This window comes from Haloarcula marina (assembly GCF_024218775.1).
In the GTDB taxonomy this organism is placed as follows: Archaea; Halobacteriota; Halobacteria; order Halobacteriales; family Haloarculaceae; genus Haloarcula; species Haloarcula marina.
This window is the reverse complement of sequence record NZ_CP100404.1, coordinates 493,904-548,938: the sequence shown is the minus strand read 5'-3', so window position 1 is coordinate 548,938 and position 55,035 is coordinate 493,904. Positions and strand designations below refer to the sequence as shown.

The following is a 55,035-nucleotide window of genomic DNA, read 5'->3' as shown; positions in this document are numbered from 1 at the left end:
GCGGCGTCGGCGCCACATCGAACGGCAGAGGGCGCTCTCGTCTCACTGACCAGTGCGCCAGCGACACGCGACCGCTTCAGTACAGCTGTCGTTCGCGCTCTTCGCGCTCTTCTTCGTGCTCCTGCTGGGCCTTCTCCGCGCGACGGCCCACCGAGAGCGAGGAGGCGTTCGAGGCGACGACCGGAACCATCGTCGACGTAAAGCAGAGCATCGTCCGCCCCTTCTCCAACGAGTTCCCCACGCAGGAGTCGTTCGTCGTCGAACTCGACGGCGGTCGAAGGAGTTCCTGGAGGACTTCGAGGCGACGCGCGTCACGTTCGAAGGCCTCGTGGACGCGATCTGAGGCGGTCCGCCGACGGCCGACGGCCGACGGCCGACGACAGTCCCGGAGGCGTCTCGGCGGTCGCGAGACGACAGGCGTGACCGCCGTCGGAATCGAATTTCTCGAAAACGCACGGTACACCCCGAGAGCGCTCCCGGCGGCGACGGCTATCGTGTGGGGCGGCAACGTTTCTCAGTATCGGTAGCTCTAAATACTGGTGTGCTATACCATATCATGTATGGCGACCGCACCGAGTGGAGACGACATGTTCGACGAATTCCTCTCCCAACGCGGCCACGAGGTCGAGACGACGGGTTGGGAGGAGAACTATAACAAGAAACAGTGTCCGGACTGCGGCGGCCTTCACGAGACAGCGGCGAGCGAGTGTTCAGTGTGCGGGTGGACACCGGTATAAGCGGCTACCCAGCGCGTAGCGGTTTTTTCGGGTGAAACGGAACGCCGTCCAGCGGCGCGTCGCGTGACCCCACCGACGACTACACCGAATCGAGCGACGCGTAGAGGAACAGTCCCGCGCGGAAGTGGTCGTAGGCGGCCTGTTCGATGCGGTCGGCCGCGGTCGCCGTGTCGTCGACGGCGTACTCTTTGGTCTGGACTAACTCGTGCATCGCGAGCATCCCGTCGGCGTCGAGGTCGTGGAGTCGGGGATACACCGTGCCGGGACTCAGTTGCGCGTCGAACAGCGTCGCGAGGTCGGCCATGAGGCGTGACCCGTGCGTGCCGCCGTTCATCGCGACCAGTGCGAGCAGAATCTCGTCCAAACTCTGGGTCACGAGGCCGTCGTCGACGTCGAGGTCCCCGGCGGCGACGTCCTCGGCGGCCGACGCCAGCAGTGTCTCGGGGACGCCGTGGTCCCCGCTGGCCGTCGAGTCTGGGCCCGCGGCGAGCGGCGTCAGTCGGTCGATGGTGCTGTCGGTCGTCGAGTCGGTCCGTACGCGACGGAGGTTGTTGCCGGACATCATCTCACCCGAAGGGTCGTCACGGCGAGGGGAAGCGCCGTGACCACATATAAACCCGTCAGCGTGTTCTGAGCGTGAAGTCACCCCGGCGCTCGAAAACGCTTATGTGACCTGCCGAGAACGCATTGACAGTGGCAGAGGACAAGAGTATCGAGGAGATTCTCGACACAATCGGGGACCAACACGCGAGACGGGTGTTGGCAGCCATCAGCCGGGACCCGCACTCCGCGAAGGAACTCGCCGAGGAGTGCGACCTCTCGCTGCCGACGGTGTATCGCCGCATCGAGATGCTGGACGAGTACGACCTCGTCACCGACCACACCCTCGTCGCCGAGGACGGGAATCACTACAAGGTGTACGAGTCGAACTTCGAGTCGACGGTCATCTCCTTGGAGGACCAGGAGTACAAGGTCCGCATCTACCGCGAGGAGAATCTCCCGGACCGGTTCGGCCAGTTGTGGGACGAACTGAATCCGGAGTGAACCGATGAGGTGGTGGTGACCGTGGTCGACGTGATTCCGATTGCCCGGGGGGCACTCGTCCTGATGCGGATGGTCGTGTTCGGCCTGACGCTGGGCATCACGCTCATCAGTTTCCAGGCCTACCGGAAGCGCCCCTCAGAGCGCCTGCAGTACGCCTTCGTCGGGTTCGCGTTCATCAGTATGGGCGTCGCCATCACCAGCGTCATCACGCAGTTGAGCGCGGGCGACACCAGTCCGCTCGTCGACGTGTTCTTCCAGATGGCCGAGACGATTCCGTTCATCGTCGGCTTCGCGATGCTGTACGTCTCGCTGTACCGGTGACCGAGGCCCGCCGTGACGGCGCTCCGCGTCGCCGAAACGCTGTCGATGCCCGGAGAGCGAGACCCGGACGGCGTACCATCGCCCGGCCGGGAAATCGACCCACGTCCGGTGATACCGCGCCGCGGTAAGCCGTCGTGACACCCAGTAATTATTTATTACATTATGACAATAGGCGAGAGTGTGCTGTTCGTTCGGCTGGATGACAGCACCGGAGATAGAGGGTATGCCAGAGTGCCAAAACTGTGGGTCCTTCGTAACGAAGGACTACGTCCGCGTGTTCACGCCGTCCGAAACCGACGCCCCCCGGGTCTGTCCCTCCTGCGAGGACATGATTAGAGACGGGGCAGACGTTCGGGCGGCGCGGTCGACGCGGTAGCCGTCGCATCGACAGTCGAGTAACCCCCGGTTTTTCCAAAGCACGTCGTTTATTGGTGCGGGGGCCTACTACATGTGCAATGACTGATTCGACCACCGAGGTTATCCGTCTGTTCGGTGGGCCGGGAAGCGGGAAGACCACGGCACTGCTGGACCGAGTCGAGGGCATCCTCGAAGAGGACGACGTCGACTTCCGGGACGTACTGGTCGTCTCGTACACGCGCGCCGCGGCCGCCGAGATTCGTGACCGCCTCGCCGAACGACTCGACGTGAGCCCGCGGGCGCTCCGCGGAAACGTCTGTACGATGCACGCGAAGGCCTACGAACTGCTGAACCTCTCGCGTGGCGACGTGGTCGGCGAGTCGGACAAAGAGGAGTTCTGCGACCAGTTCGGCCTCGACTACGAGGACGAGTACGAGGGGTCCCGTCGACGGTCGGCCCGGTCGACGACGCTCGGGAACAAGATTATCGCGACGAGTCAGTGGCTCCAGCGGACCCGCCGGGACGTCTCGGACTGGTACGACGTGCCGTTTAAATGGGACGACGAGGAGGTCCGTCTCCCGCCGGAGATAGACGACAACGCCCAGACCGGCAACAAGTACACGCCGACGTGGCCGACCGACGACGACCGCGTGGACGTGCCCAACGCCATCCGTGGCTGGCGGACCTACAAGGGCGACAACGACGTCATCGGCTTCGCCGACATGCTCGAACGCGTCGCCCAGCGCTCCTTGCTCCCGAACGTCGACTACCTCATCATCGACGAGTTCCAGGACATCACGACCCTGCAGTACGACGTGTATCAGGAGTGGAAGCCCCACATGAAGCGGGTCCTCATCGCGGGCGACGACGACCAGGTCGTCTACGCGTGGCAGGGCGCGGACCCAGACCTCCTGCTGGAGGAGGACGTGACCCAGGACGAGATTCTGCCCAACTCCTACCGACTGCCCTCGCGCATCCTCAACGTCGTCAACCGCGAGGTGCGCCACATCGAGAAACGCCAGGAGAAGGACCTGAATCCGCGTAAGGAAGGCGGCCGCGTCGAAGCGGTCCAGAACCCCTCGATGTTCAACCTCGTCCGCAACGTCAAGGGCACCGTCGAGCAGTCCGACGAGACGGTGATGGTGCTGTTCCGGGCGCGCTACCAGATGTTCCAGTTCATCGACGAGTTCATCGGCGACGGCATCCCCTTCTCCTGTCTGACCGACCAGCGGATGTGGACCGACCGCCTGACCCAGTACGTCAACGGCGTGGAGGCCATCGAGAACGACGAATCGCTCTCGCTGCTGGAGGCGCGCCGCCTCGCCGATATGCTCGTCGACTCCGCCTTCGGGACCGGCGAGCGCGACGACTTCTTCGACGCCTTGGAGGACATCGAGGACGACAGCGTGGAGGACGACATCGCCGAAATCGAAATCGAACCCGACGTGGTCACCGACCACGTCCCGTTCGCCCCCGACACTGCGTCGGCCTCGGACATGCTCCGGAAGGTGACCAACTTCCAAGAGCGGACCGTCGACGCTTACTTCAAGGGCGACTACCGCGGGATGGACCCCGACCGCGTCCGCCTCGGGACGATTCACTCCGCGAAGGGGCGCGAGGCCGACCACGTGTTCGTCGCCACCGACCTCACCGAGAAAGTGGTCGAGCAGATGGCCGCCACCGTCGACCAACAGGGCATCGAGGTGCCCGGTGTCGACGAGTTCACCAAACACACGAGTCCGGTCCCGACCCTGACCGACAACGAGCGCCGCGTCTTCTACGTCGGGATGTCCCGTGCCCGCGAGCGCCTCGTCCTCATGGAGAATCTCATCGACGGCGCGCCGACCCTCCCCATCGACGTGTTGCTGGAGAACGAACCGAGCGACCGCTCCATCGACGAACTGCTGGACGAGGCAGGCGACGCCATCGTCGCCGACTGAGACCGACTACTCGTCGACGGTCCCGCCGCCCAAGTAGTACCGCGTCGTATCCAGCGTCGACCGCGCGACCTTCGTAAAGCGGACGACGCGCTCCCCGCCTTCGATGTCGTCTCGCTCGACGACCAGTTCGAGTCCTCGGTCCTCGAAGTACGACAGTAACGCGTCGAGTACCGCCGGGTCCGCCCGGACGGTGTGGGTCTCGCCGACCGGAGCGCCGTCTTCGACGGCCCGAATCGTCTCGACGGCGGGGCGCAAGATTGCCTCGCCGAGTTTCTGTGCGCGTTCGCGCGTCGCTTCGGGCCGTTCGTCGAACTCCACGGCCTGAAACGCCTCGCGCATGACCCGGGTGAACAGGAACGACTGGCCGTAGTCGAACGGGAGCGAGAAGGCGTGCTCGAGGTCGGCGCGGTGGATAGCGCTCGTGGTGTACTTCAGCGCTCGCTCGCCGTCGGCGGACTTCAGCACCACCCCTTCGCGGCCGCGGGCATCGAGGTCGCGGACCGCGACCATGGCCGTCGCGGCCGCCGCCGCGGGCGAGAACGTGCCGTAGTGCCGAACCGCAGCGAAGTCGTAGGCGACGCAGATATCACGGCGGCGCTCGACCGGCATCGGGTCGCCGGTTTCGCGGTGACGGACGTCGAAGACGTAGAAGGCCGCGTTCTCGACCTCCGGGTAGTCGTGGTCGGTGTACGGGTTCTCGGGGCCGACGAGTTCGCCACAGAGCATCCGCTCGGGGAAGTCGTCGAAGAAGTCGGCGGTGTCGACCGCTCGCTCCACGTGGGCGGTCGTGTACGGGCAGACGAACCCGCTCCGCGTGAACGCCATCACGTCGCCGTCGATTCGGGCGACGCGGACGTTGTAGCCGTTGAGTTTCTCCTCGACGGCGACCGGGCCGTCGAACCGCTGATCGACGGCGGGTTCGAGGACGAGGGCGCGCGACATCGACGGGTAGCCGCGAACGACCACGTCGCCGACGATAGCCGTCCCGCGTTCGACGCCGTGGCGAGCGTCGGACAGGTGGCGGTAGCGCCGCCCGCGAAACCACCGCTGGTGGAAGTGTTCCAGCAGGTCCGCGACCGCGGTGTCACCGAGGTCGAAGACGGCAGCCCAGTCGCGAGCCATGCCTCTAATTGTTGCCGTAATGACTAAAACTGTCGGTCGGGATACCGACAGCATACCTTTGTGCACAGGCGGTCTACTCCCGGTATGGCAGACCGTCCGCTCAAGCAACGGTTCGTCCTCGACACATCGCTGTTTCTCACGACGGAGATTCGCGGGTCGGACCAGGACGTGGAGACCGCATGTCGGGACCTCCTGGAACTCATCGCGGCGGCCAAGCAGATACACAACATCTCGTGTTACATGCCGCCGTCGATCAAGTCGGAGTTGACGACGATGCTGGACGACCGCGGGGTCGACGACGACGTACTGACGAAACTCGACACGTGGGTCATCACCAAGTCACCGGCCCACCACGAGGTGATGGTTCCGGCCGACCTCGTCTACAAGTTCATCGACGAGATGTCCGACCGGGTGGACCGCGGCCTGCGCGTCTCCGAGAAGGCCGTGCGAAAGGCCGAGGAGTCCCGCGCGGAGACCGTCGAGGAACACGACCACATGACCGCCGTCGACAAGGTCATCTCGGACCTGCGCGACGAGTACCGCAACACCCTCCGCCGGGGCGTCCTCGACTCGCGGGAGGACTTCGACTTGCTGATGCTCGCGAAGGAACTGGACGCCGGTGTCGTCACGGAGGACCAAGGCATCATCAACTGGGCGGAGGACTTCGGGCTTCGATACTTGAAAGGCCGGAACTTCCCGTCGCTGTTGACCGAGTACCTCGCGGCCGACGACCCCGACCGCTGGCGCTCGGAGCCTTAGTCCTCGTCGGTCGAGTCGTCGGTCTTGACGACCGCGCCGACCGTCTTCTCTGCGACCATCCCGGGGAGGTCCGTCGGCGTGGTGAGGTACTGCTCGACGAGAATCAGCCCCGCGGCGACGCCGAGGTAGACGCCGCCCATCACGAGGTCGCCGCGGACGACGTGCTCGAACCCGAACAGCGCGATGGGGGCCGCGAGGACGAGGACCGCCGCGAGTCCCAGCGTGTCGAGGATGCCCTGTGCCATTGCGCACCGTTCGCCGCTCGGCGACAAAAGCCCCGCGGATACGCCCTCGGGGGTACGTTCTTGTGGCCGCCCGGAGAACCCTCTCTCATGCAGGTCGGTATCGTCTCCGATACGCACGACAACACGGGACTGGTCGCCGAAAGCGTCGAGACGTTCGAGCGCCACGGCGTGGAAACGGTCGTCCACTGCGGGGACTTCGTCGCGCCCTTCTCCGCGTCGCCGTTCGACGGCGACTGGGACTTCTACGCCGTCCGCGGGAACAACGACGGCGAGTGGGCGCTCGAATCGACCGTCGCCGAGTTCGGGACGTATCTCGGGGAGATGGGGGAACTGACCCTCGGTGGCGAGGAGTTCGCGGTGTATCACGGCACCAGCGGCGCTATCGTCGACGCACTGGTCGAGTGCGGGACCTACGACTACGTCTGTCACGGACACACGCATCAGGCCGGGACGGAGGAGTACGAGGGGACGGTGCGAATCAACCCCGGCGGCATCGCCATCCCGCCCGCGCCGGACCCGTTCTCGGTGGCGACGCTGGACACCGACAGCGGCGAGTTACGGTTCCACGAACCGTAGTCAGTCGTCGGCGATGCTGTCGGCCTTCGGAATCTCGCCCTCCTCGTGTTGGACGAGGCCGCGGCCGACGCCGAGGGCGTCGTTGGTCCGTTCGATACTCTGCCGAGCGCTCGCGGTCCGTTCCGAGAGCGCCCGGACGGCGTCGATGTTCTCGGGGACCACGTCGGCCTCCTGGTGGATGGCTTGGAACAGGTAGAGGTCGCGGCCCTCGACAGTGACCGATTCGGCCCAGATGCAGTTCTCCCACACGTCGCCGCGGGGGCGGCCCGCGTCGCGTGTGTACTCTTTGAGTTTACCCGCCCCGTCGATGCCCAGCGTCTCGGGGATGAGGAACAGGCGGGACTCGCGAGACAACAGCGAGCGGACTTCCTCGGCGCTCGGGGCCGACTCCAGCGTGACGTTGACGCTGTGGGTGTGCATCTGCGTCGTCGGCACCTTCATCCCCATCGTGTCGATGTCGAGGTCGGGGAACACCGTCTGCACGTCCGGCCCGTGGTGGGAGGGAATCTCGACGGGGTCCGGTAGGGTGTCGTTGATGGGGCCGCGACTCGTCTGGCCCGGGTCGCCGCCGCGGCGGACGAGCGTCACCCGCGCCTTCTCGATGCCGTAGTTCTCTTCGAGGGGGGCGAAGAGTCGCGAGAGTCCCGTCGTGTTACAGGAGACGACGCGGGCGGTGTCGGCACCGACGGCGGTGTCGTAGTTCGCGCGGGCGACGAAACTCACGTCGGCCACGTCGGGCGATTCGCCGCCCTGGAAGATGGCGGGCGTGTCGTGGTCCGCGTAGAGGGTGGCGTTGGTCGCGCCGACGCCGCCGGGCGTCGTGTCCACGACGACGTCGCTGGCCTCGACGAGGTCGTGTACCGCCCCAGCGGTCGGGAGGTCCGCGTCGTGGAAGGCTTCTCGGCCGTCTTCGCTCGCGGCGTAGAGGTCGTAGCCGCGGTCCCGTGCGATGGTTGCTTCAAAGTTCGGAGAGCGTTTTGAGACGCCAGCGACCGTCATATCAGGCTGGACACGCACCGCGTCAGCGACCCGCTTGCCGATGGTGCCGAAGCCGTTGATGCCCACGTGGAGCATACACGTCCGTTCTCCGGGAGACAGTATATTCCTTACGGAAAATAATTGAAGAAATTAACTCGGATAGTTGTACTCACCGACAATTGATACCACGGCACTCACGGTGAAAAGGTTAGTAGTTTGAGGCAATAGCGAGAGCATGGTCGTCCCGATAATCGTCCGAGAGATCATGCAGGCGCCGGTCGAGATCGTCTCCGTCGACACCCCGTTAGACGAACTCGCGGCGCGGTTTCAGTCGATGGGACACGGCGCGATAGTCGTCTGCCGCGACGAGGACCCGGTCGGTGTCATCACGCGAATGGACGTTATCGGTTCGCTCACGACGGGCGACGCCATCGACGAGATTACCGCCGAGCGCATCATGTCCCACCCAGTCATCACGGTATCCGCGTCCGCGCCGATTCAGATGGGGGCCGAGACACTGTACGACCACGACGTGAATCAGGCGCTCGTGATGGAGGGCGACCGGGTCGTCGGTTTGCTCCGCGCCGACGACCTCGCGCCGTACCTCCCGAGTAGCGCCGTGGCACGGCCCGATGAATCGCTCGTAGCCGAGGAACGCGAGTGGGAGTACGACTACGACGACGAGAGTCCGCCCGGCGTCTCCGTCGGCGACGTGGTCACCTTCAGTAAGTCCATCTCGGAACGCGACCTCGAACTGTTCGCCGAGGTCAGCGGCGACATGAACCGACTCCACCTCGACCAGCGGTTCGCCGAACAGACCCGATTCGGCCGCCGCATCGTCCACGGGGCGCTGGCGTCGAGCGTCATCAGCGCGGCGCTGTCGAAGCTTCCGGGACTCGTCATCTACCTCAGTCAGACGGTGACCTACAGCGCGCCCGTCGAAGTCGGCGAGCGAGTGAGGGCGCGGTGTGAAATCATCGCCAACCTCGGGAACGACCGCTACCGCCTCGAAATCGAGGAGGTCGACGAGACGGACACGACGGTCATCAGCGGCGAGGCGTCCGTCCTCATCGACCCGGCCCCCGAACAGGAGTAGGCCGTTCGTGCGGCCGTCGACCCGGCGTCATCGAAGCCGGTCGTAGAGCCACGCGAACGCGTAGCCGCCGGTGAACCCGTCGACGAACGCCCAGACAGCGCCGACGAGCAATCCGGTCGTCGTTTCGTTGTAGCCGCGGTACACGTCCGCCAACAGTCGCTCCCAGCGCTTCCCCCAGCCGAATCGGGCCGTAATACCGAGGACGACTACCCCGCAGGCCCAGAGGAGACCACACGCCAGTCCGAACGCCCGACTGTCGAGCTGCGTCGAATTAGTCGACATGGCTACATTTCCTCATCGATTCCGCTTAACTACTCGGGAGAGGGAGTCCCCACTCTGCGGTCGCTAACCGTTCGTTCGTCGCCAACAGGACGTGTCGAGTCGGGTGACGACCATCCGATTGTTCGGTTGAGCGGTGTCCGACGGCACGGCTTATGCCTTCGGTGCAGGGCCGAGCGTCAGTGGGCGAGGAGAGACGGCAACACGACACCCCCGAGAAACGCCAGCAACTGGAACAGCGTCCCGACGACGCATCGCCGGTTCAGGCCCGCGTTCGACTCACGTCCGCCCCGTCCCACCAAGAGTTAATCCCGCCGAGGACGACGCGGGTGTATGGACAACTCCTCGCTCCGCGTCCCCGCCGAGACGGCGGTCAAGCAGTGCATGAACCTCCAGCCAGACGAGTCGTGTGCCGTCGTCACCGACGACAAGCGAAAGGCCATCGGGGAGGCGCTGTACCGGGTCGCCGCCGAAATCACCGACGACACGGTCTTTCTCCGGTATCCGCCGGGCGACCAACACGGCGAGGAACCCCCCGCGCCGGTGGCCGGTGCGATGGCCACCGCCGACGTGGTGCTCGCGCCGACGACCAAGAGCCTGAGTCACACCGAGGCCCGCAGCGAGGCCAACGCCGCCGGGGCGCGGGTCGCGACGCTGCCGGGCATCACCGAGGGCGTCTTCCTGATGGGGCTGGACGCCGACTACGAGGCCATCCGACAGCACTGCGAGGACGTCCTCGCACAGGTCGAAGACGCCGCCGAGATTCGCGTCACCTCGCCGCAGGGCACGGACATCACCTTCGGCGTCGGGTCCCGCGAGTGGAACCTCGATACCGGTATCGTCCACGAACCCGGCGAGATGTCGAATCTCCCCGCCGGAGAGGTGTTCCTCGCGCCCGAAACCGCCGACGGCACGTTCGTCGTCGACGGGACGATGCGACCCCACGGGAAACTGGACGGCCGCGAACTCCGCTTCGAAGTCGAGGACGGCTACGTCACCGACATCAGCGACGACGACATCCGCGAGCAAATCGAGACGGCCGCCGAAGAAGTCGGTCGGGACGCCTACAACCTCGCCGAGTTGGGCATCGGCACGAACGTCGCCGTCACCGACCTCGTGGGGTCGGTCCTGCTGGACGAGAAAGCGGGGGGAACCGTCCACATCGCCATCGGCGACGACCACGCCATCGGCGGCGACACCCACGCGCCCATCCACCTCGACGGGATTCTGAGAGAACCGACCGTGTACGCGGACGGCGAGGAAGTGTCGCTTCCCCGTGGTGAGTGAGCGGCCGCCCGCTCACCCGAACGAGACTTCCTACGGTCCGTGAGAGGGCCACGCAAGCCCCAATCCGTGCCGACGACCATTTACGCCCGGCCCGTCAAGCGGGGCGTATGACCGACGCTACACCCGGAGAGCGTATCGCGCTCCCGTGTCCGGCCTGCTCGCCGGACGTCGAAACCGTCCACGAGGTGCTCAAGCCCGGTGGACACGTCACCGTCAGGTGTACCGACTGCGACCACGTCCACAAGGAACAGATTCCCGAGGACACCACCCTCGAACGCGACGTGGTCGTCTCCCAAGACGGCGACTCGTTCAGCGCGAAAGTCGACGTGCCCGAGGAGGAGACGCTCGCCGTCGGCGAGGAGTTCCTGCTGGAGACCGAGGAAGCCATCATGACCGTCCGCATCACGAGTCTGGAGACGGCCGAGGGTCGCGAGGACGAGGCCTCGGCCGAGGCCGTCCAGACCATCTGGAGTCGCGCCGTCGGGAACGTGGCCGTCAACGTCACGATGCACCCGAAGAACGGCCGTCATGACGAGACCGAGAGCTTCAAACTGCAGGTCCCCGGCGACTACGAGTTCGTCGTCGGCGAAACCGACACCTTCGGCGACGAGGAGTTCACCGTCGAGGGCATCCACGTCCGCGACGACGCCCACGGCTACGAGCACGAGAAGATGGACTTCGACGGCGACATGGCCTTCGCGAAGGACATCAACCGCCTGTACGTCCGCGACGAGACGTCGACCGCGTGGTCGGCGTGGTGAGCACCCTCCGGTAGGTCGGTTTTCCGCCCGGCGGCGGGCGCGTCATTCTTATACTTCCGGCGGGAATCTCGGATATGGACCCGGCGGTACTGCGCGGCGATATGGTCGACAGCCTGCAACACGACAGCAAGGGCGTCGTCCAGAGCGAGTGGCTGTCGGCGGCGATGCGGTCGGTCCCGCGCGAGGCGTTCGTCGGCGAACAGGAAGCCTACTCGGACCGACCGTTCGAGCGACTCGGAACCCGCGTCCTCTCGCCGAGTACCGCCGCACGCCTGCTGGAGGCGCTCGACCCGGACCCGGACGACGACGTGCTCGTGGTCGGCGCGGGCGTCGGCTACACCGCCGCCGTCCTCGCCGAACACGTCGGCCCCGAGCGAGTGCAGGCCATCGACATCACCCGCCGCCTCGTCTACGACGCCCGGCAGAACCTCGCGAAGGCGGGGTACGAGGCCGTCCTCGTGGACCGCCGCGACGGCGCGGACGGCCTGCCCGAGTACGCACCGTACGACCGCGTGCTGCTGGAGGCCGCCGCCATCGAACCGCCGCGGGCGCTCGTCTCGCAACTGGCCGACGACGGCCGTCTCGTGATGCCGCTCGGCGGGCGCGAGCAGACGCTCGCGACGGTCACCGCCGACCGCGAGGTCCAGCGTCTCGGGAGCGTCGCCTTCCAGCCGATGCTCGTCGAGGGCGAACAGGCCGACACCGTCGAGCGCAACCGGACCCAGCGCGAGGACCGCGAACACGCCCGCCGACAGGCCCAGTCCCGCACCGGGTGGGAGCAAGACTGGATAGACTGGGACTAAGCGGCCACGACCAGCAAGTCCGTGTTCGACCGCCCGTCCTGATAGCTGCTGCCCGCCGGGGGCTTCACCTCGAAGACGACCGTGCCGTCCTGTTGGTTCGCGCCGAGCGACGGCGACAGCGAGAGGGTGGCGTTCCCCCGCGGTCCCGTCTCGGCCGTCGCCACCTGTGACAGCGTCGCCGTCCCGCTCTTGGCGACGACGGTGGCGTCGGCGACCGGCGCACCCTCCGGGTCGACGACGGTGACGGTCACCTCGCCGTCGCCGGGCGTCGTCACCTCGGGGTGAGGTTCCACGTCGACTTCGGTCACCTGCAACGTCTCGATACCCGAGATGGTGCTCATCATCACGCTCAGACAGGCCACGCCGACCACCAGCGCGATGACCAGTCTGATGGGGAGTCCTTCGATAGCCCGCTCGTCGCTCCACAGTGAGTCGCTCATGGCACGGGGTGGTCCCGGCACCGCACTTGAACCCTCGGCCGACGGTTCAAGTACCAAGGCGAGACCAGCGGCGGTATGGTCGTCATCGGACGCGACGGCGGGCAGGGACCGACGGCGTCGCTCGGCCACTACCGGGCGCGGGACGGGAGTCACGGCGCGCCCGTCGCCGTCGACGCTGACCGCCCGCACGCGGGCCTCGTCGTCGGGAAGCGCGGGTCGGGCAAGACGTACACGCTGGGCGTCCTCCTCGAAGGCGTCGCGAGCGTCGACGGCGTCGCACCCGTGGTCGTCGACCCGATGGGAACCTTCGAGTCGCTCGCGGGGTCCGCAGTCGACGCTTCGGTGGTCACGCCTCGCGTCCGAGCGGACGCACTCGGCCCGCGTCGCTGGTGTTCGCTCCTCGCCCTCTCGCCGGAGAGCGGGACCGGCGCGCTGGTGTGGCAGGCGGCGACGACGAGCGAGACGCTGGCGGCGATGCGAGCCTTCGTCGACGACGCGGACGCCGACCCGGCCGTGCGTCGCGCGGCGCGCAACCACCTGACGCTCGCGGCGTCGTGGGGCGTGTTCGACGCGGCGGGACTGGCTACCGAAACGCTCTGTGGTCCCGACGTGACGGTCCTGAATCTCGCGGGCGTGGACTCCGCGCCCGCAAACGCCGTCCTCGCGGCCGTCGCGGATTCGCTCTACGACGCGCGAATTTCGGGTGGGTCGGGACGGTTGCCGTGGCTGTTCGTCGACGAGGCGCACACGTTCACTCACGGGGTGGCTTCGGCGGCGCTCCGACGGTTGCTGACGAAGGGACGACACCCCGGCGTCAGTTGCTGGCTGGCGACCCAGCGGCCGAGCGCCCTGCCCGCTGTTGCCATCTCGCAGGCGGACCTGCTGCTAGCGCATCGACTGACCAGCGAGGCCGACATCGACGCACTCGCCGACGCTCGGCCGACGTACCTCGACGGGAGCCTCGAAACCCGACTTCCGGCCGCGACGGGGGAGGCGTTGGTCGTCGACGACGCCACGGAGTCGACTCACCACGTGCAGGTCCGCGAGCGACGGACGCCACACGGCGGCGAGAGTCCGCGCGCGTCGGCCGTCGACCGGGCGTGACTCAACGCGCGTGGACCACATCGCAACTGACGAGTACCACCGTCCGAGAGAGGTGCGTGATGACCGAGTCACACGCCCTCTCGCGGGCCGAACCGCTCTTTCTCGTCGCCGTCGGCGGCTTCGCCGGTGCGATTCTCCGGCACTCGGTAGCGGTCGCCTCACCGCCGCTCGCGGCCCTCGACGGGGCCGTCGTCGGGACGCTCCTCGTGAACGTCGCGGGGAGTTTCGCGCTCGGAGTGTTGCTGTACGAGGCCCACCTCGCCGACGTGCTCTCGGCGGAGACGCGACTCGTCCTCGGTACCGGCTTTCTCTCCTCGTTTACCACCTACAGTACGTTCGCCGTCCAGACGAGTTCACTCTCGCCGGCGCTCGCGGTGACGAACGTCGTCGCCAACTACGCGCTCGGTTTCCTCGCCGTCGTCCTCGGCCGCCTCGTCGCGAGGTGGGTGTCGTGAATCCGCTGTTGCTCGTCGGCGTCGGCGGGATGACCGGTGCGCTCGGCCGCCACCTCGTCGGGACGCGACTCGAACGCAACCGGGCGGACACGCTGGCCGTGAACGTGTTGGGGAGCGTGCTGCTGGGTGCGCTCGTGGCCGCGCCGGTCGGCGAATCGGTCGCACTCGCCGTCGGTACCGGATTTTGCGGCGCGTTCACGACGTTCTCGTCGTTCGCCTTCGAGACGGTTCGGTTGGCCGAACTGGGGTATCCGCGGCAGGCCGCGCTGTACGCTGGCGGGACGCTGGCCGTCGCGCTGGTCGGCGTCGCCCTCGGCGGGTTCGTCGGCGCGTCGCTGTGACCGCGGCGACACGCACAGCGCTCAAGACGGCGGGCCGCGTTGAAGCGGTATGGACCCCGCGGAGCTTCGCGCGTCGATTCCCGCGCTGGACCGGTGTACGTACTGCAACACGGGAGCGAGCGGCCCGAGTCCCCGGAACGTCGTCGGCGCGGCGACGGACTTCCTCGAACGCCACGCATTCGAAGCGCCCGCCGGAGCGGGACCGTATCCGGTGGCGTTCGACGCGATGACGGCCGCTCGGGAGGTCACCGCCGGACACCTCGGCACGCGGCCCGAGGACCTCGCATTCGCCCGGAGCACCGCCGACGCCGTCAACCTCGTCGCCAGCGCTATCGACTGGCGGCCGGGTGACGTGGTCGTCCGCACCGACCTCGAACATCCCGCCGGGACGCTCCCCTGGGACCGACTGGCCGATACCCACGACGTCGAGGTTCGGGTGCTGGAAACCGAGCGAGGGCGACTCGACATGGACGACGTGAAAACCGCCGTCGCGGACGCCCGTCTCGTCGTCCTGAGTTCGCTCACGTGGACCCACGGGACTCGGCTCCCCGTCTCGGAAGTCGTGGACATCGCCCACGAGGCGGGCGCACAGGTACTCGTCGACGCCGTCCAGTCGGTCGGCCAACACCCCGTCGACGTGACCGAGTGGGGCGCGGATTTCGTGGCGACAGCGGGCCACAAGTGGCTGTTGGGGATTTGGGGGGCGGGAATGCTGTACGTCGACCCCGACGCGTACGAGCGTCTCCGGCAGACCCGTATCGGCTACCGAAGCGTCGAGGACATGGACGCCGAGGAATACACCTACCACGAGGGGGCGCGGCGGTTCGAAGTCGGGACGACCTCGCCAGCGCCCTACGTCGCCCTCGCAGAAGCCATCGAGACCATCGAGGCCGTCGGCCTCGACACCGTCCAATCTCGGGTGGAACGACTGACCGACCGCCTGAAAGACGGCCTCGGCGACCGATTGATGAGTCCCGCGTCCTACGAGTCGGGGCTGGTGACATTCGGCGTCGACGACCCCGAGGCGACCGTCGAACGCCTCGCCGACCGCGGCATCGTGGTGCGGTCGCTCCCCCACCCCGAAGCGGTTCGAGCGTCGGTACACGTGTTCAACGACGCGGCCGACGTGGACGCGCTACTCGACGGAATCGGCCCGTAGGTTGATTGGGGCGGCGGGTCGAGAGACAGATATGGACGAACGCGCCGTCGTCACCTGCTTCCTCCGGAACGACGGCGAGGTACTGCTCCTGCGCCGGAGCGACGCCGTCGGGTCGTACCCCGGGAAGTGGGGCGGTGTCGCCGGACACGTCGCCGACGACGCGGACACGGACCGGGACCCGGAGACGGCCGCCCGCGCCGAAATCGCGGAGGAGACCGGACTGGCCGACGCGGCGACGCTCGTCGCGGCGGGCGACCCGTTTCCGGTCGACGACGAGGCGCGCGGGACGCGGTGGCTGGTCAATCCCTTCCTGTTCGACTGTGCATCGCGGGCGGTCACGACCAACGAGGAGACGGTCGAAACGGCGTGGGTCCATCCGCCGGAGATACTCCGCCGGGAGACGGTCCCCCGACTGTGGACATCCTACGACCGAGTGCGGCCGCGAGTGGCGACTGTCAGAGACGACCGGACCCACGGGTCGGCGTGGCTCTCGCTGCGGGCGCTGGAGGTGCTGCGCGACGAAGCGGCGCTCGCCGCCGAGGGACGACGGGCCGACGAAGTGGAGCGCGCAGAACGCGAGCGCGACGACTGGGATGGGCTAGCGGCGCTCGCTCGAATCCTCAGGCACGCTCGACCGTCGATGGCCGTCCTCGAAAACCGCGTCAACCGCGTCATGCTGGCCGCGAGCGACGAGCGAACGCCCGACGCCGTCGAGACGACGGCCCGAGACGGTATCGAGCGAGCGATAACGGGCGACCGTGAGGCCGCCCGAGTGGCCGCCGAGACGCTCCCGGCCCGGGTGGCGACGCTCTCGCGGTCCGGCACGGTGGAGACGGCGATTCGGGACGCCGCGCCCGAGGCGGTGTTGGTCGCCGAGTCCCGGCCCGGCGGCGAAGGCGTCGGCGTCGCCGAATCACTGGCCGACGAGACGGCGGTGACGGTGACGACGGACGCCGCCTTCCCCTTCGAACTGGCCGAGTGGGACGCCGACGCCGTCCTCGTGGGGGCCGACCGCATCCTCCCGGACGGACGCGTGGTGAACAAGGTCGGAACCCGCGCGGCGGCCCTCGGCGCGGCGAGCGCGGACGCCGACTGCTTCGTCGTGGCGGCCACCGACAAGGTGGCGACGACGGCCGACTACGACCTCGAACCCCGCGACGCGGCCGAGGTGTACGACGGCGACGCCGACCTCGCGGTGGCGAATCCTACCTTCGACGTGACGCCGCCCGAGGCGGTGACGGCGGTGCTGACCGAACGGGGTCGTCTCGACACCGCCGAAGTCGCCGCCGTCGCCAGCGCCCACCGTGAATGGGCGAAGTGGGACGGTCAGTCGTAGCGCGCGAACGCCCGGACCGGCGCGCCGTCGCCGTCCGCGAGTTTCAGCGGCGCGGCGACCAGTTCGAATCGTTCCGGCACGCTGGCGAGGTTCGCGAGGTTCTCGACGACGAGGCGGTCGTTCCCCAACAGCGCGTGGTGGGCCTGGAACCCCTCGGGTTCGTCACCCGTCGCGTTCTCGGTGGGCGTCGGGTCGACGTTGAGCGCGTCGATAGCCACGTCGTAGCCCTGCCCGACGCAGTGGTCGGCCGCCGCCGGGGTCAGGTACGGATGGTCGAAGTACTCGGGGTCGCCCCAGTGGGCGTCCCATCCGGTCTGCAGGACGACGGCGTCGGCGTCGCTCGTCGGCAGGTCGGCGGGCCGAATCGGGGTTCGCGGGTCACGGCCCCGCAGGTCCACGCGGACGGCGTCCCAGACGAACCGCGAGACGGGCACGTCGTCGATGGGGCGACCCTCGGATTCCGTGTGACTCGGCGCGTCGACGTGCGTGCCGGTGTGACTGCCGCAGTCGACGGCGGTGACGCGGTAGCCGTCGGCGTCGGCGGTGGCGTGGGGCGCGAGCGACACCGGCGGGTCACCGGGGAAGACGGGCATCCCCGAGCGTATCGGGTGCGAGAGGTCTGCGTAGGGCACGGTGGCGATGGACGCCGGAGGACCGTAGTCTTGCCGCGTCAGCGCTCGTCCAAGACGACGGGGACGCCCGCCTCGGCCACGTCGGCGGCGAACGCCCGCGAGTCGGCTTCGAGGTTCGAGAAGGTGTTGTAGTGGACCGGCATCACCAGTCGGGGTTCGATGCGGGCGGCGAGGGCGGCGGCCTCGTGCCGGTCCATCGTCGCCCGCGGGCCGATTGGCGGACACAACAGGGAGGTCTCGAGGGTTCGGTGGCCCGGGAGCACGTCGCTGTCGCCGGGGTAGTACGCCCGCGTGCCGTCGACTTCGACCATGAACCCACAGCCGAATCCCTCGGGGTGATACGGCGTTCCGTCCGGAAGGGTGTGCGGCCCGTCGGGTTCGTTGTAGGCGGGCGAGGACCAGACCGCCACGTCGCCGACGGTCAGGTGGTCTTTCTGTCCGACCTGCCGGACCTCGTAGGGCAGGTCCATGATGGGGTCTAAGTCCCGTTCCACGTCGCGACCGTCGATGCCTTCGTAAGCAATTACCGTCGTGTCTTCGTTGGCGACCCGGTCGATGCCGTCGGGGTCGTAGTGGTGGACGTGGGTCACGCAGACCACGTCGGCGTCTTCGGCGCGGTAGTCAGTCGACGGCGGGTGGCCGATGCCCTCGGTGTGGGGTTCCCATTCACCGGTCAGGACGCCGTAGCGGCCCGGGTCCGTGTAGACGACTGCGTCGTCGCCCGCGATGCGGATGGTGGCGTACCCCAGCCAATCGACGGTCAGTCCCTCGTGGTGAACGGTCATTGGGAGGGCTACGGGGAAGCAGGCAGATAAGTCGGCTGTTTCGGCGGCCCGAGCGGAAGGGTCGCGGCGCGTGGCGGCGAGTCACTCGGCCAGTTGGCTCTCGGGCAGGTCGGCGGCGGGCGCGGTGAGTCCGTCGTCTCGAACCGCGGTCCTGAGCGCCAGTTCGGCGATGTTGCCGCCGTGTTCGGCGGTGCGGCCGACGCTGTCGAGGGCGTGGGTCAGGCGGTACTCGGTTCCGTCCTCGAAGAGGTGGCGGTCAAGCGCCTCGATGTCGGCACGGAGCGAGTCGCGGGTGTGCAGGGCCTCGCGGGCCGTCCCCACGTCGGCGTCGCCGACGACCACCCGGACCGCGTCCTCGACGATGTCGCGAGCGGTGTCGGCGAGCGTCGCTAGCTCCGCGGTGCACTCGTCGTCGAGGGGGGCGTCGATGGCCGCCGCGGTGGTCGCGATGCGCTCGGCGTGGTCGGCGACGCGTTCGAGTTCGCGGGCCGTGACCCAGCAGACGAACAGTTCCGAGCGGGTCAGCCCCAGCGCATCCATCTCGTCCAAGCGGGCGAGGCCGCGCTCGAAGTAGCGGTCCACCATCGCGTACAGGCGGTCGGCTTGGTCGTCCCGGTCGGCGGGGTCGTCCACCGTCGTCGGCCCCGTCAGGGCGGCCGTCGCGTCCCGGTGCATCGAGAGCGCGACGAACTGGAGTTGCCGGACCGACTGGCGGATGGACACCTCGCTGGCGTCCAAGAGCGTCCGCACGTGGATAGTCGTCGGCGTCGTCTCGGTGACGGTGACGCCGGTGAGGTTGCGGGCGACCCGTTCGACGGCGCGGCGCTGGTCGTCGGTGAAGCCATCCGGCGCGTCGAATTCGAGTTCCTCGATGCCCGCGGCGTACGCCGCGCGGAGGGCGCGTTCGAGACACGTCGCGTCGGTGTGTGGGACCTCGACCGAGAGGGCGTCGGTCCCGTCCCGGTCGCGTTCCTGTGCCTGCACGACGAGGAGGCCGTCGATGTGCGTGTGGAGGCTGACGACCGACCCGGTATCGATGTCGGCCGCTTCCGCCCACTGTTTCGGGAGCGAGACGGTGTAGGTGCCGCCACCGACCTGCTGTATCTTGCGTGTTTCCATAGTCAGGGATGTCGTGTCGGTCACGCCCGCGCAGAGGTTGCGCGGGCGGCGATGCGGCGACCTCATCCGAACTTGCCGGTGATGTAGTCCTCGACGCGCTGGCTCTCCGGGTTCTCGAATATCTTGTCCGTGTCGTCGTACTCGACGAGTTCGCCGCCGGTGAGGAAGACGGCCGTCTGGTCGGAGATACGGGCCGCCTGCTGCATGTTGTGGGTGACGATGACGACGGTGTACTCCTTCGAGAGTTCCTCGACGAGGTCCTCTATCTTCGAAGTGGCGATGGGGTCTAACGCCGAGGCCGGTTCGTCCATCAGGATGACTTCCGGGTCGACGGCGAGACAGCGGGCGATACAGAGTCGCTGCTGTTGTCCCCCCGAGAGGCCCAAGGCGTTGTCGTCGAGTCGGTCGCTGACCTCGTCCCAGAGCGCCGCCTGCTTCAGCGAGCGCTCGACGAGGTCGTACTCGGCCTCGGTGTCGTCGCGGCCGAACAGGCGCGCGAGCAGTCCCTTCTCGATGTCCCCGTGCTTGCGCGGGCCGTAGGAGATGTTCTCCCGGATGGACTTGGGGAAGGGGTTCGGGGACTGAAACACCATCCCGATGCGCTTGCGCAGTTCGACGAGGTTGGCGTTGGGGTCGTAGATTTCGGTCCCCTCGAGTTCGACCGACCCGTCGACGCGGGCGGCCTTGATGCGGTCGTTCATGCGGTTGAGACACCGCAGGAACGTCGACTTCCCACACCCCGAGGGACCGATGAGCGCCGTCACGGAGTTCTCGGGGATGTCCATCGAGACGCCCTTCAGCGCGTGGTCGTCGCCGTACCACACGTCCAGGTCCTCGACGGCGAGTTTCGGCGTCCCGTCGAACTCGTAGTCCGTCCACGCCTCGCGGACGCGCTCTTCGCTCTCGCCCGCCGTCGTGACGCCGGCGCCCTCGCTCGACTGCGGTTCCGCCACTGGTTCTGTACCTGTCTCCATCTCGTCGTCGTTGATCGCGTTACTCATAGTTCAGTTTCCTCCGGAAGTACGTCCGCGCAACGATACCCACCGCGTAGAACGTCAGGACGACCATCAGCAGGATGAACGCCGTCGCCCATCCCATCGAGGGCGACCCGCTGACGCCGGCGGCGATGACCGCCCACACCTGCGTCGGCAGGGACGCCGACGCCGACAGCAACGCGTCGTTGGCGACGAACGGCGGCGTCGCCGTGAAGCGGAAGCCGTCGATGACCGACACCGCCTCCGTCGAGTTCAGCGTCGACCCCAACACGAGGATGAGCGGGGCCGTCTCCCCGGCGATGCGGCCGACGCCGAGGATGACGCCGGTGATGACGCCGGGCATCGCCGCCGGGAGGACGACGCTCCGAATCGTCTCCCACTGGGTCACGCCCAGCGCCGCGCTGGCGTCCCGGTACTCGTCGGGGACGGCCTTGATGGCCTCCCGAGAGGTGATGAGCACCAGCGGGAGGAGCATGAACCCGAGGACGAGCATGCCGGCCATGAGCGACTCGTCGCCGCCCAGTCGCGGGACGAGAAACGCCGCGCCGAACAGGCCGAAGACGATGCTCGGGGTGCTCCAGAGCGCGTTGGTCGCGATTTCGACCAGCGCCGTGAAGCGGCCCTGCTCGGCGTACTCCGTGAGGAAGACGGCCGCGCCCACGCCGAGGGGAACCGCGAAGAGCGTCGCGCCGACGACCAGCCACACCGTCCCGACGATGGCTGGCATGATGCCGCCGGGTTCGGCCCCCAGCGGGATGTACGCCTGCATCACCATCGGGAAGGAGAGCGACCCCTCGTTGGCGACGGAGACGCCGAGGACGGTAAAGGAGACCTGCGTCAGCGCGACGTGTAGCCCCACCAGCGCGAGGTAGCCGACCGTGGCGGCCAGCGCGAGCGACAGTTCCTCGCCGAGCAGGCGGCGCTGAATCGTCGCCCTCGTCGACCGTCGCGCGACGGTCAGGAGGACCGCGAGGGCCGCCGACGCGACCGCACCGGCGAGCGCGACGGCCGGGACGAGGTTGACCGGGCCGACGCTGGGAGTCACCGTCGCGGGCGCTTGCAGGAGGAGGGCCGTCGTCAGCAGGACGAGGCCGCCGAAGACACCGACCGGGAACAGTTCCGCGCGGTCCTGTGCGCGGTCGGCGAGCGTGCCGTCGCCGGTGAGAACGCCAGTGAGCGGCGCGACGGCGAGGCCGCCCGCCGCGACGCTCCCGAGGACGACGGCCGCGAGGCCGAGCGTGCCACCGACGGGGAGTCCGAGCGGCGACGGCCCGGTCAGGACGAGCAAGCCAGTGAGCGCCGCCAAACCGGTGACCGCGAGCGGGAGCACCTGTCGCACCCTCGCGACGGACGCGTTCCGACTCCCGACGTTCCGGAGACTGCCGTACGACCGGAAGAAGTAGACGAACAACAACAGCATCGGCGCGGCGAGCAACAGCGACCCGACGCTCGTCTCCGGCGTCACCGCGACGAAGGTGTCGAGCGTCTGGGACTGGCGATTGACAAGAACCGTGTAGGTGAACGGGTATTCGAGTCGGTCGCCGGTGAGGAGGACCGAGAGGAGGACCGCCGCGATTGAGCCGACGGTCGCCAGCGGGAGCAGGCGGAACAACTGCCGCGCGCCGCCGTGCCACTCGTTCGTGCCCGCCGGCGTCCGTGCGGTGTTGACCGCGAGGACGGCCAGCGGCGCGAGGACGACCAGCGCCGACACTGCACCGATAGCGAGGCCGTGGACGGCGTAGCCAGCGCCTTTCAGCGTGACGAACACGACGATAGTCACCATGATGGCGACCATCAGGAGGGCGTTGAGGTTGATGACGAGGAAAGCCCCGTACTCGCGGCCGCGCGCCCCGAATCCGGCGCGGCACTTCGCGGCCGACCACGCAGAGAGAATCGCCCCGAACAGGACGAAGCCCGGGATGACCGCACCGCCGGTGAACCCGCCGGAGAGCTGTTGGGGGTCCCACTGCCAGCCGACGCCGACGACGGCGGTGGCGATGGTGAAACCGAGCGTACCGACGACGAGCGCCGCCGGGAGCGTCGACCCGAGGTCCTCGCGCGGGACGACGGCCAACACCGTCAATGCCGCGCCGGCGGCCAGTGCGACGACCAGCCACAGCAGGGAGTCGAAGCCGACGAGCGACCCGCCGATGGCGGCCCCGATGAAGAGGCCGACGACGCCGAAGACGCCACCGGCGAGGAGGCCCGCGCTCGTGTTCGGTTCGGTGTCGACGACGCCTGTCGCCGAAGCCACCCCGGCGGCCGCGATGCCGAGCGCTTCGACGAGGAGGATGCCGCCGAGCAGCGTCGCCAGCGACACCGGCAGGGCGTAGGCGGCGACGGTCAGCGCGAGCGTTCCGACGACGAGGCCGAGCGCGATGCCACGGACTCGCTGTGCGGATACCGGCGTGACATTCGCCCACGAGGAGAGGCCGACGACGCCGACGCCGCCGACAACGACGGCGAGGATAGTCAGGAAGAACTCGCCGAGGGCCGCGCCGGTGCTGTCGAGCGGCACGAGGTCGACGAGCGTAATCATCCCCAGCGCAAAGCCGACGACGCTGAGGGCGATGGCCCCGTCGAGGCCGCGGTCGTAGACGTTCGATTCGGCACTGACCAGCGCGTCGTCGCGTTCGGTCGCGTAGGCGTCGCTCATCGGTTCCCCCGGAGTTTCGCTTTCATCTGCTGTTCGATGTACTGCGAGACGACGCTCATCCCGGCGACGATGACGAACAGCATCACACCGGCGACGAACAGCACGTCGATGGTGCTCTCGGACGCGCTGCCGTACTGGGTGGCGATGAGGCTCGTCAGCGTCGCGTTCGCGTCGAAGATGTCGTACAGCGGGTCCGCGAACAGCGTGCCCGACGCCATGATGGCGGCGACGGCCATCGTCTCGCCGATGGCCCGCCCCAGTCCGAGGATGACGGCGGCGGAGATGCCCGAGAACGCCGCGGGAATGGAGATGCTCTTCATCGTCTGCCAGCGCGTCGCGCCCATCGCGATAGAGCCGTCGCCCATCGAGTCCGGGACGCTAGAGAGGGCGTCCTCGCCGACGGAGACGACGGTCGGCAGCGCCATGATGCCGACGACCACGCCCGCGATGAGAAAGCTCGCGCCGTCGTCCAGAAACGAGGTCTGGACGAAGCCGTTCAGCACCTGAAAGCCGATGAACCCGTAGACGATGGAGGGGATGCCCGCCAGCACCTCGACGCCGGGTTTGATGAGTTCGCGCATGCCGTCGCTGGCGACTTCGGCGATGAACAACGCGCCGAAGAGGCCGAGCGGTCCGGCGATGGCCCCGGCGATGACGGTGACGACGACCGTCGCCCAAATCATCGGAATCAGCGAGTACGCCCCGCTGAGGGGGTTCCAGTACGTCTCCGCGCTCGGGAGGAGCGCGTCCAACCAGAAGAACCAGATTGGTTCGCCGTTCTGCTCGGGGATGAGAAGCAATCCGAGGCCGTGCTCTACGAAGGCTGGCACCGCGCTCGCGAAGAGGAAGATGGTGATGAACGTGACCGTCAACACCGTCAACACCGTCGCGACGAGCGTCAGCAACCGCGCCATCTCGGCCTGATACGTGACCCAGCCGATAGCGGTCACGAAGGCGAACGCCCCAAGCGTCGGGAGCGCCATCGCCGGTCGAAACAGGAACACGGCGATGGTCGCCACGAGGGTCACCGCCGACGCGCCGACCGCCAGCAGCGACCCCTCCGCGGCGTCGCCCCCGAGTATCGTCTCGCGTGTGTTCGTACGTACGTCGTCTATCATGTCGTTGTCTGAAAAAGTGGACCAATCGTGCTGTCTGCCCTGAGACCGCGACGAGGTGTGCTTAGACCTGGTCGGGGAGCTTCGCCTTCTCTTCTTCCTGCCGCCGCTTGCCGAGCGTGAAGTAGTCGTTCGGCGCGACGAAGAGGTCCTGACCGAAGTCGTGGAGGACCATGTTGATGACCGCGGCTTCCTTCTTCGAGGTGCCCTCCCACGTGTAGCAGTGCAGGTCACGCGAGAGCGGGTAGCTGGTGGAGTCGAGGCCGTTCTCGTCGTCGCCGTAGGCGTAGGTCGTCCCCTCCCATTCGAGCGCGATGGGGGTGACGCCGTCGGTGTCGAGGAACGCCAGCGCGAGGTAGCTGATGGCGTTGTCGGCCTGCGCGATGGCCTGCGCGAGGCGCTGGTTCTGACCGAAGCGGTTGGCGACGGTGGTGTCCTCTTCGGGGTTGCCGAAGACGTTCGAGACGAACGAGGTTCGCGTCCCGGAGCCTTTGACGCGGCCGAGGACCTGAACCTCGCGGTCCGGCAGGCTGCTGTCTATCTCCTGCCAGTTGCTGATGCGGCCCTTGTAGAGGTCCTTCAGCTGCTGGCCGGTGATGCCTTCGAGGCCCGCGTCGGCGATTTCCGAGGAGACGACGATGGGCTGGCCGTCGACGCCGACGACGTGGTCGACGAACTGGTCGTAGGAGTCGCGATCCGGCAGTTCGTCCTCGACGTTCCCCGAGGAGTTCCCGATGTCGTGCTGGCCGTTCATGACCTTCTCGACGCCGGTCCCGGAGTGCGAGAGTCCGACCGTGAACTGGAACGGCGGGCCTTCCTCGCCACCGGCCTCGAAGCCGTACAGACCGGCCCAGTAGTCGGCCAGCGCCTTGTCCGTCTCGATGCCGTACTCGCCGTGGGGCCAGTACTCGGTGTCGCTGGCCGGGCGATTGGCGTTCCAGTACGACGAGGCGGTGTTCATGATGGGGTACACCGTCGAGGAGCCGCCGGATTCGAGCGCCGTGGGCGCGCCGGACCCGCTCTCGGTCTCCTCTGCCTCGGTCATCTCCTCGGAGTCCGAGTCGTCGTCGCTGGCGCCGTCGGAACTGGACCCGTCGCCCTCGGATTCCGAACTGCTCCCGCTGGAACAACCGGCGATGGCCGCCGCACCCGTTGCACCTGTGGTCGCGATGAACGTACGCCGCGAAACGCGGTCAGACAGCTTCTCTGAGTCCTGCGTCATCACCTGATGGTGGCCGGTAGAGTATTAAACCCGTTTATAATAGGGGTATTTTCGAGTATTTTAGCTCCAGTTACCTCAGTACCAACTGTACCAGTATTGTTCGATACATAGGTCAATAGAGAGTCGGAACCTCCCGCCGCCCACGGGTGCGGCGAATCGGTCGACGTGGGTCAGTAGCGCGTTGGAAGGCATCGCGAGAGGTCCACGTCTGTGGTGATTTGGCGGACAGGTGAATGAGTTATAAATATATTTTTGCCCCATACCGGGAGTTTTGAATCTATTTTTCTAATATATTCCCATGAGTCGGGATTTTGGAGGTTAGAGAGGGCTATTCTACCTATTTTAGCCGCCACAAAACCTAATTCGGAATTTGAAGGACTTTTTTGGAGAATATCTTCGAATTGTAGTGTTCTACGCCCGATTTCGAGCAATGGATTCCTCCGCATGAGAGCAAGAAGTCGTCACTCCAAGTCTGGTGTTCGGGTCGTCGGTCGAATCGGAATCGTCGGGGGAAGACGAATGGCCGACCACCACCCCGACACCGCAGTTAGTCTAACACAGGTACATTCGTTATACCAGTCCGACGAAGGCTGTCGGGGCCGCCGTCGACACCGAATGCGAACCGAACTCAACTGTCGTAATAAATATTAATTCTGTCGTTACACACGAATACACTATCCATAATATCCCACATAAGAACCCCACATTGGATTATTCTACCAACACATTTTGACGGTCTTAAGCCCCTATGGAGTGTATTTCTTCTTTCTACAACAATACACAGTTTACTTACTATTTGCTAGCTATTTTCCCTATCCGTAACTTCTACTTTTCTTACCTATCGGGCATCTGGGTGCAGTAAACATTCATACGCTTGGACGCCAGCGTTGGTGTATGGACCGCGACACACTCAAACGGGCGCTGGAAAACGCCGACCTCACTAGCTACGAGGCGGAGGCGTACCTCGCGCTCGTGGACTACGGACGGCTGCCAGCCGTCGACGTGGCGAAGAAGTCGGACGTGCCGACGTCGCAGGTGTACGATACGCTCCGGTCGCTGGAGTCGAAGGGGTTCGTGGAGACCATCGACCAGGACCGATTGCACGCAGAACCGTCGGACCCCGTCGACATCCTCACGCACCTGCGCGAACGCGGCGAACTGTTCACCGACGCCGCCGAGGAACTCGAAGACCGGTGGGAGGAACCGGACCTCAACGACCACCGCGTCGGCGTCGTCAAGCACGCCGAGACAGTGCTGGACCGCGCCCGAGCACAGATTCGGGAGACGGACGTGGCCGTCGAGGTGGCGCTGACGGCCGACCAGTTCGACGCGCTCCGGTCCGACCTGAACGCGGCCGCCGACCGCGACGTGGTCGTCCACGTCGCCATCTACTACGAACCGGACTTGGCCGAGCGAAGCGAGGCGTGGGACCTCTCGAAACCGAACCTCGAGATGCGCGTCGTCAAGATACCCGGGCCGTTCATCGCCATCCTCGACCGGAGTCAGACGTACTTCGCGCCGAACTCGCGCGCCGGGGAGAACTACGGCATCCTCATTCACGACGACATCCTCTCGTTTATCAACCACTGGTACTTCCAGACCTGCCTCTGGTACTCGTGGGCACCGCTGTCCGCGAACCAGCAGACGCCGAAGACATACATCAGCCTCAAGGAGTTCATCCGCGACGTGACCTCGCTGTTCCACGACGGCGCAGACATCGTCGTGACCGTCTCGGGCATCGGCGTCGACAGCAGGGAGTTCCAGACGGTCACGGGGACGGTCACGGACATCTACTACCCGAACGTGTACCGCAACGATTCCCCGTCGCTCGAACGCCTCTCGACGTACGCGGTGGTGACGCTCGAAGCGGACGGGGAGGAAGTCGTCGTCGGCGGTTGGGGCGCGGTGTTCGAGGACCTCGAAGCGCAGAAGATAACGCTGGAGGCGATTTCGTTCGACAACCCGGTTCAGTCGTAGGTCGTCTCGATAGAGAGTTCGACCGTCTGGTCGCCGACGTGGACCGAGTATCTGCCCGCCTCGGTCTGGCGGACGCCGTCGCTGTCGACCCGGCCGAGTTCGGCCGCGTCGAGTTCGATTTCTGCCGTCGTCGTCTCACCGCCGTCGAGCGAGACGCGCTCGAAGCCACGGAGTTCGCGGACCGGCGTAACGTGCGAACTCGCGTGGTCGGTAGCGTACACCTGCACGACATCGGTGCCCGCTCGGTCGCTGACGTTCTCGACCGGAACTCTGACCGTCGTCGTCTCGTGCGGGCCGATGGTCGAGTCGGTCAGTTCCACGTCGCCGTACTCGAACTCGGCGTAACTGAGGCCGTGGCCGAACTCGAACAGCGGGTCGTACGAGGAGGGGTGTTCCTCCTGCCCGATCGGCGTCGGGTGCGGGAAGTGGTTGAACCGTGCCTGCAGGTGACCCTCGGACTTCGGGATGGTGATGGGGAGGCGACCGCTCGGGTCGTTCTCGCCGAACAGCGTCTCGGCGACGGCCTGCCCGCCCATCGTCCCGGGGTAGTACGCCATGAGGAGCGCCGGGACGTTCTCGGCCATCCAGTCGACGACGAGCGGTCGGCCGGTGACCAACACGCCGACGACGGGCGTCCCCGTCTCGTGAATCGCTTCGACGAGTTCGCGCTGGGCGTCCGGGAGGTGGAGCGTGTGGCGGTTCGGGAACTCGTCGGGTTCCGTCCCCGTGTCGACCGTCGGACCGAACTCGTGGAGGTACCACGGTTCGCCGAGGGCGACGACGGCCACGTCGGCGTCTGTGGCGGTATCGACGGCCGCGTCCACGTCGACCGGATCGTTCATCGTCGCGCCCTGTTCGTAGACGACATCGCCCGAGGTGGCGTCCTCGACGCCGTCGCGAATTGTCACCACGTCGGTCCCCTCGGCGTCGGGAACGCTCCACCCGCCGAGTTGGTGAACCACGTCGTCCGCGTTCGGCCCGGCGACGAGAACGTCCGCGTCGTCGGAGAGCGGGAGGAGGTCCTCGTTCTGGAGGAGCGTCATCGAGTCGCGGGCCGCGTCGAGGGCCGCGTCGCGGTGGGCCTCCGCACCGACGATGTCTCGCGCCTCGCTCGGGTCGACGAAGGCGTCCTCGAACAGGCCGAGTCGGAACTTCTGGTCGAGGATTCGCTCGACGCTGTCGTCGATGACGGCCTCGGCAACTTCGCCGTCTTCGACCAGCGAGACGAGGTGCTCGGCGTGGTCGATAGCGTCGACGGAGGCGATGTCGAGTCCGGCCTCCCGGGTCTGTCGCACCGATTCGCGGTGGTCGGCGGTAATCTTGTGGTCGTCGTGGAGCATCCGGACGCCGTTCCAGTCGGAGACGACGGTGCCGTCGAAACCGAGGGTCCCGCGGAGCAGGTCCGTCAGGTAGCGCCGCGACCCGTGGGACGGTTCGCCGTCGATGGCGTTGTAGGAGGGCATCACCGACTCGACGTCCTCGTCGAGAACGTCGAGGAACGACGGGAGGAAGACGTTGCGGAGGAGATAGTCGGAGACTTCGACGGGCGCGGCGTCCTCGCCGCGTTCGGGTTCGCTGTAGGCCGGGAAGTGCTTCGCCGTCGCGACGACGGACGACGAATCCTCGATGCCGTCGCCCTGATACCCGCGGACTTTCGCGGCCGCCAGTTTCGCACAGAGGTAGGGGCTCTCGCCGAACGTCTCGAAGGTGCGGCCCCACCGGGGGTCGCGGGCCACGTCGCAGGTCGGCGAGTAGTTCTGGTGGGCGCCGCTTCGGCGTACCTCCGTCGCCGTGATGCCCGCCGCTCGCTCGACGCCGTCTACGTCCCACGTCGCCGCGGCCCCGAGGCCGTTGGGAAAGGCCGTGCCCTCCGCGACGTAGGCGTGGCCGTGGACGGCGTCGACGTTGAACAACAGCGGAATCCCGAGGCGGGTCTCCGAGAGGGCGACTTCCTGCAGGCGGTTTACGTGTTCGACGATGTCGTCGAGTCGCATGTCCACCGCGCCGCCCCACCCGAACGAGGCGACGGCGCCGACGTTGTGCTCGCGGATTTCGTCGGCCACGTCGTCGATGTCCTTGAACTCGCTGAGGTGGCCCGCCCACGTCCCCACCAACTGCCCGACCTTCTCTTCGAGCGTCATTCGTTCGAGGAGGTCAGCGACGCGTTTCGAGGTGGAGACAGTGTCGTCTCTATACAGTGGTTGCTCGCCTCTTGACTGCATGGTGAGAACGATTCTACCACGGCTATTTATAATTTTGGATGGTGTGAAAACCGAGTCCCGCTACTCGGTCCGCGCCGTGACGACGACGCCGTCCTTGGTCAGACGAAGCCGCTGGTTCGCCGACACGTCCTCGAACTGCCGTTCGGTGCCGTCGGGCCACCGGACGTGGACGGTCGCAGTCTCGTGGTCGCCGAGACCGACGTGTTCGACGCGGGAGTCCTGCGAGAGGTAGTCGACGTTGGCCGTCTGTGCGACCACCTGTTCGGTGTCACCGGCCGTGACGGTAACGACGGCGCCGAGCGCCGTCGCGCCGTGCTCGTCGACGGCGCGGAACTGGAGGCTGTTGCCGTCGGCGGCCGCGTTGTCGTAGACGACGAACGGGGCGTCGTAGACGGCGACGACGAGTTCCTGCGCGCCGTCGTGGTCGTAGTCGAGCGTCGCCAGCCCTCGCCCGTCGGTCTCTTCCATCCCGTTACGGGTCTTGTTCACGCGGACGAATCCGTCCTCGCCCGACGCGCGGTTCGACTGGAACACCATCGGGTATGTGTAGACGGGGTCGGTCCGGTTGACGCGGACGACGTGTTGGGTCGTGTGGACGAGGTCGCGGTCGCCGTCGTTGTCGAAGTCGGTCGCGCTGGCGGCCCATCCCCACCCGCCGTGGCGAACGCCGAGGTCGTCGGCGCGGTCCTCGAAGCTTCCATCCCCGCCGTTGACGAGGAGCGTGTTGCCCTGCGTCCGACTGGAGTGGATGACGAACTCCAGTAAGCGTTTCAGGCGGTCGTAGCGCTCCTGGTCCATGTTCGCTTGCAGGTCGGGGAACCAAATGTTCGAGACGAACACGTCGGGACGGCCGTCGCCGGTCACGTCCGCGACTTCGGAGGCCATCCCGTTGCGGGCCGTCGACCCGCCGAGCGAGCGCTGTTCGAAAGTGCCGTCGCCGCGGTTGACGTACAGCGTGTCGTTGTTGTAGTCGTTGGCGACGTGGATGTCCGGGCGGCCGTCGCCGGTGAGGTCGGCGAAACTGGCCGCGAGGCTCCAGTGGTTGCCCCCGATGTCGTCGCTCTCGACCCGGCGGAACTCGCCGCCGACGTTCTCGTAGAGGTAGTTCCGGTTCCCGTTGTCCGCGTCGATGGTCGTTTCGAGGTTGAAGTAGCCCGCTGGCTTGCGGTCTCGCCACGGCCCGGACTGGTAGACGAACAGGTCGGTGTCCCCGTCGCCGTCGTAGTCGGCGGCCGTCGCGCCCAGCGGGTAGGTGAGGTTCCCGAGACCGTAGTCGGTCCGTTCGAAGGTCCCGTCGTCGTTGTGGAACGCGTGGACCGCGCCGTCCCGGGTGAACAGGAACAGGTCGGGGTAGCCGTCGCGTTCCACGTCGACGAACGCCGCGCTCTTGACCTTGCCCTCCACCGGCGGGAGCGCGTCGCTCCGGGCGAACTCACCCTCCCGATTCTCGAACAGCGTCGGTCCCGCCCCGCCGACGGCGAGCACGTCCGTCCACGAGTCGTTGTTCACGTCGGCGGCGTACACCCCGGAGTTGCCGCTTCCCACGCCGCTTCCGCTCGCCTCGTACTGGAGGCCCGACGCGGCCGTCGCGTTCTCGAACTGGAGACGGGGTGCGTCCCGGTCCGACGTGTTGGGACCGAACGCGCCGCCCGCCGAGCACCCAGCGAGGACGAGGAGCGCCGCAACTGCGACCGCGAGTGTGCCTCTCCGCATCGTCAGACCACCGGGAGCGCCCATTTCTCGCGGGGCGGTGCGAGATAGGCCCCGCGGCGGAGCGTCTCCAAGTAGTCGACGATGCCGTGTTCCTCGGCGGGCACGTCGTGGTCGTACTCGTCGACGTTCATCGCCTTGCGCGTCTCCACGAAGTCCTGCATCGTCTCCTGAATCGCGTTGAACTGGAACCCCGCGCCGTCGTGGACGGTGTCGGCGACGCCCTCGGTGCGGCGGAGGATGCGCGTCTCGAAGTCGTCGTCGCGGGCGCGGGCCACCTTCTGCGTGTGACCCACGCGGCCGTGCGCCTCGGCGTCGGCGTCGACGCGCTCGGCGTCCTCCTCGGTGATACCGCTGTCACTGCCGAGTTTCTCGCCGACGGGACCCACGTCGTCGGAACTGTGGGCCGGGCAGAACATCTCCTCGGTTCGCGCCTCGTGACTCTGGTCGTACCACCGGTCCAAGTCGATACGGAGTGTCGAGGACGCGATGGTCGTCCCGCCCGCCATGGGACCGTCGTCGATGGTGACGCGGTCCTCGCTCGGGAGGTTGTCCCGAAAGCCCGACTTGAAGCCCATCGACAGCGGGGCGTCCTCGGGGATGTCGTCGTTGTCGAGTTTGTCTGCGGGCAGACCCTTCCCGACGTAGCCGGTGTGACGACCGGCCTTCGAGAAGACGCCCTCGAACGTCCCCTCGACCGGGAGGCCGTTGACCTCGTCGAGTTCGCCGAACAGCGCCGCCTCCGCCGAGAGGACGACCGACCCGATGTCGCTGGTCAGCACCAGCACCGCGTCGTAGCCGTCGGCGTGTGCGGGGTCTTCACCGACCGCGTCGAGAACGGACTCCGGCGTCGCCAGTCCCTCGGGAACGTCCCCGACCTGCTCGAAGTACCGCGGCGCGTAGCCGAGCATGTAGAGGAGGCCGCGGTGGAACGCCGCCCCGGCGTTGCCGCCGGTTCCCCACTGGAACGCGCGGTCGAGCGTTCGCAGCGCGTTTTCCACCTGTTCGCGTTCGTCGGCCGTCGGCGGGGCCGACCCCTCGTAGGAGAGGCCGACCACGACGAGTTGCTGCGGGGGGACCGTGTTCCCGTGTGCGTCGCGGACGAGATATTCGCCCCACCGGTGCTGGCCGTTCGGGACGGCGTCGACGTCCCCGCGCGGGAACTGCGGCCCCGAATCGGTCGCCGTCTCCGTTCGTTGCTCGCCGTCGAGTTTCTCCTGTTCACTTTCGAGACACGCCGAGAGGGCGCTCGTCCCGCCGATAGCCACGGCCGCACGGACGAAGCTACGGCGAGAGAGCCCCCTCGAATCGTCAGAGCGCATTGCCTGTGGTAACGAATACCGAATGATAATTCTTTCGCTGGTCCGCGCCTCGGCGCAGACCGGCATCTCAGTCGCGTCCGAGCGGGGTATCACCCCCGCCCAGATTGGAGAAACCGGCCCTAATCGGGGACAATGTCGATGATTGACCAAAATGTTTAATACTGGTTAGCGGACTCGTCTCATTGTACGCCATGTCACAAGCTACTGATGACTATCGCGACCTGATTAGCCGACGGAACTTCGTGAAACTGACCGGTGTCTCCGGTGCCGCAGCCCTCGCCGGGTGTGGCGGCGGCGACGGCGGCGACGGCGGAGCCACCGACGGCGAGGGGGACGGCGACGCCTCGACCGACAGCGGCGGCGAGAGCGGGTCGCAGGTCCTCAACGCGACGCTGACCGGTGCCACGAACGAGGGCGTGCCGGCGAACATGCACCTCAATCCGATGGCGACGCAGAACTACGACTACATCGCCGGAAACCACCTCTTCGAGCGCTTCGCCGCCTACAACTTCTCGACGCAGGAGTTCGAGATGGCGGGCCTCGAGAGCTGGAACATCGAGGGACAGACAGTCACCCTGACCCTGCGCGACGACCTGACGTGGGACACCGGCGACCCCGTCACCGCGGGCGACGTCATCACGCAGTTCAAGCTGATGAAAAAGACCGGCGCGACTCTGTGGGACTTCGCCGACAGCGTCGAACAGGGCGAGGACGACAAGACGGTCGTCATCAACCTCAAGCGGCCGTCGAACCCGGAGATTATCAAGCACACACTCGCCAACGGCGACCTCCGGATTCACGGCTACCAGCCCGTCTTCAACGAGTTCCTCGATAAGGACGCGGCGGCCATCCAGCAGTTCCAGTGGGAAGAAGACATCCACGGAAACGGACCGTTCAGCTACGAGGGGAAAAACGACCAGGCGTGGACGCTCTCGCGCAACAGCGAGTTCTACAACGCGGACAACATCAACTTCAGCACGCTCGAACTGCTGAGCCGACAGGACAACACCGCGCTCCAGCAGGGCCTGATGGGCGGCGAACTCGACGTCGTTACGACGCTGTTCGCCCCGCCGAAAATCGTCGCGAACTTCCCCGACCGCGTCGAGGAGATACCGCTTCCGGCGAAGTGGGGCTACGGTGTCCTGTTCAACCACGGCGATAAGGACTTCGGGAAGCGGAAGGTCCGACAGGCCGTCGCCCACGTCATCAACCGCCAGCAGGTGGCCGACAACGCTGGCCCGCGCACGAAAGACCCCGCACCGAAGGTCACCGGTATCGCCCCGGCCGACCAGGAGTCGTGGCTCGGTGACGCCTACAGCAACTTCGAGAGCTACGGCATGGACGCCACCCAGTCCGAGAAGGCGGCGTCGCTGCTCCGCGAGGCGGGCTACTCGAAGTCCGGCGGCAAGTGGCAGGACAGCAACGGCAACACGCTTGGCGGCAGCTACATCACCCCGGCCGGATGGACCGACTGGACGACGGCGACCAACACCGTCGTCGACCAACTGAACTCCTTCGGCTTCGACTTCGAAATCAACTCCCTGCCGGGCGGCGACTACTTCAGCGCCTACATCGAGTCCAACTTCAAGATGGGCGCGCTGTACTGGCTGCCGGGCGGCGCTCGCTCGTCGTTCCCGTACTTCCCGCTGCGCTGGCAGATGAAGATTCCCGACATCAACGGTGGGCACAACTTCACCGAGGGCCAGAAGACCGTCCCCGCGATGGACGGCTCGGGCCAGATGACGCTGAACCCGCTCGAAGAGATTCAGAGCGTCGCGACGACCCAGGACCAGGGACAGGTCGCCGAGACGGTCCAGCGCGTCGCGTGGCACCACAACCAGAACCTCCCGGTGCTGGGCCTGGTCGGCAAACTCGACCAGTCGTGGCTCACCGACGCCGAGTGGGACGTTGCGTCCGAAGACGACCCGGCCCGCGGCGTCAAGTGGCCCTCCCACTGGCTCCCCAAGCAGGGCAAGCTCAGCGCCAAAGAATAACACCACCAGAGGAAGTACGCAATGGTCAACTACTACGTGCGCCGGACCGCCAGAGTGTTCGTCACGATATTCCTCGTGGCGTCGCTGACCTTCGGTCTGGTCCGGTTGCTCCCCGGCGGCCCGTTCACGCTGTTACGCGCCCAACTGCTCCGGCAGGGAGTGCCAGCCGACGAAGTCGACGCGAGAATCGCGAACCTGCAGAACATCCAGCCCGACGCGCCCCTGTGGCGGCAGTACATCGACTACATGCTCGCGCTCTTTCAGGGGAACCTCGGGGAGTCCATCTCGCTCGGTGAGCCTGTCGTGTCGGTGCTCGCCAGCGCGGCGCCGTGGACGATTTTCGTCGTGCTCGTCTCGACGATACTCGTCTTCGCGGTCGGCATCTTCCTCGGGTCGCTGCAGGCCTACTGGGAGGGGAGCCGGTTCGACCAGGTGGTCTCCGGCGTCTCGATTTCGCTGATGTCGCTCCCGTTCTACGTCGTCGCCGTCATCGCGCTGTACGTCTTCGCCTACCAGTTCGGGTGGCTCCCGACGGCGGGGACTGTCGCGAACGGCGTCGAGCGAGAACTCGGCATCCCGTTCATCGTCAGCGCGCTGAAACATAGCGTGCTTCCCATCTTCTCGTACACCATCGGTGCCATCGGTGGACAGGCGCTCGCGATGCGTGGCAACAGCATCCAGGTGCTCGGGAACGACTACGTGCAGGTGGCTCGGCTCCGCGGCCTCGCGGACCGCCGTATCGCGACCCGGTACGTCGCCCGGAACGCCATCCTGCCGATGTACACGGGGTTCCTGCTCCTGCTCGGCTTCCGCCTCGGCGGAACCGTCATCCTAGAGCAGATATTCTCCTACACCGGCCTCGGCTACTACATGATTTCGGCGCTGAACGCCAACGACTACCCACTGATGATGGGGACGTTCCTCGTCATCACCGTGGCGCTGGTGCTGGGCGTCTACGTCGCCGACCTGACCTACAGCAAAATCGATCCGCGAATCAGCGCAGGTGAATCAGATGAAGCATACTGAGACGGACAGCACGGGCGTCGACTGGCGGAGCGAGAGCACGTCGGCACCCGACATGTCGACGGGCGAGCGACTCCGCGAGGTGTACGAAGAGCAGATTCGGACCCCGCTACTGGTCGCGTGGGCCGACTGGCGGACCCGCATCGGGTTCCTCATCATCGGGTTCTACCTGCTGATGGCGCTCGTCGCGGTGCTGGGCCTCTGGCGCGAACCGTCGACCAGCCAAGCGCCGCGCTATCTGATGCTGTTCGAGAATATGAAGTACCCCCTCGGCACCACCGCCTCGGGGGTCGACCTCGCCGCGCTCATCATCCACTCGACCCCGGCCATCCTGCTGATGATTACGGCCGGTGCGGTCTGGGCGACGGGTATCGCCGTCGCCATCGGGACGCTCGCGGGGTACAAGGGCGGCCGCGTCGACCGGACGCTGATGTCCTTCTCGGACCTCGTGATGGCGATTCCGGGCCTCCCGCTCGTCATCATCCTCGCGGTGACGCTGAACCCCGAGAACCCCATCCTGCTGGGCGTCATCATCAACATCAGCTACTGGGCCGGTCTCGGCCGGTCGCTCCGCTCGCAGGTTCTCACCATACGCGAGAACGACTACGTCGAGGCGTCCCGGACGATGGGCGTCAGCACGCCCCGCATCATCGCGAAGGACATCATCCCGAACCTCATGCCGTACGTGACGGTCAACTTCGTGTTCGCCGCGCGCTACGTCATGTTCGCCTCGGTCGGCCTGTACTTCCTCGGCGTCCTCCCCTACTCGACGCAGAACTGGGGCGTGACGCTGAACTTCGCGTACAGCGGCGGCGCGCTGTTCTCGTGGAGCGCGGCCCACTGGCTGTTGGCCCCGATGGTCGCCATCATGGGCCTCTCGCTCGGCCTCATCCTCCTCGGACAGGGGATGGACCGCGTGTTCAACCCCCGGGTCCGAACCCGGATGGCTGGCGAGTCCAAATCGACGGCCAGCGACGACGAGGACGCCACCGTGACGGAGGTGCTCTAGATGACTCCAGACGCGACGACGACACAGCGACACGGCGACCCGACGGAAGCGACCGACCCCATCATCGAGATGCGCAACGCCAAGGTCACGTACGACGGCGGCGAGACGTTCGTCTTAGACGACGTGAGCATGGCCGTCGAGCGCGGCGAAGTGGTCGGCGTCGTCGGCGAGAGCGGCAGCGGCAAGTCGATGTTCGCGTCGGCGATGCTCGACGCGATTCCCGACCCCGGCCGCCTCTCCGGCGAAATCCTCTACCACAAGGACGACGGGACGACCATCGACGTGCTGGAACTCAGCGACGAGGAACTCCGACAGTTCCGCTGGGAGGAGGTTGCGATGGTGTTCCAGGGGGCGATGAGTTCGTTCAACCCCACGATGAAAATCGGCGGGCACTTCGAGGAGACGCTGAAGGCCCACGACGCCAACGTGACCGAAGGGATGGAGTTCGCCCGCGAACTCCTCTCTGACCTGTATCTCGACCCCGACCGCGTGCTGGACTCGTACCCGCACGAACTCTCGGGTGGGATGCAACAGCGCGCGCTCATCGCGCTCTCGCTCATCCTCGAACCGAACGTCCTCGTGATGGACGAACCGACGGCGGCGCTGGACCTGCTGATGCAGCGGTCCATCCTGATGCTCCTCCAGGAGCTACAGGAGAAGTACGACCTGACGATGGTGTTCATCACGCACGACCTGCCGCTGGTGGCCGCGCTGGCCGACCGGATGGCCGTGATGTACGCCTTCGACCTCATCGAAGTCGCGCCGCGGGACCAACTCATCGGCAACTCCGGGCACCCGTACACGCGTGCCCTGCTCAACTCGACGCCGAACCTCGACGCGCCGCTCGAAGAGATGCGCGCCATCGAGGGACAGAGCCCCGCGCCGATCAACGTGCCGTCTGGCTGTTCGTACGCGCCGCGCTGTCCGCTGGCGACCGACGAGTGCCGCGAGGTCGACCCAGAGTTCTACGCGACGGGCGAGGGTCACAGCACGGCCTGCCACCACTGGGAGCAGGCGCGCGAGACCATCGAACTGAACTTCGAGGCAATCGACGCCGACGCGGTCGGCGTCGCGACGGAGGACGAACAATGAGTCAGACCGACCACGTCGCCGACGCGACGACAGGGGACGACGCACCGCTCATCTCGCTGGAGGACGTCGAAGTCCACTTCGAGGAGGACCAAGGACTGCTCGACTTCTTCGAGGAACCGGACACCGTCAGGGCCGTCGACGGTATCTCGCTCGACATCGAGGAGAACGACGTGCTCGCCCTCGTCGGTGAGAGCGGGTGTGGGAAATCGACGCTCGGGAAGACAAGCATCGGACTCCAGCGACCCACCGGCGGCACCGTCCGCTACCGCGGACAGGACATCTGGGCGGCCAAGGACGGCCGCGGCGACGTGGACATCCCGTTCGACGAGATTCGCTCGTCGCTCCAGATAATCCATCAGGACCCCGGGAGTTCGCTGAACCCGAACCAGCGCATCGTCGACATCCTCGCCCAACCCATCAAACTCACTCACCCGGACGTGGGCCTCAGCGAGCGTCGCGAGCGCATCTACTCGCTGCTCGAACGCGTCGGGATGAACCCGGCCGCGGACTTCGCCGACCGGTATCCCCACCAACTCAGCGGCGGGGAGCAACAGCGCGTGGCGCTGTCGCGCGCCCTGCTGATGAACCCGGACCTCATCCTCGCGGACGAGGCCATCAGCGCGCTGGACGTGTCGCTCCGCGTCGAGATGATGGACCTCATGCTCGACTTGCAGGACGACTTCGACACCTCGTTCGTGTTCATCTCCCACGACCTCTCGAACGCGCGGTACTTCGCCGAGCACGGGAACGGTCGCATCGGCGTGATGTACCTGGGCGAACTCGTCGAAGTCGGTCCGGCGGAGCAACTCATCGAGGACCCCGGCCATCCGTACACGAACGTGCTTCGGTGGGCGACGCCGGACCTCGCGCTCCACTCGGCGGGCGCGAGCGAACCGCCGATGCGGAAAATCGACATCCCCGACCCGGTCAATCCGCCGAGCGGGTGTCGGTTCCACACGCGCTGTCCGGAGGCGCGAGAGGCGTGTCGCGAGTCCTGTCCCGCCCTCACGGGCGAGACGAACGAGCACCGCACCGCGTGCTTCCGGACCCAACCGGACCACGAGTACTGGGACAGCGCGCCGCTGGACGACTGAACGCGCGTTCTTCGGGGCGCGTTCGCCCTTTCACCGTGTAAAACCGCGCAGCCGTGCTTACTCCTCGACGGATTCCGGCGTCAACCGCCCCGACGCGACCATCTCTTCGAGCGGATGCCCCTCGATTTCTGCGGGGAGGTCGACCCGCCCGGTTCGTCGGGCAGACTCGTAGCCCGCGAACAGTATCTCGGCCGTGTTGAGGCCGCGCCGTCCGCTGAGGACCGGTTCCCGGCCCTCGTCGAGCGCATCGACAACTTCGCTCGCCGCCCGGTCCTGAAAGGCCGACCCGAACCGGTCGGTTTCGGACCCGGTGGCGTGCATCGTCTCGCCGTTCACGTCGATGGCCTCGCGGTCCCCGCCGTGGACGACTTCGAGCATCGGCCCGTCGGCCACGTCGATGCGTATCTCGCCGGTCGTGCCCCGGAGGACGAACGCGGCGTCGGCGAAGTCGCTCCCCGTCCCGCCCGAGAGCGTGCCGTAGACGCCGTTGTCGTAGCGCCACTGCGCCCACATCTGGTTCTCCTGATGGGTGCCAAAGCGTACGTCCTCCTCGCGGTAATCGAGGGCGGCCAGCACCCACTCCGCGGGGCGTTCGTCGTTGAACATCCCCGCCAAGTCGACGGTGTGCGCGCCGGTGTCGTAGAAGTCGCCCCACGTAATCTCGACCCGGCGCAAGTCGCCGATTTCCCCGTCGTCGAGCAGTCGCTTCGCCTCGACGAACGGCTTGCCGAAGCGGCGCTGGCGGTTGAAGGTGAGTTGCACGTCGCGCCGCCAGCACCCTTGGACCATCGTCTGGGCGTCGCCCCAACTGGTCGCCATCGGTTTCTCGCAGTGGATTGCGTCGACGGTATCGCTCCGGGCACAGCCGACGACCACGTCGTGGTGGACCGCTGGCGGCACCGCGACCGTGGCGATGTCGGGGTCCAGTTCGGCCAGCATCGTCTCGTACTCCTCGTAGACGGCCGACTCGGGCAGGTCGAACGTCGCCGCGAAGGCGGCCCCGTTCTCGGGAACGATGTCCGCGACGCCGACCACCTCGCACCGGCCGTCGTTCTCGAACGCTTCGGCGTGTCGATACCCCATCGCGAACCCGTCGACAGAGGGGTTCGACGGGTCCGGTCCCGCACCGATGATGACGACTTCGTACTCGGTCATGTCTCGAGTCGAACCACGCCGAACGGCGTGAAAATCGTTACGCCCGGACCCGTCCCACAACTATACAGGTCCCGCCCGAGAGGCACGACCATGGAAGCACTCATCATCGGCGGCACGGGCCTCATCAGCACGGGAATTACCCGACAGGCGGTCGCGGCGGGCCACGACGTGACGGTGTTCACGCGCGGCGAAACCGAGGCGGACCTGCCCGCGTCCGTCGACCGCATCACGGGCGACCGGACCGACCGCGAGGCGCTGGAACGGGCGCGAGACGCCATCTCGCTGGGGTGCGTGATAGACATGGTCGGCTTCGACCCGGCGGACGTCGAGACGGCCATCGACGTGTTCGCCGGGCACGTCGACCAGTACATCTTCTGTAGCACGGTCGACGTGTATCACCGACCCGTCGCGACGATGCCGGTTCGGGAACGGGCGGCGCGCGAACCGCCGGTCAGCGAGTACGGCGCGGACAAGGCGGCCTGCGAGGACCTGTTGTTCGAGGCCTACCGAGCGGACGGGTTCCCGGCGACGATTATCCGCCCGTGGGACACCTACGGCGAAGGCGGCAGCCTCAACAACACGCTCTCCAGTGGCGCTTACGTCGACCGACTCCGGGAGGGCAAGCCGATAGTCGTCCACGGCGACGGCACCTCGGTCTGGGCCCCCTGTCACCGCGACGACGTGGCCGCCGCGTTCGTGGCTGCCATCGGGAATCACGAAGCCATCGGCGAGGCGTACCACACGACGGCGACGGAAGCGATGACGTGGAACCAGTACCACCGGCGGGCGGCGGCCGCACTGGACGCCCCGGACCCCGAACTCGTCCACGTCCCGACCGACGCGCTCCGCGAGGCAGTCCCCGACCGAACGACGGCGTTGCTGGACCACTTCCAGTTCTCGACGGTGTTCGACACGTCGAAGGCCCGCCGTGACCTCGACTTCCGACAGACGGTTTCGTGGGAGGAGGGCGTCCAACGCACCGTCGACCGTCTCGCGGCCGACGGCGCACTCGACGACTGGGACAGCGACCCCGAGTACGACGCCGTCGTCTCGGCGTGGCGCGACGCGACCGAGTCGTTCGCCGCAGAACTCCGCTAACCCGACTCGTCGGAGCGGTGGGACTGCACAGTCGGCCCGGACCGATTCACTCGGTGACGACGGTGGTGTAGCCGTCGAAGTTGAGGATTACCCGCTGTGCGAAGTCGCCGAAGACGGCCTTGCCCGTGGGTGAGCGAGACGTGCCGACGATGAACGCGTGGTCGCAGTCGTGTTCGGCGGCCGTATCGAGGACGTTCCGCGCCCGACTGGACGCCGAGTCGACCGAGACCACCACGTGCGCCTCGACATCGGCGTCGGCCAGGACCGGTTCGGTGAACTCTTTCGCGTCCGCCGCCGCGCCGTCGATGACGGCCGAGTGGTCGTAGTCGACGTGTTCGACCCGCCCGACCGATTCGAGCGTGTCCACGTCCGCGTCGTACTCCGCCCCGTCGAGGTGCCACAGCAAGACGAGTTCGTCGCCGTCGTCGGTCCAGTTCGTCACTTCCGAGAGCAGGTCACGATGCGTCTCCGTCGCTCTGAGGCTCACAAGCCCGCGTTTCATACGTCCGAGAATTCCGCGCTCAGCCTATAAAAGTACCGACGAGCGGCGGTACCGCGGGTGCGGTGCTTCGACGGGACGGCAGGTTGCGCGGACCCGCCCACGTCTACCGCGGCGACCGTCGAATCTGACCGGGACGTTAATGAGCGTTCGGACGGATGCGAACGTATGGCACTCAGAGAGAATCTCATGGACGCCCTCTGCGAGCAGCGGAACCAGATACCGCTCATGCTCGCCGTCGTCATCGTGATGGGGCTGCTGCTCGCGTTCTCGTTCCTGTTTCTGCAACCCGGCACCGCCGCCTACGTCATCGCGCTCGTCGACCTGATACTCGTCGTCGGCTGTCTCGTCACCTTCGGCGGGACGTACTGGTACTGTACGAAGCGGGCGATGGAGAACTGACTACTCCTCGAGGAAGGCGGCCGTCTCCGCGGCGAACGCCGCGACTTCGTCGTCCGGGTCGGTTGCCGCCACGTCGCTGAGCGCGTCGGCGTACTGTGCGTCGTCGAGGAAGCCGAGCGTCCGCACGGCTCGCGCCCTGAGAACGCCCACGTCGGCGTCGAGGCAGGCGAGAATCGCGTCCGCGACCGGGTCGACCGCCGACGGCGATTCGCTTCCGACCGCGCCGAGTACGTCGAGCGCGGCCCCGCGCACGACGAGGTCCTCGGCGGTCGTGAGGTCGGCGACGGTGTCGACGTGGTCGACGAGCGCCGACGGTTCTGCCTCGGCCACCGCGACGACGACGTTGGCGAACACCTGCCGAGCGACCCGTTCGTGTTGCTGTTCTTCCTCCTCGTGCTCTCGAATCGTCCGCTGGGTGATTTCGTCGCCAACGCACGCCGCCATCGACTCGTCGTCGTCGCTGGCTGGCGGGCGACCGAGACGGTCGAGGAGCGTCCCGACGACCGGCGTGCAGTGGGCCGGTTCCTGTTTCGCGACGGTGGCGAGCAGTTGCGCGCCCGCTATCTGCACGCCCCCGAGGTCTGCGTCGGCCAGCGCCGCCGCGCGGTCGAGCGTCTCGACGACGACCGCTGGGTCGGCCGTCGCGGCCTGTGTGAGCGCCGCCGCGGCCGTCTGGACCACGCCGGGGTTCTCGTCTGTCAGTGCCCGCCCGAGTTCGTCGACGACGGGACGAACGCTGTCGGTGTCGTCTTCGGCGAGTGTCGTACAGACCCGCGCGCCACGCTGGCGCACCGGTGCGCTGTCGGCGTCGAGGGCCGCCCGAATCTCGGCCGGGTCGACGGACTCGGGGGTCACGTCGTTCGCTGCCACCTCTCGGAGAGGGGTCTGGCTAGTACCGGACATATAGGCCCGCTTTCGGCCCGACCCACAAATACGTACCGGTGTCACCGAGTAGCACGCGGGCGACGAAACCCGCTACAGCGCGCCCGACCGCGCCAAGAGGTCGAGGAACGCCTCGACCGGGAGGGCGACGGCGATGCGACGGATTTCGAGGTCCTCTTCGGTCGCGCCCCGACCGCCGATGTGGACCCGTCCGTCGCCCGTCTCGACGGACACCGTCTTGACGCCCGCGAGGTCGGTGTACGTCGGTCGCTCGCCCGTTCGTGACGACTGCGACGGGTAGGTTATCGACGCGACGGTGCCGGTCACCCGCCGGTTCGCGCCGGTCTCGATGTCGTTCCCCTCGACGACGACGGGAATCGGGACGCCCGACCGCGTCAGCGGTTCGACGTCCCGGATGAACTCGATGATGTCGACGTAGGTGGTGAGGTCGGTGTAGTCGGCGACGAACAGCGGTTCGCTCCCGGCCCACCGCCCGGCGAGGAAGAACCAGTGGAAGATGTAGGCGATGGACTGACTAGAGAGCGTCAGCACGTAGTCGTCGGCGTTCTCCCTGTTCGGGGCCATCCAGACGGACCGCCGGTCGACGATGACGAGGAACGGCGAGGGGACGCGGTGGGTCCGTAGCTCCGAGACGGGTTGCGAGCGCACCTCGCCAAGTCCGGTGCGCTGTTCGAGCGTGACGCGGACGACCGCACCACCGTCGCGCGCCTCGCCGAGCGCCGACCGGAGTTGGAAGTACTCGGTGTCCGTACAGATGACCTCGACCAGATACCCGGCCTCCCGAACGTCGGCCAGTATCTGGTCCATCGCCCCGGCGACGCCGCTATCGAGCAGCGTGAGGTTCCGTTCGTGGAACTCCGAGCGCTGCCATTCGTCTTCGATGTGGTCCGCCGTCTCGGCGAGCGTCTGTCCGGTCCGCCGGAGTTGTTCGAGAACCTCGGTCGGGTCGGTCGCTCTGGCGTGGCGCTTGCCGTTGTGCGAGAACGTCTCGACGTGGCCGTCCGCTTCGAGGCTCGACACCACGTCGTAGATTCGAGACCGCGGAACCGAACACTCGGTCGCGAGTACCGTCGCGGGGACCGAATCGTACTCCACGAGCGCGGCGTACGCCTGCGCTTCGTAGGCCGTGAATCCGATTCGTTCTAGCTCCGCGACCGCGTCGTCTTGTTTCATGGTGGCAGTCCCTAACGTCCACGAACGTTCACGACAGTATGGCCGTTTCGGTCCGACGCGAGGCCCCCGAAGAAAATGTAGACAGACGGGTCGGCCGCGATGTGCCCGACGCTCAGGCGCCGTCTTCGACTTCCGTCACCGTCGCCGTCGCCGTGTTCCCCGCGGCGTCGGTGACGACCAACTCGACTTCGTAGGTGTGGCCGTCGTTGTCCGCTTTGTTCGCGCGCATGTTCTGCTGGTCGGCGGCGGACCCGCCGCTGACGCCGATGGAGACGGTGTCCTCGACGGCCCCGTCCGTGGTGTCGGTCAGCGTCAGGTCGACCGTGTCGAGGTCGGTGTCGCTGTCGGAGACGGTCCAGTCCACGGTGAAGTCCGCGTGCGGGTCGTTGCCGCCGTTCTCGCTCATCGAGAGGCTGTCGACCGAGGGGCCGCCCGTGTCGTTGGTCGGTTCGCTCTCGGTGATGCTCGTCGAGGACGACGTGGTGTTGCTGGCCGCGTCCGTCACAGTCAGGTCGACGGTGTAGGCGTTGCCCGTGCCGTCGTCGCCGGGCGCGATGAGCCGCGTCGTGCCGCTGGCGCTGGACCCGCTCACGCTCACCGTGGCGGTGTCGTCCGTCGCTCCGGCGGTGTCGTCGGTCAGGGTCAGGTCGACCGACGAGAGGTCGCCGTCGCCGTCCGAGACGCTCCACGACACGTCGAAGGCCGCGTCGACCGTGCTCGTCTCGACTTCGCTGACGGAGAGGCTGTCGACGGTCGAGGCGGAGCCGGAACCACCGCTGCTCCCGTCGCCGGACGTGGCGATGGAATTGGCCGGGACGGAGAGACTCGTGCCGTCGGAGAACGTGACCGTCGTCGAACTGCTCGACGGGTTGTACGCGACGTACGTCTTCGAAGCGCCGTCGTCGTAGACGGTCGTGAGCGGATGGTCGGCCGTGATGGACTTGACGGCCGTCCCCATCGCGTCGGTGTTGTATATCCAGTGGTAGGTGTGGGCGCGGCTCTCGCCGAACTCCACCGGATAGCTGTCTTTCCGGGCCGTCCAGAGGTTCTTCGCGTCGGTCACGTCCGAGAGCGCGCGGTACATCCACAGGATGTCGGGCCAGTACTGGAAGCTGTCGCCGTCGGGGTCGTTGCTCACCAACTCGTTGTAGTTGGCGGCCGCGGCGTCGGTGTCCCACCCGAGATACGACGACGAGGCGACGACGGGCAGATAGTTGATGCCGTGGATGGCCTCCACGTCGGTCGTGAAGAAGGTGTCGTACTTGTAGCCGTCACCCCACACCATCGCAGCGGTGTCGTACGGCCAGTTCGACGGCTGGTTGGTGTCGTCCACGTCGAACCAGTACTCCTGCACCGCGTGGACTTCCGTGGTGTAGAGGAACACGCCAGCGTCGCGGAGTTGCGTGTCGCCGGTGTACTCGCCCCACAGAATCATCGAGGCGTAGGCGTTGAGCGCCTCCGAGGAGGACTCCTGATTGTTCCCGTCGGCGAAGTCGGCGCCGCCGCCGTCGGCCCACGAGTGGCCCTCGTAGGGGCTGAAGTTACGCAGGAACGGGAACGAGTCCTTCGGGTTACTCGCCGGGGACTGGGCGTTGGCGCGGTTCGGACGCTCCCAGTTAGCGAAGTCCCGGATGAGGAGGTTGACCATCCCGCCCCAGTTCGAGTCCTGCGCCCACGTCCGGTCGTTGCGGGCGATTTCCGCAGCCCCGCGGATGTAGTAGCCGTAGTGGAAGTGGTGGTCGTTGATGTTCGCACCCGACCCGAACGAGTCGTTGTAGCCGATGAGGGTGCCCCAGTTCTGGTCGTAGTAGAACACGTCCTCCGAACGGGTGGGACCTTCCTGACTGGCGTCGAGCCAGACTTCGAGGTCGTCGCGCAGCCCCAGCGTGTTGTTGTCGCCGTTCAGGAAGTAGTCGGCCGCGGCGGTGTCGCCGACCTGTTCGGCGATGGGGATGAGTTCGGCCAGTCGGCCGTAGTTCTTCCCCGTCCAATAGGTGCCGTCGCCGGGGCTGTCCGGCCCCGTCTCGATGAGCGTCTTGTTGGACTCCTCCTCGTCGACGTAGCTCGCGAGTTCCGATTTGTCGTAGCTCCCCTCGTCGGGCATGAACGGCAAGACGCCCGGGAAGGTGTAGGTGGTCTGGATCGACGAGCCGCCGCTGACGGTCTTCATCGTCCCGCGCGCACTGGTGTACGTGTACGACGTGAACGACTCGGAGGAGTACTTGTGCTGGTGGGGGAACAGGGCGTGGAACGACCCGCTTGCCCCGCTCTCGGCTTTGTTCTCGGTCGTCAGGTCGAACGTGGTGGTGACCTCGCCCGCCGCCTGGTCGTAGTTCCACGACACCGTCGTGTCGCGGATGAAGTTGTAGGCGTACGTCTCCAGTTCGGTGAGGGCGGCGCTGGTCGCCTCGGGCAGGGCCGCGACGGTGAGGTAGCCCGCGCCGTTCAGCGCGGACGTGAGTTCGGTCGTCCCCTGCCCGGACCACGTCGCGCCCGACGGCGCGTACAGGCCGTAGGCGTGGCCGTTGATTTCGATACCGAGGACGTTGCCGTCGTCCGCGAACACCGTCGGCGCGGACGGGAACGAGACGACGGCGTCGCCGCCCTCGTACTCGGCGAAGACGTACGGCGAACCCTGCGCGATAGTCGTGGTGAGCGTCGTCGACGTGCCGTCGCCCCACTTCGCGACGGTGTGCCAGTCGCCGTAGCCGTCACACCGCGTGTCCGAGAACGACGAGGTGGCCGAGTGGCCGATGGTGAGGTCCGTCGTGTCGTCCATCATCGCGATAGCGTCCGTGACGCCCGACGAGGAGATGTTCCACTCCGTCGGGTTGCTCACGTCCAGCCCCGCCCCGGACGCGTCCGCGGCGACGGGATGTGCGAACATCGGGTTGGAGTACTGGAACCACAGCAGCGTGCTCCACCAGTCGTTCGTCGGGATGGGGGCCTCGACGTTCGACGTGGTGTACTGTGTGCCCTGCGGTGTTCCCTCGCCGCTGGGGGCGGTGGTGACGTAGCTTCCGTTGCCGACACCGACTTCCTGCGCGCTGGCAAGCCCGGAGAGTCCGGGGAGCACACCGGCCGCGGCCGCCGCCTTGAGCACGCCACGTCGTGTCAGTGGCAGGCCGCCGTCGTCGTCTGACTCGTCTGTCCGGTCCGCAGTCGATTCGCGTCGACTCTCGTCGTCCAGTGTGTTCGGTTGCATGGTAGATTCGCCACTCGTGCACTCCGCGGCACGGTAACATCAGTCCAGTAGGGAACGGGGGGCATATCCACTGTTACCACGCCGGTGGTGACAACCTTCATCATTGATAGCGCATGTCGATTCCGGCCCCAGTCGACGCGCGGAATCGGGACTCGTCGGCGGTACTGACACCGCGACGAAGCGCGCTACTGCGCCGAGAGCGGAGCGAAGGAACGCGGAGGGACGGACAGAGAGAAACGAAAAGCAGAACCGGAGACGAGGAGCGCGGTCACCGACGGCGAGCAGTGCGACGGGTCGCCGTGTCCGTCACCGGCGACGACGCAGACCGTGCCGTCACCGGCGACGGGCGTCGTCAGTCGCATCGGCGTCCCGTCAGTGGTCCCCGCGTAGACGCCCTCGGAGCCTGCGCTGACGGCGGTCGACTATCGCCGACGCTCGGTGACGGAAGTAGCAGAGAAGGGGCGACCGTGGGAAATGGAACACGGCCGACCCCTGAACGGTGGCATGGTGGTGCAACGGACCGCTGGCAGACGGCCCAACTGACTGACACTACCCTCGCGCGGCGGCGAGTGTAGCACTTGGAGTAACCTGACTCCGTTCAGTCAATTCGAACACTCCTACAAAAAGTTGTCGCTCTTCCGATTCCGGCGGGCGGGTCAGAGTGACGAGGGTGCCACGAGGGCAACGATGCTCACCCACTGCGACGAGCGACCTCGACGCTGACCCTCACCGGGAACGCGATACCGGCGTCGGGGCACATTACCATAGTTGTTTATTTGTAATCTGGTACTATTTCGTTTCACCATAGAACACATGCAATCACAAGACACAACCGCTGCATTATAGTTGTTATTATGTCATGTAGTCGTCGAAGTAAAATAACTCAGTAACTTCTACCGCCCTCTCTCGAATCCAGCAGTTTCCCCGCAATTGGCGGTTTCCAGGTCGAACGCGCCCGCGAAGGCCTCGTTCGGAACCGCCCACGCCAGCCATACCATGGATAACACATGTACTTTCGTTAGTTCCGACAGCGGCAGAGCGGCGTCTGCCCCGGCACCGATGACTGGCATCGACCGCACCGGCGAGAGACACCCAGTCGCCGTGATTCGAAGGTGAGAACGACCGGTATCTCCGCTTCACCACGCATCCATACGCTAAGTTAGGACCACACCGCCTTTACGGCTTTTTCAGCTATTCTATCCAGAATAGCACAGTAGTAGCATTATTTATGGCCCTATATTCGTTTTTGCCAGCATTACGACCCAGTTTAGCGGTACTATTCCCATAATTCACACAGTAATACACTTAATTGGATTTGAATAATCGTCTATTTCAGAAACTGGAAAATCTGGGACCGAATATTCATCTATATCGTCCTATTTGCCATTCGCACCGGAAAATTGCCGCACACCGTGGCGGACCGCAGAAACCCGGGACTATCACGTTTGACACCGAGCGTGGTGGTTTATATCCGCAGAGGACAGGCCACAGTGTATGGCAACGCAGGCCCAGACACTGCTGGACCAACTCCCGCCCGAACGGCGGGCCGAGGTCGAAGAGCGCGTCGAGTCGCTGCTCGCCGAGTTGTCTCTCGAGCAGAAAGTGGGACAACTGAACCAGTTGAACGCCGACTTCGCGACGGGAACCGCCGTCGGCGACATGGACGTCGAGCAAGGGATTCTGGACGGGGACATCGGGTCGGTGCTCAACTTCGCGGACGTAGAGGAGGCGCGACACTTCCAGGAACTGGCGGTCGAGGAGTCCGACCACGGGGTGCCGCTCGTGTTGGCCCTCGACGTCATCCACGGCCACCGGACGATTTTCCCGATTCCGCTCGGCGAGGCCGCGTCGTGGAACCCGGAGATGGCGGCGCTGTCGGCGCGCGTCGCCGCGACCGAAGCGGCCGCCGACGGCGTCCACTGGACGTTCGCGCCGTCGGTCGACGTCGGCCGGGACCCCCGTTGGGGCCGGGTCATGGAGGCCGCTGGCGAGGACCCGTACCTCGCCAGCGAGATATCGAACGCACGGGTCCGGGGCTTTCAGGGCGACGACCTCGCCGCCGATGACACCGTTCTCGCGTGCGCAAAACACTACGTGGGCTACGGCGCGTCCGAGGCGGGCCGGGAGTACAACACCGTCGACATCTCGGAGACGAACCTCCGAGAGGTCCACCTCCCGCCGTTCGAGGCCTGTCTGGACGCGGGGGTCGGCAGCGTCATGAACGCCTTCAACCTCTACGAACGCATTCCGGCGAGCAGCAACGAGACGCTCGTGAACGACCTGCTGCGGAGCGAACTCGGCTTCGAAGACGTGGTCGTCTCGGACTGGAACTCGTTCGGCGAACTCGTCGAACACGGCGTCGCCGGGGACCTGCGCGAAGTGGCACGGGCGTGTATCGAGGCTGGTTCCGACGTCGACATGGTCAGCGGTGCCTACGCGACGGAACTGGTCGAACTCGTCGAAGACGGCGTCGTCGACGAGTCGCTCGTCGACGCGGCAGTTCGACGCCTCCTGACGGTCAAAGGTGCCCTCGGCCTGTTCGAGGACCCGTACCGGTACTTCGACGAGGAGCGCCAGTCCCGGCGGATACTCACCGAGGACCACCGCGAGGCCGCCCGCGAGGTTGCGCGCGAATCACAGGTCCTCCTGCAGAACGAGGGTGACGTGTTGCCCGTGGACGACGGTGCGTCGGTGGCGCTCGTCGGTGGCCTCGCGGACAGCGCGACCGACATGCTGGGTGCGTGGCGCGCCGAGGGCGACCCCGACGACGTGACGACGCTCCGCACGACGCTCGCGGACCGCCTCGACGACCTGACCTACGTCGAGGGGTGTTCTCGCGACGGGGCCGTCGACGACGCGCAACTGGCGGCGGCGGTCGAAGCCGTCACGGCCGCGGACGTGGCCGTCGTCGCCGTCGGCGAGCGGTACAGCCAGACCGGCGAGGCGGCGAGTCGCGCCCACCTCGACCTGCCGGGCGACCAGCGGCGACTCCTCGAAGCACTCGTGGAGACGGACACGCCCGTGGCCGCCGTCCTGTTCAACGGCCGACCGCTGGCGATAGACTGGACCGCCGAACACGTCCCCGCCATCCTCGAAGCGTGGTTCCCGGGCGTCGAGGCGGGGCCCGCTATCGCCGACGTGCTTCTGGGCGAGCACAACCCCTCCGGCCGCCTGCCCATGTGCTTCCCCGTCACCGAAGGTCAGATTCCGATCTACTACAACCGTCTGCGAACCGGGCGGCCCGCCGAGAACGCCGACGTGGACCTGACCGAACCGCCAGCGGACCCCGCGGAGAAGTACATGTCGCGGTATCTGGACGTACCGAACGAACCGCTGTACGCCTTCGGCCACGGCGAGACCTACACCGAGTTCACGTACACCGACGTGTCACTCGACACGGCGACTATCACCTCGGCAGACACGCTTTCGGTCACCGTGACGGTCGAGAACACCGGCGAACGGTCCGGAACCGAAGTCGTACAGGTGTACCTCAACGACCTCGTCGCCAGTCGCGCGCGGCCGGTCAGGGAACTCGTCCGGTTCGAGAACGTCGACCTCGACGCGGGCGAGGCCGCGACCGTCTCGTTCGAACTGACGGCGGCCGACCTCGAGTTCTGGACGGCCGACGACGAGTACGCCGCCGAACCCGGCGAGTTCGAGGTACAGGTCGGCCGCGCCGCCGACGACATCGTCGCCGTCGAGACGTTCGAACTGGTCGAGTGAGGCCGGTCGGTTCGGCCAGCACGACCCGTGGGGCCGTACCGACAGCGTCCGATTCGCCGTACCCGCGCACGGAACACGGTGCGACACGGTGATTCGATGTGCGCCGCCGTTCGATGAACGAGTTTTTCACCGACGGCGGGGTATCATCTGCTGGTGGCGATGACGAACTGTTACCCCCGCTGAGCCCCTTGTGACGATAGCTTCACCCGAGCCACCACACTCACAGACGGCCAGCGTCGGCTCTGCGCGGCGGGGCACCCACAGCGTGGAATCGGTGCGTCCCCTGCGACCGAGGTCAGAGGAGGAGCGAGACGATTGCCAGCGCGACGAAGAGGATGATGAACCACTTCGCGATTTGCATGCTTATCCCGGCGACGTCGCGCGCACCGACGAGTGCCGCTCCGAGCGCCAGCACGAAAAAGAGGACCGCGTACTGGAGGAACTCGCCCGAGAATAGCTGGAGCGGTGCGACAGTCGGTGCGGGCGTCATCGTATCTCCAGTTCGTCCTCGCCGTCGTCCTCGTCCTCCTCGACGTCCCACGTCAGTTCGAAGTCGACGGCCTGCCGACGCTCGCCGCCGACGAACGACGTGTCGGAGTCGACTTCGACCTCGAACGTCAGGTGGTCGGGCGGGTTGATGGTCGTGCTGTCGCTGCCGACCATGAACGTCACGCGGCCGTCGTTCGGCCGCGCGTCTCGCCGGTTGGGCTGCCCCGGCGTCGGGGCCGCCTCGCCCTCGGCGGTGTCCAGTTGCGCTGCGAACTCGCGGAGGTACTCGGCGACTTCGCTCCGCGTCATCTCGTGGCTCGAATCGAGTTGTGACATCGTGCACAGCGACGTACGGCCACGTCGACGATGAGCGGTGTCCCTGCAAGCGCCGGGCCGACGCCGACGACGAACCGCGGCCTCGGTGTGGGCCGCCTGCGAGCGACCTAGCCGCGCCTGTGCATGCAAGTCCCAGTCGAACCGGCGGCGGCCGCGTCGGTCAGTCGCACCGGACCAGCATGGCCCGGATAGTTCAGGGCGGTTCGACAGCGGGAAGACGAGTTGTTATTGTCCTGCCCACAAATGTCAACACAATGTCTACAATCGTCATCGGGACCGTTCCGGCGACGGAGTTCGCGCTGGAACACACGCTGGCGGCGGTCCCCGACGTGGAGTTCGAGTGCGAGCGCATCATCGAGAGCGGCGACGACACCGTCATGCCGTTGCTCTGGGCGCGTAACGCACCCAAAGAGCGTCTCGACGAGGCGTTCGAGGCGGATGCGAGCGTCGAGAACGTCACGCTACTCGCGGACTTCGGCGACGAGTACCTCTATCGGATGGAGTGGGTCCATCACATCCAACTGTTGCTGGGGATGCTCACGAACTCCGAGGCGACCGTTCTAGACGCCTACGGGCGAGACGACCACTGGCGGCTTCGAGTGTTGTTCCCGACGCGGGACGCCTTCTCGGCGACGCACGAGTTCTGTAACGAACACGGCCTCACCTACGACGTGGAGTCGATTCGCGAGATGGACGGCGAACCCGCCGGTCGGTTCGGCCTCACCGAGGGGCAGTACCGGGCGCTCGTGCTGGCGACGCAACGCGGGTACTACGAGGTCCCACAGCGGCACACCCTCGAAGAACTCGCAGAGGAGGTGGGCGTCACGCATCAGGCCCTCTCAGAACGGCTTCGACGTGGGACGGCGGCCCTCGTCGAAGACACGCTCTTGGTAGGGGCGGTCCCCGACGAGACGTGAGACCGCCGCGACCCACACGACGGTGTGGCGGCGCTGAACCCGTTCGTTTCCGCTAGAGAACCCCCCGACAGCGGCCCGTTCGAACCCGGAGATTCGGCTGATGAAACGACCCCCAATAGCCTATCGAGGCATCGGGACCCGAGCGGGTACGAGGCGGACATAGCGAATGAACGGTTTGTGAATGTCTTTCGGTATTATCGAGACATCGGGGAAGAGATATTCAACATATCGAGAGTATTACTGCATATAATCTCGATGTCAGCAAGCATTTTACACTCGCAACGGAGTACACTGTAGTAGTATATTCTCACATGATTCGTATCCGACCGACGACCTCACGCTCCGCCCCTTCGTGTTCGGGGCTCTCCGCGGACGACGGCGAGTGGCGACTCGACCCGAGTCGGTATCGGCGGTTCACCGCCGAAGTGACCGGCATCGAACTGACCGAGAATCTCGGCGCGTCAGAGTATTACCGCATCAGGAACCGACTCGAAGCGTTCATCGCCGAGCGAAAGCGCGACGGCGAGTGGTCCGCCAGCCTCGTCGAGCGCTACCCCGACGTGAACACCCTGGAGGAGATCGTCTCGCTCACCCGCTTCCTGCGGGAGTGTCACGACTGCTGCCTGGAAACCGAACTCGCCTGACTCAGAACGGGGCGTCCGGGCCTTCGTCTGCGGCCATCGTCTCCGGCTCTCCGTCCGCTAGCTCGCCGTCCCACCCGGAAAGGCCGGGTTCGAAGCTCTCCACCTGTCCGTCGAATCCCTCGTAGGAAGCGATGAGACGGGCGGCCTGTACGCTGGATTTGCCGTGCGGGCACACCGTCACGATTCGGTCGGCGTCCGCGAACCGCTCGACGTTCTCGACTATCGAGGGGAACGGGACGTTCTCGCTGCCGGGGATGTGGCCCCGCCGGAACGCCGCTGGCGACCGGATGTCGACCACGCGCGCCTCGTCCGCTTCCAGTAGCGACCGGAGTTCCTCGCTCTCGATTTCGCCGTCCATATCCACCCGGTGGCGGTCGACGCCTAAACGTCCACCGGACTCACAGCAGGCCCTCTGCTCGGGCCAGCAGAATCCCCTCGATTGTGGCGTCGTTGGCCGGTTCTCGCCGGGCGACCGCCAGCGCGTCTTCGACTGGGACAGTCGTCACGGAGAGGAACTCGTTGTCGTCGAGATTCCGGTCGACCGGTTCCAGCCCCTCCGCGAAGACGATTCCGCGCCGGTGGCGGAGCACGCCGGTCGAACACCAGAACTCCTCTAGCAGCGAGACGCCAGCGGGGTCGAACCCGGTCTCCTCCCGGAGTTCGCGCGCGCCAGCGGTGGTGTAGGACTCGCCGTCCTCGACGATTCCGGCGGGCAGTTCCAGACACTGCTCGCGGATGACCGGCCGGTACTGGTCGACGAACACGAGTTCGTCGCCCGTGCGCGCGACGACGACGACGGCGTCGGGCAGTTCCGCCCAGTAGTAGTCCTTCTCGGAGCCGTCGGGTTGCCGGACGCGGTCGTAGCCGCCGGTGTACCACCCGGTTTCGTACTCCCGCTCAGACTCGACGACGGGCCACTCGTGGGTCGGGTCGCGACTCATGGTCGTTGTGTCACCGCGAGGCGGTAAAGCGTACCGTCGTGCCGGACGCGTACCGCGTCGCCGTCGGTCGCCTCGGGATACCCCTGCGTGAGCGCGTCGAGTTCGTCGAATGGCGAGTGGGTGAACGCCCCCTTCACCCCGATGGGGCCGCGCCAGTAGGGGTCGGAACTACCGGCGGTGTCGTTCGAGGCGTTCCCCAGCGCGCCGTAGGTGTAGGGATACCGCCGCTCGGACAGTGCACTCGCGTTAATTGCGGTCGCGTTCGCGTCGTCGGCGGCGGGCGTCGCCGTCAGGTAGTACGGGTCGCCGCTCTTGAGGTAACTCGGCAGCGCCCCCAGCGCCAGCAACAGGACCACGACGACGGCCATCCCCAACAGGAAGTTGCGGGTGACCGTCCGCATCAGACGACCTCGCGATAGATGCCGCCGAAGGCCTGTCGGCGG

The 55,035-nt window shown here is 66.5% G+C and carries 55 protein-coding genes (1 of these 55 running past the window's edge); 27 read left to right on the top strand and 28 right to left on the bottom strand.

Going from position 1 to position 55,035, the window contains the following annotated elements; genetic code table 11:
- Positions 1 to 76: 76 nt before the first annotated feature.
- A complete protein-coding gene (locus tag NJQ44_RS02870; RefSeq protein ID WP_254273180.1) occupies positions 77 to 508 on the bottom strand; it encodes a DUF8005 family protein in 432 nt (143 codons plus the stop codon).
- Positions 509 to 560: 52 nt separating this feature from the next.
- On the opposite strand from NJQ44_RS02870, the gene NJQ44_RS02865 reads away from it, so the two are divergent.
- The gene (locus tag NJQ44_RS02865; RefSeq protein ID WP_254273179.1) at positions 561 to 737 is read left to right on the top strand and encodes an HVO_0416 family zinc finger protein; all 177 of its coding nucleotides are present in this window, start codon (positions 561 to 563) and stop codon (positions 735 to 737) included.
- A 79-nt stretch (positions 738 to 816) separates the two neighbouring features.
- Here the strand turns inward: NJQ44_RS02865 and NJQ44_RS02860 are convergent, their stop codons facing one another.
- The gene (locus NJQ44_RS02860) at positions 817 to 1,302 is read right to left on the bottom strand and encodes a helix-turn-helix transcriptional regulator (RefSeq protein WP_254273178.1); all 486 of its coding nucleotides are present in this window, start codon (positions 1,300 to 1,302) and stop codon (positions 817 to 819) included.
- A 128-nt stretch (positions 1,303 to 1,430) separates the two neighbouring features.
- On the opposite strand from NJQ44_RS02860, the gene NJQ44_RS02855 reads away from it, so the two are divergent.
- The 4 genes from NJQ44_RS02855 to NJQ44_RS02840 all read left to right on the top strand — a co-directional run bounded on the left by NJQ44_RS02855 (position 1,431) and on the right by NJQ44_RS02840 (position 4,399).
- Complete coding sequence (locus NJQ44_RS02855) at positions 1,431 to 1,781, top strand: ArsR/SmtB family transcription factor (RefSeq protein ID WP_254273177.1); 351 nt, start codon at positions 1,431 to 1,433, stop codon at positions 1,779 to 1,781.
- Positions 1,782 to 1,844: 63 nt separating this feature from the next.
- Positions 1,845 to 2,102, top strand: coding sequence for a DUF7521 family protein (locus NJQ44_RS02850; protein WP_254274368.1), 258 nt, complete (start codon positions 1,845 to 1,847; stop codon positions 2,100 to 2,102).
- 223 nt (positions 2,103 to 2,325) lie between these two features.
- A complete protein-coding gene (locus NJQ44_RS02845; RefSeq protein ID WP_254273176.1) occupies positions 2,326 to 2,478 on the top strand; it encodes a DUF7563 family protein in 153 nt (50 codons plus the stop codon).
- Positions 2,479 to 2,557: 79 nt separating this feature from the next.
- A complete protein-coding gene (locus NJQ44_RS02840; protein WP_254273175.1) occupies positions 2,558 to 4,399 on the top strand; it encodes a UvrD-helicase domain-containing protein in 1,842 nt (613 codons plus the stop codon).
- A 6-nt stretch (positions 4,400 to 4,405) separates the two neighbouring features.
- Here the strand turns inward: NJQ44_RS02840 and NJQ44_RS02835 are convergent, their stop codons facing one another.
- Complete coding sequence (locus NJQ44_RS02835; RefSeq protein WP_254273174.1) at positions 4,406 to 5,521, bottom strand: RNA ligase; 1,116 nt, start codon at positions 5,519 to 5,521, stop codon at positions 4,406 to 4,408.
- A gap of 84 nt (positions 5,522 to 5,605) precedes the next feature.
- Between NJQ44_RS02835 and NJQ44_RS02830 the strand changes: the two genes are divergently transcribed.
- Positions 5,606 to 6,280 (top strand): RNA ligase partner protein, encoded by a 675-nt coding sequence (locus tag NJQ44_RS02830; RefSeq protein ID WP_254273173.1) that lies wholly within the window; start codon positions 5,606 to 5,608, stop codon positions 6,278 to 6,280.
- On the opposite strand, the gene NJQ44_RS02825 is transcribed toward NJQ44_RS02830, so the two are convergent.
- Positions 6,277 to 6,525 carry a DUF7533 family protein gene (locus NJQ44_RS02825; RefSeq protein ID WP_254273172.1) on the bottom strand — a complete coding sequence of 83 codons (249 nt, stop codon included), beginning with the start codon at positions 6,523 to 6,525 and terminating at the stop codon, positions 6,277 to 6,279. The genes NJQ44_RS02830 and NJQ44_RS02825 overlap by 4 nt on opposite strands.
- Positions 6,526 to 6,612: 87 nt before the next feature.
- Between NJQ44_RS02825 and NJQ44_RS02820 the strand changes: the two genes are divergently transcribed.
- Positions 6,613 to 7,101 (top strand): metallophosphoesterase family protein, encoded by a 489-nt coding sequence (locus NJQ44_RS02820; RefSeq protein WP_254273171.1) that lies wholly within the window; start codon positions 6,613 to 6,615, stop codon positions 7,099 to 7,101.
- Here NJQ44_RS02820 and NJQ44_RS02815 read toward each other — a convergent pair whose 3' ends face one another.
- Positions 7,102 to 8,175 (bottom strand): type II glyceraldehyde-3-phosphate dehydrogenase, encoded by a 1,074-nt coding sequence (locus tag NJQ44_RS02815; RefSeq protein WP_254273170.1) that lies wholly within the window; start codon positions 8,173 to 8,175, stop codon positions 7,102 to 7,104.
- A gap of 139 nt (positions 8,176 to 8,314) precedes the next feature.
- Between NJQ44_RS02815 and NJQ44_RS02810 the strand changes: the two genes are divergently transcribed.
- The gene (locus NJQ44_RS02810; RefSeq protein ID WP_254273169.1) at positions 8,315 to 9,175 is read left to right on the top strand and encodes a CBS domain-containing protein; all 861 of its coding nucleotides are present in this window, start codon (positions 8,315 to 8,317) and stop codon (positions 9,173 to 9,175) included.
- A gap of 27 nt (positions 9,176 to 9,202) precedes the next feature.
- Here NJQ44_RS02810 and NJQ44_RS02805 read toward each other — a convergent pair whose 3' ends face one another.
- Positions 9,203 to 9,457, bottom strand: coding sequence for a bacteriophage holin (locus NJQ44_RS02805; RefSeq protein ID WP_254273168.1), 255 nt, complete (start codon positions 9,455 to 9,457; stop codon positions 9,203 to 9,205).
- 330 nt (positions 9,458 to 9,787) lie between these two features.
- Between NJQ44_RS02805 and NJQ44_RS02800 the strand changes: the two genes are divergently transcribed.
- The 3 genes from NJQ44_RS02800 (at position 9,788) to NJQ44_RS02790 (ending at position 12,305) form a co-directional block, all read left to right on the top strand.
- Positions 9,788 to 10,741, top strand: a complete 954-nt coding sequence (locus NJQ44_RS02800; protein ID WP_254273167.1) for an aminopeptidase — start codon at positions 9,788 to 9,790, stop codon at positions 10,739 to 10,741.
- A gap of 107 nt (positions 10,742 to 10,848) precedes the next feature.
- Positions 10,849 to 11,502, top strand: coding sequence for an HVO_0476 family zinc finger protein (locus NJQ44_RS02795; RefSeq protein ID WP_254273166.1), 654 nt, complete (start codon positions 10,849 to 10,851; stop codon positions 11,500 to 11,502).
- 74 nt (positions 11,503 to 11,576) lie between these two features.
- Positions 11,577 to 12,305 carry a protein-L-isoaspartate O-methyltransferase family protein gene (locus NJQ44_RS02790; protein WP_254273165.1) on the top strand — a complete coding sequence of 243 codons (729 nt, stop codon included), beginning with the start codon at positions 11,577 to 11,579 and terminating at the stop codon, positions 12,303 to 12,305.
- On the opposite strand, the gene NJQ44_RS02785 is transcribed toward NJQ44_RS02790, so the two are convergent.
- Positions 12,302 to 12,745 carry a DUF7382 domain-containing protein gene (locus NJQ44_RS02785; RefSeq protein ID WP_254273164.1) on the bottom strand — a complete coding sequence of 148 codons (444 nt, stop codon included), beginning with the start codon at positions 12,743 to 12,745 and terminating at the stop codon, positions 12,302 to 12,304. The genes NJQ44_RS02790 and NJQ44_RS02785 overlap by 4 nt on opposite strands.
- 75 nt (positions 12,746 to 12,820) lie before the next feature.
- Here NJQ44_RS02785 and NJQ44_RS02780 point away from each other — a divergent pair, with 75 nt between their 5' ends.
- From NJQ44_RS02780 to NJQ44_RS02760, 5 genes are read left to right on the top strand one after another with little or no spacing between them, the layout of a single operon-like run.
- Positions 12,821 to 13,849 carry an ATP-binding protein gene (locus NJQ44_RS02780; RefSeq protein WP_254273163.1) on the top strand — a complete coding sequence of 343 codons (1,029 nt, stop codon included), beginning with the start codon at positions 12,821 to 12,823 and terminating at the stop codon, positions 13,847 to 13,849.
- 59 nt (positions 13,850 to 13,908) lie between these two features.
- Positions 13,909 to 14,304, top strand: coding sequence for a fluoride efflux transporter FluC (locus NJQ44_RS02775; RefSeq protein ID WP_254273162.1), 396 nt, complete (start codon positions 13,909 to 13,911; stop codon positions 14,302 to 14,304).
- A complete protein-coding gene (locus NJQ44_RS02770) occupies positions 14,301 to 14,645 on the top strand; it encodes a fluoride efflux transporter FluC (protein WP_254273161.1) in 345 nt (114 codons plus the stop codon). Before NJQ44_RS02775 ends, NJQ44_RS02770 begins: the two co-directional genes overlap by 4 nt.
- Before the next feature lie 49 nt (positions 14,646 to 14,694).
- A complete protein-coding gene (locus NJQ44_RS02765) occupies positions 14,695 to 15,804 on the top strand; it encodes an aminotransferase class V-fold PLP-dependent enzyme (RefSeq protein ID WP_254273160.1) in 1,110 nt (369 codons plus the stop codon).
- A gap of 31 nt (positions 15,805 to 15,835) precedes the next feature.
- A complete protein-coding gene (locus NJQ44_RS02760) occupies positions 15,836 to 17,140 on the top strand; it encodes an eIF2B alpha/beta/delta subunit family protein (RefSeq protein WP_254273159.1) in 1,305 nt (434 codons plus the stop codon).
- Here the strand turns inward: NJQ44_RS02760 and NJQ44_RS02755 are convergent.
- The 7 genes from NJQ44_RS02755 to NJQ44_RS02725 form a co-directional block, all read right to left on the bottom strand.
- The gene (locus NJQ44_RS02755; protein ID WP_254273158.1) at positions 17,131 to 17,772 is read right to left on the bottom strand and encodes a cyclase family protein; all 642 of its coding nucleotides are present in this window, start codon (positions 17,770 to 17,772) and stop codon (positions 17,131 to 17,133) included. The two genes, NJQ44_RS02760 and NJQ44_RS02755, sit on opposite strands and share 10 nt — an antisense overlap.
- 38 nt (positions 17,773 to 17,810) lie before the next feature.
- Complete coding sequence (locus NJQ44_RS02750; protein WP_254273157.1) at positions 17,811 to 18,557, bottom strand: MBL fold metallo-hydrolase; 747 nt, start codon at positions 18,555 to 18,557, stop codon at positions 17,811 to 17,813.
- Positions 18,558 to 18,638: 81 nt separating this feature from the next.
- Entirely contained in the window at positions 18,639 to 19,676 is a 1,038-nt protein-coding gene (locus tag NJQ44_RS02745) for a phosphate signaling complex PhoU family protein (protein WP_254273156.1), read from the bottom strand.
- 62 nt (positions 19,677 to 19,738) lie between these two features.
- Positions 19,739 to 20,650, bottom strand: coding sequence for a phosphate ABC transporter ATP-binding protein PstB (pstB, locus tag NJQ44_RS02740; RefSeq protein WP_431357797.1), 912 nt, complete (start codon positions 20,648 to 20,650; stop codon positions 19,739 to 19,741).
- A gap of 19 nt (positions 20,651 to 20,669) precedes the next feature.
- Positions 20,670 to 23,327, bottom strand: coding sequence for a phosphate ABC transporter permease PstA (pstA, locus tag NJQ44_RS02735; RefSeq protein WP_254273154.1), 2,658 nt, complete (start codon positions 23,325 to 23,327; stop codon positions 20,670 to 20,672).
- Positions 23,324 to 24,445 (bottom strand): phosphate ABC transporter permease subunit PstC, encoded by a 1,122-nt coding sequence (gene pstC / locus NJQ44_RS02730; protein WP_254273153.1) that lies wholly within the window; start codon positions 24,443 to 24,445, stop codon positions 23,324 to 23,326. Before pstC ends, pstA begins: the two co-directional genes overlap by 4 nt.
- A gap of 61 nt (positions 24,446 to 24,506) precedes the next feature.
- The gene (locus NJQ44_RS02725) at positions 24,507 to 25,664 is read right to left on the bottom strand and encodes a PstS family phosphate ABC transporter substrate-binding protein (RefSeq protein ID WP_254273152.1); all 1,158 of its coding nucleotides are present in this window, start codon (positions 25,662 to 25,664) and stop codon (positions 24,507 to 24,509) included.
- Between the two features lie 894 nt (positions 25,665 to 26,558).
- Here NJQ44_RS02725 and NJQ44_RS02720 point away from each other — a divergent pair.
- Complete coding sequence (locus tag NJQ44_RS02720; RefSeq protein WP_254273151.1) at positions 26,559 to 27,641, top strand: TrmB family transcriptional regulator; 1,083 nt, start codon at positions 26,559 to 26,561, stop codon at positions 27,639 to 27,641.
- Here NJQ44_RS02720 and NJQ44_RS02715 read toward each other — a convergent pair.
- From NJQ44_RS02715 to NJQ44_RS02705, 3 genes are read right to left on the bottom strand one after another with little or no spacing between them, the layout of a single operon-like run.
- Positions 27,632 to 29,863, bottom strand: coding sequence for a glycoside hydrolase family 3 N-terminal domain-containing protein (locus tag NJQ44_RS02715; RefSeq protein WP_254273150.1), 2,232 nt, complete (start codon positions 29,861 to 29,863; stop codon positions 27,632 to 27,634). The genes NJQ44_RS02720 and NJQ44_RS02715 overlap by 10 nt on opposite strands.
- Before the next feature lie 60 nt (positions 29,864 to 29,923).
- The gene (locus NJQ44_RS02710; protein WP_254273149.1) at positions 29,924 to 31,576 is read right to left on the bottom strand and encodes a CRTAC1 family protein; all 1,653 of its coding nucleotides are present in this window, start codon (positions 31,574 to 31,576) and stop codon (positions 29,924 to 29,926) included.
- A 2-nt stretch (positions 31,577 to 31,578) separates the two neighbouring features.
- Positions 31,579 to 32,895, bottom strand: a complete 1,317-nt coding sequence (locus tag NJQ44_RS02705; RefSeq protein WP_254273148.1) for a DUF7405 family protein — start codon at positions 32,893 to 32,895, stop codon at positions 31,579 to 31,581.
- A gap of 242 nt (positions 32,896 to 33,137) precedes the next feature.
- Here NJQ44_RS02705 and NJQ44_RS02700 point away from each other — a divergent pair, with 242 nt between their 5' ends.
- From NJQ44_RS02700 to NJQ44_RS02680, 5 genes are read left to right on the top strand one after another with little or no spacing between them, the layout of a single operon-like run.
- A complete protein-coding gene (locus NJQ44_RS02700) occupies positions 33,138 to 34,889 on the top strand; it encodes an ABC transporter substrate-binding protein (RefSeq protein WP_254273147.1) in 1,752 nt (583 codons plus the stop codon).
- A 21-nt stretch (positions 34,890 to 34,910) separates the two neighbouring features.
- The gene (locus tag NJQ44_RS02695; protein WP_254273146.1) at positions 34,911 to 35,915 is read left to right on the top strand and encodes an ABC transporter permease; all 1,005 of its coding nucleotides are present in this window, start codon (positions 34,911 to 34,913) and stop codon (positions 35,913 to 35,915) included.
- Positions 35,902 to 36,921: an ABC transporter permease gene (locus NJQ44_RS02690; RefSeq protein WP_254273145.1), complete on the top strand. Its 1,020-nt coding sequence runs from the start codon at positions 35,902 to 35,904 to the stop codon at positions 36,919 to 36,921. Before NJQ44_RS02695 ends, NJQ44_RS02690 begins: the two co-directional genes overlap by 14 nt.
- Positions 36,922 to 38,013 (top strand): ABC transporter ATP-binding protein, encoded by a 1,092-nt coding sequence (locus NJQ44_RS02685; RefSeq protein ID WP_254273144.1) that lies wholly within the window; start codon positions 36,922 to 36,924, stop codon positions 38,011 to 38,013.
- On the top strand, positions 38,010 to 39,107 hold the full coding sequence (locus NJQ44_RS02680; protein ID WP_254273143.1) for an oligopeptide/dipeptide ABC transporter ATP-binding protein: 1,098 nt from the start codon (positions 38,010 to 38,012) through the stop codon (positions 39,105 to 39,107). Before NJQ44_RS02685 ends, NJQ44_RS02680 begins: the two co-directional genes overlap by 4 nt.
- 57 nt (positions 39,108 to 39,164) lie before the next feature.
- Here the strand turns inward: NJQ44_RS02680 and NJQ44_RS02675 are convergent, their stop codons facing one another.
- A complete protein-coding gene (locus NJQ44_RS02675; RefSeq protein ID WP_254273142.1) occupies positions 39,165 to 40,262 on the bottom strand; it encodes a Gfo/Idh/MocA family protein in 1,098 nt (365 codons plus the stop codon).
- A 90-nt stretch (positions 40,263 to 40,352) separates the two neighbouring features.
- On the opposite strand from NJQ44_RS02675, the gene NJQ44_RS02670 reads away from it, so the two are divergent.
- Positions 40,353 to 41,360, top strand: a complete 1,008-nt coding sequence (locus tag NJQ44_RS02670) for an NAD-dependent epimerase/dehydratase family protein (protein WP_254273141.1) — start codon at positions 40,353 to 40,355, stop codon at positions 41,358 to 41,360.
- 46 nt (positions 41,361 to 41,406) lie between these two features.
- Here the strand turns inward: NJQ44_RS02670 and NJQ44_RS02665 are convergent, their stop codons facing one another.
- The gene (locus NJQ44_RS02665) at positions 41,407 to 41,862 is read right to left on the bottom strand and encodes a universal stress protein (protein WP_254273140.1); all 456 of its coding nucleotides are present in this window, start codon (positions 41,860 to 41,862) and stop codon (positions 41,407 to 41,409) included.
- Between the two features lie 165 nt (positions 41,863 to 42,027).
- Between NJQ44_RS02665 and NJQ44_RS02660 the strand changes: the two genes are divergently transcribed.
- Complete coding sequence (locus NJQ44_RS02660; RefSeq protein WP_254273139.1) at positions 42,028 to 42,261, top strand: hypothetical protein; 234 nt, start codon at positions 42,028 to 42,030, stop codon at positions 42,259 to 42,261.
- Here the strand turns inward: NJQ44_RS02660 and NJQ44_RS02655 are convergent, their stop codons facing one another.
- From NJQ44_RS02655 to NJQ44_RS02645, 3 genes are all read right to left on the bottom strand, one after another.
- Positions 42,262 to 43,164: a HEAT repeat domain-containing protein gene (locus NJQ44_RS02655; protein ID WP_254273138.1), complete on the bottom strand. Its 903-nt coding sequence runs from the start codon at positions 43,162 to 43,164 to the stop codon at positions 42,262 to 42,264.
- A 72-nt stretch (positions 43,165 to 43,236) separates the two neighbouring features.
- Positions 43,237 to 44,337: a helix-turn-helix domain-containing protein gene (locus NJQ44_RS02650; protein WP_254273137.1), complete on the bottom strand. Its 1,101-nt coding sequence runs from the start codon at positions 44,335 to 44,337 to the stop codon at positions 43,237 to 43,239.
- 112 nt (positions 44,338 to 44,449) lie between these two features.
- Positions 44,450 to 47,542 carry a glycosyl hydrolase gene (locus tag NJQ44_RS02645; RefSeq protein WP_254273136.1) on the bottom strand — a complete coding sequence of 1,031 codons (3,093 nt, stop codon included), beginning with the start codon at positions 47,540 to 47,542 and terminating at the stop codon, positions 44,450 to 44,452.
- Positions 47,543 to 49,036: 1,494 nt separating this feature from the next.
- Between NJQ44_RS02645 and NJQ44_RS02640 the strand changes: the two genes are divergently transcribed.
- On the top strand, positions 49,037 to 51,265 hold the full coding sequence (locus NJQ44_RS02640; RefSeq protein ID WP_254273135.1) for a glycoside hydrolase family 3 N-terminal domain-containing protein: 2,229 nt from the start codon (positions 49,037 to 49,039) through the stop codon (positions 51,263 to 51,265).
- A 295-nt stretch (positions 51,266 to 51,560) separates the two neighbouring features.
- On the opposite strand, the gene NJQ44_RS02635 is transcribed toward NJQ44_RS02640, so the two are convergent.
- Both NJQ44_RS02635 and NJQ44_RS02630 read right to left on the bottom strand, forming a co-directional pair.
- Entirely contained in the window at positions 51,561 to 51,755 is a 195-nt protein-coding gene (locus NJQ44_RS02635; protein WP_254273134.1) for a DUF1328 domain-containing protein, read from the bottom strand.
- Positions 51,752 to 52,090 (bottom strand): amphi-Trp domain-containing protein, encoded by a 339-nt coding sequence (locus NJQ44_RS02630; RefSeq protein ID WP_254273133.1) that lies wholly within the window; start codon positions 52,088 to 52,090, stop codon positions 51,752 to 51,754. The genes NJQ44_RS02635 and NJQ44_RS02630 overlap by 4 nt, the downstream gene beginning before the upstream one ends.
- Positions 52,091 to 52,344: 254 nt before the next feature.
- Here NJQ44_RS02630 and NJQ44_RS02625 point away from each other — a divergent pair, with 254 nt between their 5' ends.
- On the top strand, positions 52,345 to 53,007 hold the full coding sequence (locus tag NJQ44_RS02625) for a helix-turn-helix domain-containing protein (RefSeq protein WP_254273132.1): 663 nt from the start codon (positions 52,345 to 52,347) through the stop codon (positions 53,005 to 53,007).
- 311 nt (positions 53,008 to 53,318) lie between these two features.
- On the top strand, positions 53,319 to 53,651 hold the full coding sequence (locus tag NJQ44_RS02620; RefSeq protein WP_254273131.1) for a hypothetical protein: 333 nt from the start codon (positions 53,319 to 53,321) through the stop codon (positions 53,649 to 53,651).
- Position 53,652: 1 nt separating this feature from the next.
- On the opposite strand, the gene NJQ44_RS02615 is transcribed toward NJQ44_RS02620, so the two are convergent.
- The 4 genes in view from NJQ44_RS02615 to NJQ44_RS02600 are tightly spaced (at most 40 nt apart) and all read right to left on the bottom strand, a layout consistent with a single transcriptional unit that may run on beyond the window.
- Complete coding sequence (locus NJQ44_RS02615; protein ID WP_254273130.1) at positions 53,653 to 54,009, bottom strand: rhodanese-like domain-containing protein; 357 nt, start codon at positions 54,007 to 54,009, stop codon at positions 53,653 to 53,655.
- A gap of 40 nt (positions 54,010 to 54,049) precedes the next feature.
- Complete coding sequence (locus tag NJQ44_RS02610) at positions 54,050 to 54,592, bottom strand: NUDIX hydrolase (protein WP_254273129.1); 543 nt, start codon at positions 54,590 to 54,592, stop codon at positions 54,050 to 54,052.
- Positions 54,589 to 54,993: a hypothetical protein gene (locus tag NJQ44_RS02605; protein ID WP_254273128.1), complete on the bottom strand. Its 405-nt coding sequence runs from the start codon at positions 54,991 to 54,993 to the stop codon at positions 54,589 to 54,591. Before NJQ44_RS02605 ends, NJQ44_RS02610 begins: the two co-directional genes overlap by 4 nt.
- Positions 54,993 to 55,035, bottom strand: partial view of a DUF5809 family protein gene (locus NJQ44_RS02600; RefSeq protein WP_254273127.1) — the 3' portion only. 371 nt of this gene lie beyond the right edge of the window; the window shows 43 of its 414 coding nt (coding positions 372–414); its start codon lies off the right edge, out of view; it ends in the stop codon at positions 54,993 to 54,995. The genes NJQ44_RS02605 and NJQ44_RS02600 overlap by 1 nt, the downstream gene beginning before the upstream one ends.

Excerpts from the sequence above, each read along its gene's own strand:
- NJQ44_RS02670 (WP_254273141.1), top strand. The coding sequence starts at position 40,353 with ATGGAAGCACTCATCATCGGCGGCACGGGCCTCATCAGCACGGGAATT.
- NJQ44_RS02805 (WP_254273168.1), bottom strand. The coding sequence starts at position 9,457 with ATGTCGACTAATTCGACGCAGCTCGACAGTCGGGCGTTCGGACTGGCG.
- NJQ44_RS02780 (WP_254273163.1), top strand. The coding sequence starts at position 12,821 with ATGGTCGTCATCGGACGCGACGGCGGGCAGGGACCGACGGCGTCGCTC.
- NJQ44_RS02725 (WP_254273152.1), bottom strand. The coding sequence starts at position 25,664 with ATGACGCAGGACTCAGAGAAGCTGTCTGACCGCGTTTCGCGGCGTACG.
- NJQ44_RS02710 (WP_254273149.1), bottom strand. The coding sequence starts at position 31,576 with ATGCGGAGAGGCACACTCGCGGTCGCAGTTGCGGCGCTCCTCGTCCTC.
- NJQ44_RS02640 (WP_254273135.1), top strand. The coding sequence starts at position 49,037 with ATGGCAACGCAGGCCCAGACACTGCTGGACCAACTCCCGCCCGAACGG.
- pstC (WP_254273153.1), bottom strand. The coding sequence starts at position 24,445 with ATGATAGACGACGTACGTACGAACACACGCGAGACGATACTCGGGGGC.
- NJQ44_RS02765 (WP_254273160.1), top strand. The coding sequence starts at position 14,695 with ATGGACCCCGCGGAGCTTCGCGCGTCGATTCCCGCGCTGGACCGGTGT.
- NJQ44_RS02790 (WP_254273165.1), top strand. The coding sequence starts at position 11,577 with ATGGACCCGGCGGTACTGCGCGGCGATATGGTCGACAGCCTGCAACAC.
- NJQ44_RS02795 (WP_254273166.1), top strand. The coding sequence starts at position 10,849 with ATGACCGACGCTACACCCGGAGAGCGTATCGCGCTCCCGTGTCCGGCC.
- NJQ44_RS02760 (WP_254273159.1), top strand. The coding sequence starts at position 15,836 with ATGGACGAACGCGCCGTCGTCACCTGCTTCCTCCGGAACGACGGCGAG.
- NJQ44_RS02840 (WP_254273175.1), top strand. The coding sequence starts at position 2,558 with ATGACTGATTCGACCACCGAGGTTATCCGTCTGTTCGGTGGGCCGGGA.
- NJQ44_RS02720 (WP_254273151.1), top strand. The coding sequence starts at position 26,559 with ATGGACCGCGACACACTCAAACGGGCGCTGGAAAACGCCGACCTCACT.
- NJQ44_RS02705 (WP_254273148.1), bottom strand. The coding sequence starts at position 32,895 with ATGCGCTCTGACGATTCGAGGGGGCTCTCTCGCCGTAGCTTCGTCCGT.
- NJQ44_RS02830 (WP_254273173.1), top strand. The coding sequence starts at position 5,606 with ATGGCAGACCGTCCGCTCAAGCAACGGTTCGTCCTCGACACATCGCTG.
- NJQ44_RS02650 (WP_254273137.1), bottom strand. The coding sequence starts at position 44,337 with ATGAAACAAGACGACGCGGTCGCGGAGCTAGAACGAATCGGATTCACG.
- NJQ44_RS02645 (WP_254273136.1), bottom strand. The coding sequence starts at position 47,542 with ATGCAACCGAACACACTGGACGACGAGAGTCGACGCGAATCGACTGCG.
- NJQ44_RS02635 (WP_254273134.1), bottom strand. The coding sequence starts at position 51,755 with ATGACGCCCGCACCGACTGTCGCACCGCTCCAGCTATTCTCGGGCGAG.
- NJQ44_RS02800 (WP_254273167.1), top strand. The coding sequence starts at position 9,788 with ATGGACAACTCCTCGCTCCGCGTCCCCGCCGAGACGGCGGTCAAGCAG.
- NJQ44_RS02695 (WP_254273146.1), top strand. The coding sequence starts at position 34,911 with ATGGTCAACTACTACGTGCGCCGGACCGCCAGAGTGTTCGTCACGATA.
- NJQ44_RS02660 (WP_254273139.1), top strand. The coding sequence starts at position 42,028 with ATGGCACTCAGAGAGAATCTCATGGACGCCCTCTGCGAGCAGCGGAAC.
- NJQ44_RS02825 (WP_254273172.1), bottom strand. The coding sequence starts at position 6,525 with ATGGCACAGGGCATCCTCGACACGCTGGGACTCGCGGCGGTCCTCGTC.
- NJQ44_RS02680 (WP_254273143.1), top strand. The coding sequence starts at position 38,010 with ATGAGTCAGACCGACCACGTCGCCGACGCGACGACAGGGGACGACGCA.
- NJQ44_RS02610 (WP_254273129.1), bottom strand. The coding sequence starts at position 54,592 with ATGAGTCGCGACCCGACCCACGAGTGGCCCGTCGTCGAGTCTGAGCGG.
- NJQ44_RS02620 (WP_254273131.1), top strand. The coding sequence starts at position 53,319 with ATGATTCGTATCCGACCGACGACCTCACGCTCCGCCCCTTCGTGTTCG.
- NJQ44_RS02685 (WP_254273144.1), top strand. The coding sequence starts at position 36,922 with ATGACTCCAGACGCGACGACGACACAGCGACACGGCGACCCGACGGAA.
- NJQ44_RS02850 (WP_254274368.1), top strand. The coding sequence starts at position 1,845 with ATGCGGATGGTCGTGTTCGGCCTGACGCTGGGCATCACGCTCATCAGT.
- NJQ44_RS02745 (WP_254273156.1), bottom strand. The coding sequence starts at position 19,676 with ATGGAAACACGCAAGATACAGCAGGTCGGTGGCGGCACCTACACCGTC.
- NJQ44_RS02775 (WP_254273162.1), top strand. The coding sequence starts at position 13,909 with ATGACCGAGTCACACGCCCTCTCGCGGGCCGAACCGCTCTTTCTCGTC.
- NJQ44_RS02630 (WP_254273133.1), bottom strand. The coding sequence starts at position 52,090 with ATGTCACAACTCGATTCGAGCCACGAGATGACGCGGAGCGAAGTCGCC.
- pstB (WP_431357797.1), bottom strand. The coding sequence starts at position 20,650 with ATGGAGACAGGTACAGAACCAGTGGCGGAACCGCAGTCGAGCGAGGGC.
- NJQ44_RS02655 (WP_254273138.1), bottom strand. The coding sequence starts at position 43,164 with ATGTCCGGTACTAGCCAGACCCCTCTCCGAGAGGTGGCAGCGAACGAC.
- NJQ44_RS02605 (WP_254273128.1), bottom strand. The coding sequence starts at position 54,993 with ATGCGGACGGTCACCCGCAACTTCCTGTTGGGGATGGCCGTCGTCGTG.
- NJQ44_RS02865 (WP_254273179.1), top strand. The coding sequence starts at position 561 with ATGGCGACCGCACCGAGTGGAGACGACATGTTCGACGAATTCCTCTCC.
- NJQ44_RS02820 (WP_254273171.1), top strand. The coding sequence starts at position 6,613 with ATGCAGGTCGGTATCGTCTCCGATACGCACGACAACACGGGACTGGTC.
- NJQ44_RS02615 (WP_254273130.1), bottom strand. The coding sequence starts at position 54,009 with ATGGACGGCGAAATCGAGAGCGAGGAACTCCGGTCGCTACTGGAAGCG.
- NJQ44_RS02785 (WP_254273164.1), bottom strand. The coding sequence starts at position 12,745 with ATGAGCGACTCACTGTGGAGCGACGAGCGGGCTATCGAAGGACTCCCC.
- pstA (WP_254273154.1), bottom strand. The coding sequence starts at position 23,327 with ATGAGCGACGCCTACGCGACCGAACGCGACGACGCGCTGGTCAGTGCC.
- NJQ44_RS02715 (WP_254273150.1), bottom strand. The coding sequence starts at position 29,863 with ATGCAGTCAAGAGGCGAGCAACCACTGTATAGAGACGACACTGTCTCC.
- NJQ44_RS02665 (WP_254273140.1), bottom strand. The coding sequence starts at position 41,862 with ATGAAACGCGGGCTTGTGAGCCTCAGAGCGACGGAGACGCATCGTGAC.
- NJQ44_RS02750 (WP_254273157.1), bottom strand. The coding sequence starts at position 18,557 with ATGACCGTTCACCACGAGGGACTGACCGTCGATTGGCTGGGGTACGCC.
- NJQ44_RS02690 (WP_254273145.1), top strand. The coding sequence starts at position 35,902 with ATGAAGCATACTGAGACGGACAGCACGGGCGTCGACTGGCGGAGCGAG.
- NJQ44_RS02845 (WP_254273176.1), top strand. The coding sequence starts at position 2,326 with ATGCCAGAGTGCCAAAACTGTGGGTCCTTCGTAACGAAGGACTACGTC.
- NJQ44_RS02860 (WP_254273178.1), bottom strand. The coding sequence starts at position 1,302 with ATGATGTCCGGCAACAACCTCCGTCGCGTACGGACCGACTCGACGACC.
- NJQ44_RS02835 (WP_254273174.1), bottom strand. The coding sequence starts at position 5,521 with ATGGCTCGCGACTGGGCTGCCGTCTTCGACCTCGGTGACACCGCGGTC.
- NJQ44_RS02815 (WP_254273170.1), bottom strand. The coding sequence starts at position 8,175 with ATGCTCCACGTGGGCATCAACGGCTTCGGCACCATCGGCAAGCGGGTC.
- NJQ44_RS02810 (WP_254273169.1), top strand. The coding sequence starts at position 8,315 with ATGGTCGTCCCGATAATCGTCCGAGAGATCATGCAGGCGCCGGTCGAG.
- NJQ44_RS02675 (WP_254273142.1), bottom strand. The coding sequence starts at position 40,262 with ATGACCGAGTACGAAGTCGTCATCATCGGTGCGGGACCGGACCCGTCG.
- NJQ44_RS02625 (WP_254273132.1), top strand. The coding sequence starts at position 52,345 with ATGTCTACAATCGTCATCGGGACCGTTCCGGCGACGGAGTTCGCGCTG.